Origin of the sequence: Sphingobium sp. B1D7B (assembly GCF_025961965.1) — a bacterium.
Taxonomy (GTDB): Bacteria; Pseudomonadota; Alphaproteobacteria; order Sphingomonadales; family Sphingomonadaceae; genus Sphingobium.
The window spans coordinates 1-57,671 of record NZ_JAOQOR010000002.1 but is presented as its reverse complement, the minus strand read 5'-3'; the positions used below and the strand labels follow the sequence as shown (position 1 = coordinate 57,671).

Here is a 57,671-nt window from a genome sequence, read left to right as displayed (position 1 = left end):
ATCTCCCTGAAGTCGGCCTGTAGCCGGTCGAGCCACTCCTCGACGTCGGTGCATCGCTCGTCTTTGGCGAGGAGTTGCCGCATGTCGTTTCGTCGGAGTTCACGAACTTCGACAAACTCGAACCGGATCGGCATCTCTGGATCAATCACTGCGCCCACAGCCGTCGCCGAGGAGTGGGGGCTCGACAGCACGTATCGCGCCTTCGGATATCGCGCCACGAACTCGCGAAGCACTCTCATCCGTTTGACGTCACCGAAATGCACGTCGTCGATCATTACGCATGCGTGCCCGAGCTTTAGAAGGGACTCGATGTCGTTGTTGTCGGGAGTGGCCTCCGCGCCGCCCTTCACCTTTCGGAGCATGTTTTCCGAGTTGGATCCGATCTCACTAAAGTCGATCAGGATGGGCAGGCGGGGAAACCGCACTTTCTCAGCATCGGACAGGAGTCGATAGCGCAGTTCCCGTAGCAGCGTCGTGCGTCCGTACTCGGCCTTGGCGTAGAGGATAAGGTTAGCGTCGTCCTCTACCACGTCTTGGAACGGGATCGGCGTTTCCGTCTCGACCTTGGTCTCGTCGCCCATGGCCTCCTGGATAAAGGTCCGCCGAAGCGGGGGATCCACAAAGCGTTCATGAATCTCGCCCTCGCCTCCGACAGCGTTCTCTCTGGCCTTTAGCGCCTCGAGCGCAGACCCAGCCAAATGCTTCCTGAACATGACCTCATCGACCGGTGACGCGATCTTGCGGAAATGCTGCCGAGCTTCGTTCGATGACCACCAGCGCCCGTCCTCGACCACATCGATGCCCGCGTCGAACTCATTGCGATCCTTGAAATAAGAGCGGACGAGCGTTTCAGCGAAGCCGTTGCTCCTGTCGATCGTGATCAGCGAGTAGCCGTTGTAATACTCCCTGCGAGCCGTGAAGATCGCGCCGGCCTGATCGGCAAGCACCTCGCCCTTGAGACCCACGATCTTCTTCGGCTGCGGATCGTGCATATGACCGAAAAGATGCACGCTGGCGTGCTTCGTGAACTCGCCTTCCATGTACCGAGCTGACTGCTCGCTGAGCCAAGCGAATGGATGATGGGTCGCGAAGATTCGAAGGGACCCTTCGGTTAGCGCCGCCACGGCCTCCATGACCGCATACTCCGGAACCGCAAGGTTTCGCTCGTCTTTCTCAAAGTCTTTGTGACCGCCTGACGACAATACCGCAGTGTTAAAGATCACGATGTCCAGGTTGAGGGCATCGACGTGATCCACCGTGACGAAGCCATTCGAAAGCTTCCTGGCCGCACTGCGGTCTCCTCCGCGGATGTACCTCTCGAGATCAAGATAGTGAGCGAACTTCTTGGCGATTGCCCCATCGAACGCCTTGGCCTCAAAAAGCTGGTTCAACTGTGCCATCTCATCGGGCTTGCCCAAGACCGTCCGCCAGGCTTTCGTCTCGTCAGCGAACGCCTCGAGGCCGGCCCAGGACACGTCGTGATTGCCCGCGGCAATGAAGATTCGCTCGTCACTCACGCCGGACGCCTTCGACACGCGGTCAATCAGGAAGTCATAGGCGTCGTCATGCAGATCGGTCCCGGCCGCCTGAACAAGATCTCCGGTGAACATCACTACATCGGGCTTACGGTGCCCGATGCAGAGAGACGCCAGATCCTTGCTCAGGGCATCCACGATGATGGCCTGCTCGCGCTGCTTACGCTTGGAGAAGTGGAAGTCGCTGATGTGCAGGACGGTGAGAAGGGACTGGTCTGACATGCTCACGGCTTTAGAGAACATTGGCGGTACAGACAATGTTCCCTTCCCCTCATAGAAGCAGATTTCCAAGATGTTACTTATTAGGCAAGGCGCTCCGTCACGCCGCAATGAGGCTGCATTTCCCCAGTTCGGCCCATTGATCAGTTTAGATCCTCGCTGAGCCCAATCATCTCGCCGGTCTCCTAGTTTGGCAAGACGCACCAAAAGGCACCGCAACTGGAACGCAACCGCGTTCTGCTAAAGGCGACCATAACGTGGATGCCGCCGAATCTTGGCTGTCTGTCTGGAATGTCTGGTTCTGACGGAAGCGGCCGTCCGCCGGCGTCCTTTCGTACGACGGCAAAGTTCCCAAACCTTGCCGATGAACTGTGTAAATGCTAAATGAGGGCAGCATAAACCATTGATATTTAACATAATTACTATTATCGCACTTTTGTCCGGCGAGCTATGCGAGCGCCTGACGTCCCAATTTTGCAACTTCGCTATGCCTGCGACCGCAATTGGGGACAGTCCTGACTGTCCGCTTTTAACTGCTGATCGAGACAAAGCGGACGTACAATCGCAACAAATGCAGTGACCGCCTTCGACCAATGTCAGACATTCCGAGGTTACTGTTGAATGACCGATACTGTCGGGACCGGTCATTCCAGCCATCACACTCATCAGACGCACCGCGGCGCTCTGCTCTCAGCGCCCGTTAACAAAGCCAAGTCGGGGGCGCCCCCCCTCGGACGGGGTTGGTATCTTTGCGAAGAATTCCATCTCTTCCTTGTTAGGAAGGGGGCCGGCGACCGGTGAATCCGTAAATGTTAGCGTCATGCCTCCGGTATCGGAATACTTTGGCCAGTTCGGAGCATCCTTGCTGTTCGGATCTCCTGTATTGGCAAAATTGATCAGATAGGTTTGCCATGCATCTGACAGTTGCCGATCAGCAGGTTTGAACTCCCGATCCAGCAGCTGCAGATTTCCAAAAACGTACGGCACCTGAGAGCCGTGGTACGCTCCGAGGAGCGAAGCGGGGCTATTCTCTGCAAAGGATTGCCCTTTCCAGGCGGGAGTAGGATGCGCCCAATAGTAGAGATAGGTCGGGGAACCTGTCGCAGCGCTCATCTGTGCAGTCCGCCACGTATTGAGGCCAAAATTGGCATCACGGAACAAGCCAACACGCGCTTGCGTGGCACTTTCGTCGTCATGAACATCGTAAAGAGCCGCTAGCTTCGAGAGATTCTTCGGCCCGACACGCTCTTTCGCCAGTATGTCGTACTGAGCGCGTGTGCGATCATAGACCCCCTCGAAAAACTCATGGGAAGACCAGCCAGTCATGTACGGCACTGGAGCGACCTTTCCGGACTTCCATAGATTGCCGGCGCTGTCTGGCAAGAAGTGACCGTCGACAATCGGGCCGAAATTTATCTTCATGTCGCCATACAATGACAAAAGGACTTCAGCGGGAATGCCCCGGAGATCCGCGAGCGATGCGCTGATCATGCTGCCAAAACGCCGACCATCGGTCTCCGCACTCGCGAGTGTGCGGCCACCTCCGAGCGAGACCGGGCCGCTCATGGCGACTGCACGCTGAAACAGACCACGGCTGAGTGGTGAGACCATCAGCTGGTTCACAGCACCGGAACCGGCGGACTGCCCAATGATCATTACTTTTTCGGGATCTCCCCCGAAGACAGCGATATTGTTATGCACCCATTTTAGAGCTTCAACCTGATCGAGCAGTCCGTAATTGCCGGACGCGTAATTAGGAGACTCCCGGGTCAATTCTGGATGAGCAAAAAAGCCGAAAATGTTGAGGCGATAGTTAATCGCGACAACGATCATACCCTTCTGGGCGAGCTGCTCGCCATTGAATTCAACTTTTGAACCAGACCCGCTAGAAAACGCGCCACCGTGCATCCAGAACATCACTGGCAGCTTTTGACCGGGCTTAATTTCGGTTGGTGTCCAGATATTTAGGTAGAGACAGTCTTCGCTGACCGGCAGATCCCTATTGCCGTAAGCCTCGATACTGATCGAGCCGGGCGCGCGGCCGCCCTGAATGCAGCCAGCTGGCAGAGTCGTCGCCGACTTCACTCCGGCCCAAGGCACCACCGGTTGCGGCTCGCGCCAACGCAGATTTCCAACTGGAGGAGCAGCGTAGGGAACGCCAAGATAAGCCCGCACCCTACTGTTGCTTGCCCATGAACCTTCCACAAACCCGCCATCGACCTTGAGCGGATCGCCGGTAACGCGAGCTTCCACTGGTGCGAAGGCATTACAGGCGCAAGCAATCGCACCGAAAATCGAAATCATCTTTGGCGCCGAGCGCCGACCGAACTGACCCTTCATTGCCTTATCCTCTCCCGACTAGTGTCGAAGGCGCCGGGCCACCTTGTGACCCAGCCCCAACCAATTTAGAAATTGAAACGGATGCCCGCGGTGATGAAGCGGCCGATCAGATCATATGTTTGTGCTGCAGGCACTGAGAAGGAAGTTGGATTTCCTCCCGAAATCGGAGGCTCTTGATTTAAGAGATTATTCACAGTCACATAGACCTTCTGATCCCCGCCAAATGCTCGCAGTTTGTACTCGAAGGTGAGGTCAGTGTAGGCGATAGCGTTGATGTGATTCAGGCTCGTTCCCACGCCTTCGACCAGCATCGGATCGATTACAGCCGACCCGATCACCCGCTCTTGGATGAGCGCACTCCAGCGATCCTGCTCATATCGAAGCGAAGCCGTGCCACGCCATAGCGGCGTTGCGGGAGACCGGAGAGTCTGGATCGCGCTAGATCCGATCGCTTGGGTCTCCGATTTTGTCAGGTGCGTGGCCAGGATCCGAGCCTGTATCCGGCCGCCCCAGAGTGGTTTCGCATACGCAACTTCGAAGTCGAAACCGCCAACCCGGGCTTGGTCAAGGTTGAGGGTCTGCTGACGGATTGTGAGCGTGTTGGGACCCGTGACAGTGATCTGATCGCAAAGCGTCTGATTTCCCCGAGCACAAAGGTCGACCGTGTTCTGAGGGGTCAGAGTTCCGATCGCGCCACTGATCTCGATGTTGAAGCGATCGACGGAGGCTTGGAAACCAGGAAGAAATGAGGGACGAACAACGATGCCGTACGTCTCTGTCAGGGCCTTCTCTGGCCCAAGATTTGGGTTACCGGAGATGATAACCAGGTCCTGATACGTTTGGCCCTGATAGATCACATTCTGGATCACCTGGGTTTGCGAATTGAACAGCTCCAGAATGTTCGGACCACGAATGTCGCGCGAACGCGTATAGCGGAGCCGGATGCCGTCGACGGGCTCCCAAACGCCGCCCAGTTTCCAAGTCATGACTACACCAGACTGGCTGTAATTGGTGCGTCGGACCGCGCCGTGTAAATCGAGGGCATTGAAGAATGGCCTATCTCTGAGGATCGGCGCGCCCACCTCGGCGTAAAGGTCGGTGACATTATAGCGGCCAGCTAGCGGCTGCGGATTGTTCGACTGGTACACACCAATGCGTCCCTGGAGGGACGTGGGCGCGCCGCGGACCCCGGTAAAGTCCAGGATCTGCTGGGAAACAGCATCCGCGACCTGACGCGCCGACTCGCGCCGATGTTCGGCACCAACGGCAATCGAAATCGGACCCGCACCAAACTGCAGATTGTCGCCGAGGTCACCGTTGAGGTTTACCTGGAACACATGCTGACGAAGTCGAAGGTCTTTGCCACTGTCGCCCACAACCCAGGCGGCGGCTTCGGGCGTGACTGACCCCTCGCCAAAGATATTGAGGGGAACGCAACCCGGGTCCAGCCCGGCGAGTGTCGAACGACAGACGATTTTCCCCGTCGCGTCTTTCACGGCGTCGACGGCTGCGTAAATGCGGCGCAGATTGGTTCGATTGTTCTGGTAAAGATGTTGGTCTGTTTGCCCGAAGCTGTAGGAAGCATCAGCCTTCCAACGGCCCCACAGATCAGCATTGGCACCGATCGCGATGCGCTTCATTTCCGTCGAGTTTTCATTCTCGACGATCGGGAGATCGCGGAAAAATCTTCCGACCTGAATGCTCTGCTGATTCGTAGTAACCATCTGCGAGAGTACGCCAGTCGGCAGATAGGCGTTATCCCGGAAGATGGTGAACCGACCGCTCCCTCCGATGTGCTGCGTGTAGAATGCCTTCGAGAGACTGGTCGATTTCGCGTACTCACCTTCTGCAAAGAATGTGAGGCCATCGACCGGCTCAACCTCGAGGTGAGCGAACAAATTCCAGCGCTTCTGGTCCGGGCTTAAGCCATTGTCAGCCCGCGCACCGTCGCCTCCGGACTGGAACGATGATCCGGTCACGGTCCCGTAGTTGAACGCTGACGTCGCACCTCCCGCCAGGAATTGCGTACCACGCAGCGGCCCTGCAGTGATGAGGCCGCCATTGGTGCCCACGGAAGACCGGATATCTGGGATGACAAGAATACCGGGTGTAGCGCCAGTCGTCGGATTGGGAAGCTGCCCATAGTTGGTCTTATACCAGCCCCGCCCAGTATCATCGTCCACCCCGACACCGTTGGTGCGGCTATATTCAGCGTTTGCGATCAGGCGGACGCGCCCATCAGCGAAGCTTTTGCCGAAGGACAAGTTGGCTAGCACGGTCTGAGTATCGCCATAGGTGGACATGCCACCGGACACTTCTCCCTTGATGCCTTCGAACTTCGTATCGAGCACGAAATTCACAACGCCGGCGACCGCGTCTGAGCCGTAGGCGGCCGACGCACCACCAGTGACCACGTCGACCTGGCGAACTAGCCCCTGCGGGATGATATTAACGTCGACCGAGCCTCCCTGGTTGGTCGAGACGAGACGGCGCCCATCGAGAAGGACCAGGGTCCGGTTCGCCCCCAGCGACCGAAGATTGAGCAGGTTCTGGCCAGCATTGCCTTGAGACACACTGCCGCCGCCGCTCTGGCCCGCCCGTGTGCTTCCGCCGAAGACAGGAAGCTGGACAAGACCCTCGGCAATGCTCGTTGGCGCAGCCGCACGCAAAGCGTCAGCCGATGCAGCGGTCACGGGTGTTGGCGCATTGAAACCGGAGGCACCCAAGCGGCTGCCGGTGACCACGATATCACCGGTAGTCGCTTCGCTTTCGGCCTGCGCAGGCTCCTCCGACGCTCCCTTAACTGCAGAGGCGCTAGGCCCGGAAGTCGTCTGTGCGACAGCCGAACCGGCATTTCCAAAGGCGAGCAGCGCAAAAGCACTACAACCTGCCGTCAGAAAAACATGCATTGATGCGCGTCTCATTTCACCCTCTCCCCGAGCTTTCATTGTTGATGGCGACCGTCATTTTTTCCCGGAGGAGTGCGACCGCTCGTCCAAAATTTAGCGAGGAGACCGAAATTTCGTCAATCTTGACAATTATAGTACATATATTTTGTTGCCATTTGCCGAAATGCGAGCATTTTGCACGCCTCGACGATTCAACGGGTGCAATTAGAGCGATCTCTTGATCAATACCGTCAACGAATCCGTTGTCGCATCGACCTCGCTAACCAATATGGGGCGAATCAGTTCAGATGGGCAGCCGATTTGTCAGGCATCGGCCCGAGGAACCGCTGGGCTTACCGCTCAGTGGTTCAGCGAGATCGGGACAACGCCGACTACCATCGCGATGGCGAGAAAAACCAGCGAACTCACGAGCGCAAATTTCAAGGTGAACCTTTGGAATGTCGCGAAATCGATGCCGGCGAGACCGACTAGAAGATAGGCCGACGGGACCAGTGGGCTGAGCAGATGGACCGATTGCCCAATTAGAGCGGCACGGCCGATGGTGGCTGGCTCAATACCATAGCGTCCTCCAGCCTCTGCGAGGACAGGAAGCACGCCAAAGTAGAAAGCGTCGTTCGAAACGAAGAACGTGAACGGTATGCTGAGCAAAGCCGTGATGGACGCGAGATAGGGGCCTAGTGAAGCGGGAATTGTCGTCACCACGCTATGAGCCATCGCGTCAATCATGTGGGTGCCAGACATGATTCCCGTGAACACACCGGCGGCAAAAACCATTCCTCCCACTGACAAAGCGTTGTTGCCATGTCGAGCGAAGGTCTCCCTCTGCCGCTCCACATCAGGGAAATTAAGGACGAGGGCCACGGCAGTCCCAAGCACAAATACAGCCAAGGTTGGGAGAAGCCCGGAAACCAAACCGCCTAGGACTGCGAGGGTGAGCGCGACGTTCGCCATCTTTCTCCAGGCCGGCACGGTGAGCTGATCTGGTGCCTCGGCGTCGGCAGCTTCAGATGGCACAATCACTTCTTCTAAACGGCCTGCTGAAAGGCGCTTTCGCTCTCGCCTTCCCAAAAACCACGCCAAGCAGATTACCCATGCGACAACCCCTGAAAGCGGCAGTGCGAGCGGTATAAAAATTTCTCGAGGATCAATTCGTAGGACGGATGCAACACGAACGGTAGGGCCCGCCCAGGGCACCACGTTCATAGCCCCGTTGGCGAGCACGACGATCGCGGCTAGCTTGCGCACATCGAGTGAAAGGCGCTTATAGAGGGGCAGAAGCGCCGAAATCGTAATCATGTAAGTGGTGGCACCGTCCCCATCCAAAGAGACGAGGAGGGCCAATATCGCCGTTCCGACAAGAACGCGTACCGGGTCGTCCCGCACCAGCTTCAGCGTTGCAGCGACGAGTGGCTCGAACAGGCCCGCATCGATCATAACGCCAAAAAACAGGATCGCGAAGATCAGCCCAACGCCCGTGGGAGCGAGAGCGCTCACGCCATCGACAATCATCGCGCCCAAATTCGCACTGAAGCCCAGGCAAATCGCGAAAATCGTGGGGACTAGGATCAGCGCCGTGATGGCCGACAGCCTCTTGGTCATGATCAGAGCCATGAACACGGCGACCATCGAGAATGAAGCGAGCGCGAGCATCAGTCGAGATCCACAGCGGCTTCATCGCCGCGCGCTTGCAAAACGCCAATCCACCCATGTCCACCTGCCATCGGGCAACCCTCCCATTCGTTGATCGCTCCGCCTTCGACCAGGCTTGGCGTGTTGCCCCAAATCTGGCAGCTTGCCACTATCTCAGTCAATCTTGACAATTTTCATCAAGATAAAGCAGGATGGCGTTCGGGAGAATAACATGTCCGAAGACACTGACCGACTTTACGTAACAGCCGCCGAAGGCGCCCGCATGCTCGGTATCAAGCCCTCATCGCTTTACGCATATGTGAGTCGAGGCAAAATCCGGTCAGTGGTCGTGCCTGGCGAAAAGAAGCGGCATTATTGGCGGTCGGACATCGAGCAACTTGCGGCGGGGGGGCGTCCTGAAATGGAGGGCGCCCTGTTGCCGGTCGAAGCGCGCACGGATGGCGCACCTACGCATGACGTCTTCGGCGAGACGGCGCTGACGTTCATCGGCGCAGACGGTCCATTCTACCGAGGCGTCAGCGCAGTCGCCCTCTCGCAGGAGGCGAGTCTTGAGGACGTGGCGGCACTTCTCTGGGATGGCGAGGTCGAGGCAATTTTTCCGCGCGCGCTCCCGCGACGTCCTGCTGACTTCGACAAGGTAAGAAGCGCACTAGCGTCACTCGGTACGCTCGATCAGGGCATCAGCCTCCTGACGCTGATCGAAAGCGTAAACCCGCGTTCGTATGATTTTTCGCCTGCAGGCTTTCGGCGATCCGGAGGCGACGCCTTGCGATGGTTCGCGACCATTCTCGTGGGCGCCGACCGGCCTAGCGACCAGCCAATTCATGAGTTTGTCACGTCTCGCTTGGGGCGCCCGGAACTCAGCGACGTCGTCCGCCGCCTGATGATCCTAGCCGCGGCCCATGAATTCGACCCGTCGAGCTATGCGGTCCGCGCTGCGGCCAATGCCGGCGTAACGCCATACCAAGCCGTCATGGCGGGCATCATTGCCTACCGGGGTCATCGGCTTCCCATGTCGCGGGCCGAGCCGATGGCTCAGCTGCTCGACGACCTTCTCTCTGCCGCTGACCCTCGGCTCGCCGTTGCGCGCCGGTTCCGAAACGGCGATAGCTTCTCGGGCTTCGGGTCGCCAATGTACGGTGTCATTGACCCGCGGGCCGTTGCGATAATGCCTGCCCTGGAAAGGCAATTCGACGGCGATCGCGAATTCGCGGCCTTCCTGCAGGCTGCGGCTGAGATCGAGGATCTGACCGGACGACGTCCCGGTCTGAATATCCTAGCTGCCCTCATCGGGCGAAAGGTTGGTCTCCAGGGCGCCCAGCAAATCTCATTCTTTGTCCTAGGGCGCGCTGTCGGATGGATCGCGAATGCAATGGAGCAATTCTTTTCAATGGGGCTGGTTCGCCCACGCGCGCATTATTCGGGTCGCCTTCCGGCACCCGCCCAGCGCTAGCTCAGTGCCAAAATGAGACGATCCCGGTTGCCGGATCAAACCAGCCGTCATGAATCATGCGCGACGCGACATAAAGAATGATCGCTAGACCAACCAGGACCAGCCAGCGATAGCGCTCGATCATAAGGGCCAGAAAATTGGCGGCAAGCCCCATCAGGGCAACTGAGAGCACGAGGCCGACGATCAAGATGCCGGGATGCGCGCGTGCAGCGCCAGCCACTGCCAGCACATTGTCCAAGCTCATGCTTAGGTCGGCAATCGTCACGGAAAGCGCGGCCTGCATAAAATTACGGGGCGCGGCGCCTCCGGGACGGTGCTCCGTGTCACTGGCATCCTGTGCGAATTCGCGCCACATCTTCCATGCGACCCACAGAAGCAGAAGGCCGCCGGCGAAGACCAGACCGACCAGTTGCATCAGCTGTGTGATCATGACGGCGAACAGAATGCGCAGAACCAACGCACCGACCATGCCAATGAGGATCACACGCCGACGGAGCGCAGGTGTCAGACCTGCCGCGAGCGCGCCGACAACAATCGCATTGTCCGCCGCGAGCATGACGTCGATCAGAATGACCTGCGAAAAGGCGGCCAGCGTGGCGGGGGAGCCGAGATTGGAAAAATCGGCGACGATATGCGTCCATAGATCGGTCATGGCGCGTGGCTCCGGTTTCGAACGGGGAAGATCGGCACGGGATGGGCGCCCAGCCGTCAGATGAGAAGTCAGGTGCGTTGGCGACGATCAGAATGCGTCGACGACAGTCTCGACGTGGCGCACCTGTGGGGGCTCAGCGAAGCAGGAGCCGACAAGCGCTCGCCATTGCGCGAAGGCATCTGAAGCGCGGAAGGTCAGCATATGGTCGTCGACCGACCGCCAGCCCACGATGAGAAGATAGTTCAGCGGCTCCTCTATGCCCCTCTCCAGTCGGAAGCTGGTGCAGCCCTCCGCCGACTTGAAGAGACCGGCTGCGCGACGGACACCGTCTTCGAACGCTAGCGACATGTCCTGCTTGATGGCGATATGCGCAATCTCGAAAATCATCTGGCGAGCACCGATTCATCGTTGGCGGAAGCGAGGGGTTCGATCTGCGCGAACTGCGAAGGCCAAGAAAGGCCGGTGCGCGTCGTCGCGGCGGGGCGATATTCAAGCCCGACAGCGCCCGCATAGCCGACTGCGATAAGGGCATCGAAAAGGCTATCGAAGTCGATCGCGCCCGACCCGGGTTCGTGTCGGCCAGGATCATCCGCGATCTGGACATGGGCGAAAAGGGAGCCGAACGAGCGGGTGAAGTTCGTAGGATCAACGCCAGCTTGCGTCGCATGATAGGCATCGAATGCGACGGCTAGATTGGAGCGATCAACCTCCTTCAAAGCTTGCAGGGCCTTGTGCGGCTCGTTCATGAAATAGCCGGCAAGCGTACCGGCTCCGATCGGCTCGATGATGACGGTGAGGCCTGCTGGCGCCGCTGCATCGCAAGTGTAGCGGACGTTCCTGATGTAGCAGTCCCACGTCGCGGATTCTTCGACACCCTGCTGCGGAACTCCAGACATGGGATGGATAAGGCCGCATCCGATCTGTTGCGCGTAGCGCACGGCCACCGCCACGCCATGCTCGAACTCAGCTTCCCTTCCGACAAGCGCCGCTAGGCCCTTCTCGGTCGGCCCGCCGGCCGGAAGCGCGATCTGGACGACCCTCAGCCCACTGTCTCGACATAGGCGATCGAAGACGCCGGCATCGAGCTCATAGGGAGCCGGATGTTCGATGAACCGAAAGCCGGACTCCGCTGCGGCGGAGAAGCGCTCCTGCAAGGGCAACTCAGTGAACAAATAGCCCAGATGGGCGCATAGTGGCAGCCGGCTCATCGGACCAACGGGAGCAAATCCATGCAGCCCCACTCCGTTGCCAGTGCCGCGAGATCGCTTATCGTGTCGGCCGGCAGCAGCAAACCTTCCCGACGATGCCGGGCATCGTTGCGGGCTTCAAGTTCGCCAGGGTACACGATTTCGTCATACCCGACCGCCAGCGGCGTCGCGCGCAGCTCCGCGATCAATCGCTCCATCCGGCTTTCGAACTGGGCACGCGGCTGAAAGGCATCGATCTTCATGGCGATCATGAGGTGGCCGACACCACCCGGCTTTTCCGCCTGATAAGGACCGTTCACGCTGGCGCCGAAGGCACTTCCGCTCAGAACACCGGACAGCATGTCCATCATGACCGAGATCGCATAGCCTTTGTGGCCAGCCATGGGCAGCGTTACCCCGCCCAGTGCGGCGACCGGATCCGTCGTCTCCCGCCCCTCCGCATCGAGCGCCCAGCCTAGGGGAATCTCTAGACCCTTCTGCCGGGCAAGATAGATCTTGCCCCGGGCCACGCCTGTGTTCGCGATGTCGAGCACCATGGGCGGGTTGGCGCCAGCCGGGGCGGCCCACGACCAGGGGTTGGTTCCGACCGCCTTGCTGCGCCCGCCCCAGGGCGGCATGGCCGGGCTGGCATTCGTAGAGAGGAAGCCGACACATCCTGCTCGCGCCGCCATCAGCGTGAAATACATGGCGGTCCCGAAATGGTTCGAGTTGCGCACGGCAACTGCGCATATCCCGTGCTGTCCGGCGCGCTCGATGGCCAGCTCGGCCGCCCTACGTGCCGACACTTGCCCCATGGCCTCCTGGCCATCCACGACAACCACAGCACCGCTATCGAGCGCAACGACCGGCACGGTGTTGGCTTTGACGGCACCTGTCTGGAGGCGCTTTACATACCAAGGCAATCGCATCACGCCGTGCGTCTGATGGCCCCATAGATCCGCCTGAACGAGCGAATCGGCCGACACATGCGCATCCTCTTCAGACAGGCCGGCGCGCGCGTAAATGGCCTTTGCAAAGGCGAGTAAGGCATCCGAGTCGACCGGTGCTTCGGGCGATAGGACTGGCATCATCGGTCGCCATGCTCCTCGTCAATGCGGCGCGTCTCGCCCGTCGCGACCACTGTGCGATTGGCGTCAATCGATCCGTAAACCCAGAAGATCCGCATTCTCTCGGTATCGGAACTGTTCCGGAAAAAATGATGGACGCCAGCCGGGATGAAGGTCGTGTCACCCGGTCTGACTACCTGCTCGACACCATCGATGGCCGCAACCGCGCTGCCCTCGAGGAGCATCACGCTCTCCTCGCAATTGTGAAAATGGAGTGGCACGGCGCACCCAGGATCGAATTCCGTGACGCCGTTGATGAACGCCGTCGCGCCGATTCCGGCACGAACGAGCGGATAGGTGCGTACGCCGCCACCGCGGTCCTTGGGGTTTATCTCGGAAAGACGAAGAAGAGCGGGCATCGCTTCGTTTTTGTTCGACATATATGTCTCCATTTGCCCCGTCAGGCCTGCGCCGGACCGATCCAGACAGTCTTGATGTTGGTGAATTCGCGCATCCCTACGATGCCCAGTTCGCGGCCATATCCAGAGCGTTTGACGCCCCCAAACGGAAGCCGCGGATCAGACGCAACGATTCCGTTGACGAACACTGCCCCCGCATCGATGCGGCGCACGATGGTCCGCGCTCTCGCCAAGTCCGAAGTCCAGAGGGACGCACCAAGACCGAATTCCGTCTCGTTGGCGAGCCGGATGGCGGTCTCAACATCAGGCACGCGCAGAATGGCGGCTACCGGCCCGAAAGTCTCTTCGCGTGCGGCGGTCATTGTGCTCGTCACATGGTCGATGATTGTGGGAGCGTAATAAAAGCCCGGTCGATCAACCGGCGTACCGCCAACCACTACGACGCCCCCCTCTCCACGGGTCGCCTCGACCTGGCGATGCAGTTCATCGCGAAGATTCTGGCGAGCCATGGGGCCGATCTGCGTCGTGCGATCAAAGGGATCGCCGACCACGAGCGCCTCTACGTGCCGCTTGAAGGCCTCGACGAAGGCGTCTGCGACACTGTCTTCGACGATGAAGCGCTTGGCATTGACGCAGCTCTGACCTACGTTGATGTAACGCGCCTTTACGGCCATAGCCGCCGCCTGCTCAATGTCGGCGTCGGACAGGACGATGAACGGATCGGAACCGCCCAGTTCGAGCACCTGCTTTTTGAGCGCCTGCCCGGCCTGAGCCGCCACGATCGTCCCAACATGCGTCGATCCAGTGAGCGTAACGGCAGCAATCCGATCGTCTGCGATCAAATCTGCGACGGCGCCCGGCGGTATGAGAAGGACCTCGGCGAGCCCATCCGGCGCCCCAGCGGCAGCCAGCACTTCCTTGATCGCTTCCGCACACTGGGGGACGTTATTGGCATGTTTGAGAACGGCGCCGTTGCCAGCTGCGAACGCAGGCGCCGCAAATCGGAAGAACTGCCAGAAAGGATAGTTCCACGGCATAATCGCAAGCACGACGCCCAGCGGATCATAACTGATCATGCTTTGAGTGGCATTTGATTGCACGGCTTCATCAGCGAGATAGGCTGCGGCATTCTCTGCGTAGAAATCGCAGTTCTTAGCGCATTTTTCGACCTCCTCCTCGGCCTCGACGACGGGCTTACCGACCTCAAACACGATTAGTTGCGCATATCGCGCCAGATTGGCGCGCAGGACGGTCGCGATTCGCCGAAGAAGCGCGACACGATCAACGACCTCCAATGCCCGCCAGCTACGCTGCGCCGCCACCGCTCGATCAAGCGCCGTATCAATGAAGGTGGCGTCATGGTCTTCGAAACGAGCGAGCTCTTCACCCGTCGCAGGATTGATTGAAAGTTGCATGCGAGATCCTAAAGCGGCGAGCCGCGCATTGGTATTTTTTGAACAAAATAGACCTATTTTGATGTTTGGTATTGCGCAAGCAAAAAATACCAGACATTGAAAGTTATGCGTCAGTCGACCCTCTCCGCCCAATTAGCCGCGCAGCTGACGGAGCAAATTGCTTCGGGTGTGCTCAAGCCGGGCGATCGCGTCACCGAGCGCGCCTTAGCTGACCAGCTGCGGGTTTCTCGCTCGCCAGTGCGGGGGGCGCTCGCTCTCCTGCGCGAGAAAGGCATTGTTGAAGATGCCGAAGATGGCGGGGCTCGAATTGCGCAATCGAAGTCCACCCTGACCGTCGGAGAGACCATTGCTTTCGACGATGATGAACAGGTCTATTTTCGAATTGCCGATGATCGTTTAAATGGGGCCCTGCCTGAGAGGGTCACGGAAAGCGAGTTGCTGCGCCGATACCCGGTCACCCGGGGCAAACTCGGCCATATTCTCGGAAGGATGGTCGAGGAGGGCTGGATTGAGCGCCTCCCAGGCAATGGATGGGAATTCCTTCCGACTCTCACCTCGCTCGAAGCCTATGATGACAGTTTCAGGTTTCGGTTATTGATCGAGCCGGCAGCTATTCTAGAACCGCGATTTCAACTCAATCGATCAGGTCTCGAGCATGTCCGTCAACAGCAGATGTGGCTTATCGACGGAGCCATCTACGATGTGAACGATGTCACTCTCTTTGAGCTAAACACCGGCCTTCATCAGGCAATCGCAGCCTGTAGCCGGAACACCTTTTTTATCGACTCTCTAAAGAGGATTGATCGGCTCAGACGGCTAATTGACTATAAGCAAATGCTGGATCGGGATACAGCGAAGGGGCGATGCAGAGAGCACGTCCATATGGTTGATCTACTTTGTCAAGGGAAGCGGCAGGAAGCCTCGGCTTTTATGCATCATCACCTTGCCAGCCTGCCTAAGCTGAAGGAGCAGGCGCGCACTGGTTCTGAAAAGACCCCGAAGCAATAAGTACATCTTTAGGGTCGCCGATTTCTCAATGGATGGGCCCGGCCAGGCGGCTACGGCCCAAGTTCCTTCTATAAAAGATGCATCAGTGTAAGGCTGGAGCGTCTGCTTCAGCCGAAAGCCGTCATTCGAGCGGAGAGCCGGGGACGACGGCTTCGTCCTAAGTGTAGTCGCTCGCCACAGCACGCTAGTTCGGTGAACGAAGGGCGGATTTTAGGAAGCCGGTTCGGGCGGTTCAATGGCCGCTTTGTTGGCGGCAGCTGCCTTAACGGGCAGAACGCACGAAGTTCTGGCTGACCTGCTGCCCAGACCGGACCAATCTTCGCACATCAGGAAGCCGGGAGGCTTCGTATAGCTTGAGCGCGGCGCTCGGGTCGGCCTGCAGCGCCGCAGCGTTGAGAAACCGCGCTAGGGTCAGCGCATCGTCCGCTGCCGTTGCAAAGCCATTGCCAGTCATTGGCGTGCAGACATGTGCGGCGTCGCCAACCAGGCAAACCCGCCCGGAGACGAGCCGGTCCGGAAAATACTCCACTACGGGGGTACCCAGCAGCGCCTTGCGCGCGATACATTCCAGAATCGCGTCTCGCCAGGGAGATGGCCAATGCAGGCGCGCCAACTCTGCCAGCTCTTCGAACAATTCGTCCGGCATGTCATTCGCGCGCAGTGAATGACGCACCAGATTGCCATCGACTGCACCTGTCTTGCGCAGGATTGCATTGTGTCCGGCGTCGTACCAGCCCCATCCCACCCGGCGGCGACCGCGCTCCGGACTGCCGTCGGCGGCGGTCAGCGGAAAACCCAGAAGCACATATGGACCGGAGTCCAGAAATTCGAGATTGGGTGGATAGCGGACGGAAAGCGCTGCCTCTTCGGCAAAGCCGACCCAGGCAAGATAGTCCGCGAAGACGGCATCTGGACGCTCCGGGCTGATATGCCGCCGAACGACACTCTGATAGCCATCGGCACCGACCAGCACCGCACCTTCGAACCGTCGACTGTCGGAGGTTATCGCCCAGCCATGCCCCTCTTCCTGTCCTGCCGTTTTGACGCGGGCGTTCTGCAGAACAAGGATGCCGGCCTCGTCCGCCGCAGCGCGCAAACCTCGATAGACCGATTGCCATGCCTGGACGCCGGTTGCGAGCATACCAGGCGCGTGACGGCGCCCCGTTAATTGCTCAAGCAATCCATAGCCAACCTGGAGCGCAGCGCCGGTCCGGTCGGTGTCGGTCGAGCGCTCCAGCAGGGTGATGGAGAAGCCATGCTGCGAAAGTGCGAGGCCGGTCATGAGGCCCGCGAGTGAGCCCCCGACGATAAGAATGTCGCTGACGCGCTCCGGACTGGACGACATCAGTTTTTCGGGGTGACCCAGACCTCGATGGGGGCGACAAACTTGCCCGGTGCCGGTTTACCGACGTGGACGCGATCGGCCGTCACCAATTCGCCAGTCTCCAGATTGAAGCTGGCCCAGGGCCTCGGCATGCGGCCGAAGGTCATTTTCTGGATTGGTTGGCCTGTGGCCGAGTTCATGATGGTTGCGACGACACTCATGGGCAAGGCGATAGCCACCACGACATGCATCGGTCCAGCCAGAATGTGCCTCGTACTCGACCATAGGCTTCGTCAGAGCGTGGGCGCCCCTCGGCTCTTGCGTACGGCTACTGAATGAAAGGCAGCTATCGGGGATGCTCGATCTCGTGATCGAACGTCGTAAATGTTGGCGAAAGCCTCATGCAGCCTCACAGGACAGGCTTACTGGTAGCGAATTTTTAACGACATCCTCTTCCTGGACCAATGTGAGCGCAGTCAAGCCCCTCTCCGTGTCAACTCAGGCTCGGTCACGGCTACGAGAGGTTGAAGCAGGTGCGGTGGCTTAAGAAAAGCCAGAATACCAGCTCCCATGAAGCACAGTGCCGAAACAACATACAATACAGGAACAAAGGTGCCGGTAAGATCGTAGCAATAGCCTGAAGCAACCGGCGCGAGGGCCCCAAAGGCGGCGGAGAATGCGGAGCCGAACCCGAAGACGAATGGCGCTGCTCGCGCGCCAAACCAGTTACCGAACACCATGACGATCGCGAGGATGGAAGTGTGCGCCCCGATGCCCAGAAAGGCAACTGCGGGATAGAGAAGTGCGAGCGACTTGGCACCGGCGAACAAAGCCATGCCGGAGCCCTGAAAGACGAGCCCCGCGATGAAGATTTTGCGGGGATCCACCCGATCTGCAATGAACCCGATCATCAAATGAGCCGCGAACCCTGCGCCTACGGATAGTGAGATCAATCGGGCGGCAAGCGCTGTCGAAAAGCCAAGATCGCGCATATGCAGCACGCCCTGCGCCAGAAAGATCGTGAACGCCGCGCTGACGCCGATGGAACATATCAAAAGCGCCCAGAACACCCCCGAGCGGAGAACATCGCGTGGCAGCCAGTCTTCCTGGGTCAGATGGACCCTGGCGGCCGCCGCTGCCGCGACCGGCGCTGCTTCATGATCCTGAACAGAGGCATCACCGTCCGGATTTTGATCCAGATCCACGGGCGCTTCGACGACAAAACGCCAGCAGACGACAACCGCGATGGCCGCAAGGGCTGCGATAAGCCACCACCCGTTCCGCCACGATCCTGTTTCTGCGACGACGCCCTCCAGCAGGGGCGCCGCGATCATCCCCGCGATCGAGCTACCCGAGAGAACAAGGCCCATAGCAAGGGCACGCCGACGGTAGAACCATCGCGTGACCGATGCCTGTATCGTAATTGGGCCGGCAATCGCATTTGCCGATCCAATAACGAGGCCAGCGATCATGATTAACATCCAGGAGGTGGTGACGATGGTCGCCATCGCTACAGCCCCGATCACGAGGCCGATGTTGCCGAGCACCAGCGTTGTGCGAATTCCTGCGTTATCGATGAGCTTAGCGACAAGGGGTCCTGGCAACCCCGTCATGAGCATAAACAGCGCAAAGGCCGAGCCTTGCGTCGCGCGATTGAGTTGCAGCTCATCTCCCATGTGGACGTTGAGAATGCTCAGCCCATAGGTGGAGAGGGCATAGTTGATCGCCAGAGCGAACCAGAGGACTGCCGCCAGCTTCCAGCCATAAAAGGGACGATCTGCAGTCTTAATGGTCATGGCGGTTCCCCATGTGTTTCCGAAGCTCGATCTCTTTGGCGTCGGCCGTGTGCCCCAGGCATTGGTGCTTTAGGCAGGTCATCCACCTTCATTCCGACTCAAGGCGCGCGCACGGCCAGCAACCCAGTTGCGAAGCGCATCAGATCGACATTTGGAGCCGTCCGGATCTGTCTCGACGGAAGGCACCGCTGAGAGTATCTGCGCGAAGCGCTTCTCCAGCCCCTCCCTCACCTCCGGATACGGAATGATGTAGGCTGCGTTCGCCCGGATCCCCTCCAGAATGGTCTGTGCCAACTGGTCCGGGTCCATGCCGTGCTGGTGGATCGACTGAAGGGAAGCAATGGCCTGCGCGTCTTCGACATAACCGCTCGCGGCCAGATGGGCGGGCCTGAGCTTGCTGGCTTCCGCAATGTTGCTATTAATGTTGGCCGGAGTGCAGACCGAGACACCAATGTCGTACTTCGCCAAGCCCTGCCTGTAGCCTTCCATCAGGTTGATCGTCGCGGCCTTTGCCGCTGCATAGGGGCCTGCCAAAGCACTGCCTTGAAAGCCACCTATGGACGAGACAGTCACAATATGCCCCGGTCTTCCGGAAGCGATCATGCGCGGAATGAAGGTCACACAACCGTTGACGACGCCGCCCAGATTAACGCCGATGAGCCAATCGAAATCGTCGAAAGTGGTATGCTCGATAGGACCGAAACTGTTTACGCCTGCCGTGTTAGAAACGATCGTCGGTGGCATGCCGAACACGGCCTCGACCTCGTCTGCCGCCTTCGCGTAGGCAGTTCGGTCCATGATATCGAATTGAAGGCCGTGAACCTCGATCCCTTCGGCCTTGAGCTTAGCGACCGCTCGGCCGATGGCATCGGACCGGATGTCTGCGATGCATATCTTGGCACCGGCCCGGCCAAACACGCGCGCCTGGCCCAAGCCAGCGCCCGATGCCCCCCCCGTAATGAATGCCAATTGCCCGCTCAGGTCACGCATCAAACGTCCAATTGCTTTGATGCGCATCCCGACCCCTGCCTCATAGGCAGGAGGGCACGGTTCCAGGACTTTGACTCAGGCAAAAGCTGCAATTGCCCTGCTTTCTCCATCTCCCCATCCGGAGCGGATACCGAAAGGCAGGCTGGTGCCGACGGCCAACACCGTATCGATCAAACCGTTGCGTACCTTGAAGGCTTCAAATGCCAGAACGGAATTGGGCTCGGGCCAAGGCAGAACGCCGTCAACGCCGACCTTGTCATTGGGGTGATCGAAAAGCAGGTGACACAGGACGATGCCGCGTTCCACATCGACTACCAGATATCGTCTGGCGCGTAGCCCCTCAATGTATGAGTAATAGCCCCGGCTAATCTGGTCGGCGACCGACAGCGCCCGATAGGCCTTTTCGCCGGTCATCTCCTTGGCGTCGCCGCCGGCGTCCCGCCCACCGTTCACATAACGGAGCGCGTCGTCTTTAACGGGAACGATCGCGCCATTGCTGCGCTCGATACCGTCGAAATATAGGCTCGCGGTTTCGATGAGTTGCTCGCGCGACACGCGCTCGCTCTCAGGGATCACGTCATGAAAATCGTCCGTGCCCTTGGCGACGGACTCACAATTGAAAAATTCCCCTGCCCCGCGGTTGGAAAGGGCCTCGATCTCGCTGATGAGCGTGCCCTCGATCTTGAGGCGTATGCAGACCATGACCTGACGGTTCGCTTCTTCAGCAATACCCCAGAACTCTATTTGTCCGGTCTTTACGTCGACGAAATAATGGTCGTCCTTCCAGAAGGATTTGACGGTTCGGCTCATCCCGGCACCGATCGGCAATTCCACCGTATTCTCGGTGTGCCGGAGGTTGGGCGCGAACTCGACCGGCCGAAAATCCTTGGTCACGACCGCTTCAAGATACCGTTTCATAATCTCGATGAGGCGCTGTCGTTCCAGTTCGTTTTCGCGGTTCGCCATCAATCATACTCCAGTAAAATGTTGAGTTGGAGGGTCGCGCCCGAACGCACCCAAATTAGATTTCGTGGAACAGCCGCGATTGTCCTGCGGGAAATCTGGAAGAAGCGACCAACGCCGATAACGTTGTACAGCCAACCCAGCGTCGTCTCATCGACCATGGCTCAGATACAGGAACGGCGAGACTGCTCACGCTTGCGCCTCTGCTTTTTCCTTGTCCATGAGCGCTTGCATGATGCGCCGTCCCATGACGGCGGTCTGGTCGCTCTTGATCATAAGTTCCTTGGGGAGCTCCGCCTCCCCCATGCGCCGCACGATCTTCTCGATCTCGATCGTCGCGAGCAGATCCTCATCCAGGACCTTCTTGATGATTACTTTGGTTCGGTCGATCTGTTTGAGGTCCGAAACGGTCATCGCGAAGAAATAGAGGCTGGTATACATGGTGGAAGGCGTCACCGCGTGCCACACCCGCCCCTTGCTCAGATACTCCCCGGCCCGCTCATGCCCTTCGGAGACCTGAAAGTCGCCGAGGCCCGCGTGGAACCCGGGCGCATAGAAATCCATGCCGTTGATGCGATCAATCTTTCCACGATATTCCGTGATCTCCATCAGCACCGGCGTCATGTCAGTATTGGGCATGATACGGCGACTGGACAGCCGCCTTTCATTCACGTCGCGAACCTCTGGCGTCTCTGCATCCGTCGTGGTCCCAATCGAGGTGCCATGGAGATAGCTGAGGTGAGACAGGTCGAGCAAATTGTCGTTCAGCAGCTGGTAGCGACCGTCCACCTCCATCGTCTCAAACGGATATGGAATGAGGCCGGGAATTTCGAAGTCGATTTCCTCAAGCGTCGGGATCAGACTTTCGTCGGCTTTCTCCGGATCTCCCATCCAGATCCAGGCCCACAGACCGCGCTCGACGAGCGGATAAGTGGGGATGGAGTAGACACCCGGAACGTTGCTTTGGCTCGGCACGAAAGTGCATTTGCCTGCCGAATTGAACGTAATCCCGTGATAGCCGCACTGGACGGCGTCCCCGACGCGTTGGCTCTTGCCCAGCGGAAAATGCCGGTGCGGACATCGCCCGTGGATCGCGACCGCCGCGCCGTTCTCCTTACGGTAGAGCACGACCGGGACATTCAGAATCCAACGTTCGAGCAACTCTTCGCCGATATCCTTTATGAACGAGGCGACATACCAGCCATTGCGAGGAGCATAGCTGCCGGGCGTAAACGGATACATGTCTCGACCTCCGGGACGACTGACTTTCGTCCGATCAGCGGACGAGTGAACTGCAATATTTCGAAATCGCGGGACGTGCGGATCATGAACGAATGACCCGCACGCCTTCTATCTTGAAAATGGCGGGCGTTTAGAAATTGAAGCCTGCGCGCACCCCGTAAGTGAGCGGATCGCCCGGCACGACGGCCATTGCGCCCGCAATGTATGTTTGCGCAGTCAGCAACACGTTATTTTCCAGGTTGCGGCCATAGGCCTGGAGATACCAGCGATCGCCAGGCGCATGGTAGGTCGCCTGAACCTCGGTGCGCGTGTAGGCGGGCTGGCGCCACTGAATACCTGAGCTGTAGCTGCTCACGACATAGGAATCGCTGATCTTGGTGCGCGCGCCGAGGTCGAGCGACCCGGCATCACCGAGCGGCAGGGTGTAGGTGTAGCCGACGGTGACGCTCGCGCCGGGAGAACGGTCCAGCGGCTTACCGGCGAAGTCGGGTCCGCTGGGTCCTTGTGGCATGTAAGAGCGGAATTTCGCATCGAGAAACGATGCCATAAGATCGAAGCGATTGCGTGGCGAAGGCCGAAGAGTCGCCTCCGCTTCGACGCCGAAGACCTTGGCCTTACCAGCGTTCTGGATCAGCAGCGTCGGCGCGCCGCCGATGAAGGCCGTGCTGTTCAGCTGCAGATTCCGGTAGTCATAATAGAAGGTCGACAGCGAGTAGCGAACCGCATTGTCCGCGAACCAGCCCTTGATGCCACCTTCGTAGGAGGTGATCTCCTCGGGCTGATAGATGAGTACACTCGCAGGCAATGGCTGATTGCAGGCGCGGCCACCGATCACGGAACCGGCAAGACATCCGTCGTTGAACCCGCCAGACTTGTATCCGGTCGCAACGCTGGCGAACAGCATGGTGCGGTCATCGAGGTCGAAGTCCGCGCCGACCCGCCACGTCAGTTTGGAAAAATCGACGGACGTGCCGCTGACCAGCACCGTATCAGGAAGGCCAGTGATCTGGAAAATCACGTTGCCCTGCTGCGATTTCTTGTCGTGCGTGTAGCGCAGTCCGCCAGTCAGGCGGAGCCGATCCGTGACGCTGTAGGTCGCCTGCCCGAACGCCGCGTAGGACGTCGCCTTGGTCGGGCCATAGTCCAGAATGAAATGGTCGAAGCCGTAATAATTGGGCTGGTCATAATACTGCATCGAGTGCTCGTTGAAGTACATGAGCCCCGCCTGAAGCTTCAGGCCAGATACGTCATTGAGGGCAAGGCGGAACTCATGCGAGTTCTGCTCATATTTTTGCGTTGTAAGCGTCGGGCTGACACCACCAAGGTAGTCGGTGGTCTTCTCGTCCACGTCGAGACGGCGATAGGATCCGAGATAGGTCGCGGTTACCGGCCCCAAATTCCAGCTCAACTCGCCCATCACGCCATACACCGCATTGTTCACATAAGGATCGAACGCCTGATTGAAGCCGCGACGAAGCCGCTGATCCGCCGAACCATCCGCGACATAAAGACGATTTGTTGGATCGCCATTGACCGGCGCAAAGAAGTTATCGCCTAAAACGTTGAACTGCGTAATGCCGCGCATGTTCGAATAGTCGCCGACAAGCAGAAGGCTCACGTCGTCATTGAAGTCGAACTTCCCGGAGAGCCGAATGGACCGATTGTCTTTGAACGGGTTATCCTTGAAGCTGTCGGTCGGCGCCTTGATGATGAAGGTGTCGCGCCGATCGAGCTGTCCGGACAAGCGGAAAGCGATGCCTTCCGCCACCGGCACGTTGATCGCGGCGTCGGCCTGGATGGTGTCGTAATTGCCATAACCGACATTTCCGGTGACTTCGAATTTGTCAGTCGGCCGCTTGGTGATGACGTTAATCACGCCCGCCGTGCTGTTACGGCCGTAGAGCGTGCCTTGCGGGCCGCGCAGAACTTCCACACGCTCGACATCGAAGAAGCTGGTTTCCTGCGCTTGCGGTCGTGCAATGTAGATCCCATCGAGAAGGAAACTGGCCGAGGGGTCACCTTTTGCGGTCGTGTCAGTGTTGCTGACGCCGCGGATCGTGATCTGCAGCCCGTAATAGCGATTGATCTCAAGGCTCGGCACTTCATTTGCAAGACCGAGTGGATTGGTGACGCCCGTCTTGAGCAGGGCGTCGCCGCCGATGGCGGTAATGGACAAGGGAGTCTTGGACGCCAGCGACGGATCGCGCGTCGCGGTGACGATGATGTCATCTCGCGCTGTCGCCTTATCGGGCGCGGTCTGCGCATGTGCAACGGTCGCCAGGGAGACAGCCAGGAGGCACCCACCGGTCCGTAAAGCCTTGTGGACGCTCGCTCGATACTTGGTCAGCGCTTCTTTCCTGAAATGGCCGTCATCCGTAGAAGCCATTGCTGCGCGAAGATCACGTGAAGATGCCATTGTTTTCCCCTTTTCCTCAAAACTTCCCGTATTCTATAAAATTCTCCCGTCTAAGAGATGTCGATCGCAGATCTTGGAGATCCCTCGCCCCATCCACTCGCACTGCCATATGGAACGGAATAACAAATCGCCCACACCGCATCGACAGACTTAGATTTTACTTTGAATATTTCGAACGCCACCATGCTGTTGGGCGTGCCGAATGGGACAGAACCGTTCGGCCCCGGCAGATCACCGGGGTGATCGAACAGCACATGAGCCAGAACAAACCCTCGCTCCTCATCGATGAGGGGGAAGCGGCGGGCGCGCAGCCCCTCGATATAGGCGTAGTGCCCCCCGCTGATCTGGTCTCTCACCGAGAGGGCACGATGCTCATGCCCCTCACCCAGCGCGCTGACATCGGCGACCGTATCTTCAGCGCCGTTCACGAGCCGCTGACAGTCGCCCTTCACAGGCACCATGGAACCGTCATTGTGCTCGATTGCGTCGAAGTAGCGGTTGGCAATCTCGATGAGTTCCTCTCGCGAGGAGCGCTGGTCCGCGGGGATGATTTCGTGAAATCCCGGATCCTCTTTCAGGATGACGTCCGGAAAATAATAAGGTTCGGTATTACCCACACGGAGCGTTTCAATCTCGCTGATCAGCAGGCCGTTGACCCGCAGGCGGACTCCGTAGATAGCTTCGCCAGCATCCTCCACGACAACGCCCCAATGCTCGACCTGACCGGTGGCGACATCGACGAAATACTGGCCACCAGGCCGCTTGGAACGAATCGTGCGGACCATGCCTGCACCGAGCGGAAGAGCGACGCCGTTCTCCGTGTGCTTGAAATTCGCTGCCAATTTGAGGCCACTGAAATTCCGCGCAAGCACGGCCGCCAGATAGTCATCCATGATCGAAATGAGGCGCTGGCGCTCTTTTCCTCGGTTAACGAAGGACATCGTTAAATTCTCTCCACTCGCGAAAGTAGGTGGCGGCCGCCAAAACCTGGCGGCGCGGGCAATCGTCCACCGGGCTCATGTGATCGAACTGGCCACGGATGAAGCTTCAAGTTCGCAGGGCGCTGTCAGCGCTTAATTGTTACGTTGACCGAGCTACCACGCACAATGCTGCCTCCCTGCTTTGGCTGGACGCTGATCGGCAGGTTGCCGCGCGAAAAAGCCACGCTTTCAGCGCATTCTTGCTCTTAATCAGCGTCGCAACGAATCCGAAATTTCGTTCTGTATGGAACTATTTATTCGGCCCATTTGGAACCATGTCAATAAGGAAGTTGTCATGGAACTATGACCGGGCGCGTTTTTTTCAGTCCGGTTTTTCCGTGCGGGCAGGCAGGATCAAACATGGTTTGAGACTGGAGGTTCGAGCATGGGATACGGCTCGCGCGCACCTGTGAGCAGGGACTCTTCGCTTTTCAGGGTAGAAGCAGCTACGGCCGATCGCGGTAGATCAACCCTAACCCTCTATCCTCGAATTTTGAGCTTCTCCGATCATCGCAACGCCGGTGCATCCAAGAAGTCGCGCACTGTTCGCGATCTTCATGATCTCGTCGGCGGCGCTTTCAATTTCCCATCCATGAGGAGGGCGGATATTGGAGATGCAGTTTCGTTCGCTGTCGAGGCGACCGCGCTTGGGTCGCCAGGTGAGATAGGCACTGAGGCTGTCTGCTGCGCTCAAACCGGGGCGTTCGCCGATCAACATCACTACTAAGTCTGCGCCCAGCGCTTCACCAATTTCGTCCCCAAGCGCTACACGGGCTTGATGCGCGATCACGATGGGTCCTACGGACCAGCGCTTGGCCTTTTCGATGACGGCGCCGGCGAGCTCTACCGCATGTGCTTTGACAGCAGTCGCGGATAACCCGTCAGCAAGAACGATGGCCATTGAGCACTGCAGACCGGCAAGAAGAGGTAGATCATCAGGATGAAGCGTCCGTCCCAGATCCGGGCGCATCAAATAGGTGGCGCGATCAGGAGCAGCACTGCGAACCTGAATGACCGGCCGCCCGCACAATATTACGCCGAACGTGGCAGGATCAAGCGGGGCATGCACGGCATCACGTGCGCGCGCATGAGCCAACTGAAAATCGAGCATGGCGGCTGTAGGCACTGCACTACCCACGCGCCCGATAGCCACACGCGCCGTCGTAAAGGCGCGCAGGCGCTGCTGGAGAGACGGCCGTATCGGCAGGTCAGTCATAAAGAGCTTCCAGCGCCGGTACGGAGGCCTTGCCAAGAATGTTGCCGTTGGCCGCAATCCGGCCTGCCTCATCGACAAGGCCACGCTCGCACAGCCAGGCTTCGAACTCGGGGGCTGGCCGCAAGCCGAGTACTTGTCTCAGATAAAGAGCATCGTGAAAGCTGGTGGATTGATAGCCGAGCATGACATCGTCTGCTCCCGGTATCCCCATGATAAAGCTGACGCCGGCCACGCCAAGAACGGTGGCAATCACATCCATGTCATCCTGATCCGCTTCGGCATGGTTCGTGTAGCAAATGTCCAGGCCCATCGGCAGTCCGAGCAATTTGCCGCAGAAATGATCCTCCAGAGCCGCCCGCAGAATTTGCTTCCCGTCATACAGATATTCAGGTCCAATGAAGCCAACGACCGAGTTCACCAGCAGCGGGCGATACTGCCGCGCGACTTCATAGGCCCGGCATTCGAGTGTCTGCTGGTCGACGCCGTGATGAGAATCGGAGGACAGGCAAGAGCCCTGTCCAGTCTCGAAATACATCACGTCCGTACCGATGGTGCCTCTGCCGAGCGACAGCGTTGCGTCCCACGCTTCGCGCAGCAAGCCGAGGGAAATGCCGAAGCCCCGGTTGGCCGCCTCTGTCCCGGCAATAGACTGGAAACAGAGATCGAGAGGCGCCCCGCGCCCGATCAACTCGAGGGAGTTGGTGACATGCGTCAGGACGCAGCTTTGTGTCGGGATCTCCAGCCCCAGCCGAATCTCGTCCAGCATACAGAGCAGCACGCCGATGTTCTCGACATCGTCGCCGGCGGGATTGATGCCAATCACGGCATCGCCGGACCCCAACATCAGACCGTCGAGAATGGACGCCGCCACGCCTTTGGGATCGTCGGTAGGATGGTTGGGCTGCAGCCGCACCGAGAGCCGTTTGGGTAGGCCGATCGTGTTACGAAATCTCGTGACGACCTCGATTTTCTGAGCGACCGAGACCAAGTCCTGATTTCGCATCAGCTTGGAGACTGCCGCAACCATCTCCGGCGTCAGGCCGCGTGAAACGGCAGTGATCGCAGAGCCATCTGTACGGTCGTCGAGCAGCCATTCGCGAAAAGCCCCAACCGTCAAATGGCTAATGGGCGAAAATGCATCTGCGTCGTGAGTGTCGATGATCAGGCGGCTCACCTCGTCTGTTTCATAGGGTACGACGAGGTCATTCAGAAACGTCGACAGCGGGAGGTTTGAAAGTGCCCAACGCGCCGCGACCCGCCGTTCCGATGTCTCGGCCGCCACGCCCGCTAGTACGTCGCCCGAACGCAGAGCGGTCGCGTTCGCCAGCAATTGCGCGAGGCTTCCAAACCTGTAGCGTGTACCGGAAATGTCGGCATGGTAGCTCATCTCAATCCCCCGAGCATTTTGCCACTAGTCACCCTCTCATGCGCGGTTCTAGGCCCGCAACCCTCGCGGTCTCGGATGCGCGGCAACAGCTGCAACTCATGTCAATAATTTGACGGTTCCATTTGGAACTTGTCAACCCATCTGTTCTGGTTCACCGGTCGTAGGCAATGGACAGCAGAGCCATGCCGGGGCGCAGCACCGATTTATCTCGTCGGAGCAATTTGCCCCTCAGGCGATCTAAAATCAGGAAACAGGCTTGCGGCCTTTACGGCTCGCACTCCGGTTGGCAAACAAGCAGCCGTATTATGTTGGAAAAACGGGGGAACTAAGGATGGCCTCAAATGGTCACCCAAAAAAGTCTTCGAGTAGCCGCGACAAAAAATCAAAGCCACGCGTGCCGGGAGAGTTGCTAAGGCGAATGCAGACGGAGCATGGGGGCTTCTTCGGCTTCCGCATGATTGTTGCGGGTAATTTCTTTAGCAATGAGCCTCACGCACAGATTTTTTCCGAGTTCGGCCTTCTTGAGGACGATCTCAATGTCCTTGCGAATCTGAGAGACTGGGGAGGTATGACGGCACAGGTCATCTGTACCCTTACTGGTCGCCCTAAAAACAGTATCCACCGTGCGGTGGTCAGGCTGACCGAAAGAGGCGCGATTATCTCGACGATCGATACTGGAGATCGCCGTCGGGCCATACTGACGATCACCGATTCAGGCCGAGAGTTGTTCGCCAAGGCGACCAAGCCGTTTTGGGAGCAGGAAAAGAAGATGTTCGGCTGCCTGAGTAAGCGTGAGACCGAGCAACTCGACAAGCTCCTGCTGAAAATCCTGAAGAACTGGTCCAACGAGTTCATCGAGGAATGAGCGCGGTCGAGGACCGTTCAGGCTAGCTTTCTCGCTGTCCGCCCGGCACCCAGAGCACGTCGCTTGTGCCGTTGGCATTGAGTTTTCGTGCCAGAACAAACAGGAGATCAGAGAGCCTGTTAAGATACTTTGCCGCCTGAGGATTGATTGCTGCGTCGCGCGCCGCGGAAACGAGGCTCCGCTCGGCGCGCCGCGCCACCGAGCGGGCGACGTGTACTCGGGCAGCCGCCTCGAGTCCTCCGGGCAAGATGAAGCTGCGCAGGGGTTCTAGGTCAGTGTTGAGGCGATCGATTTCGCGTTCCAGCCGGCCGACCTGCGATGGAACGATACGAAGCGCCAAGTCCGACGGTGAAAAATCATCGCCGGGCGTGGCGATGTCGGCACCAAGGTCGAAAAGGTCATTCTGAACGGATGCCAGAAGTCGGACATCTTGGCTATCCAGTGCAGTCATCGCCAGACCGAGCAGGCTGTTGAGTTCGTCAACGTCGCCAATCGCGATCATCCGCGGATGATCCTTCCGAACGCGCGATCCGTCTACCAGACCTGTGCTCCCATCGTCGCCCGTGCGCGTATAGATGCAGTTCAATTTCACCATCTGGCTGCTCCCTTCGTTCTGTGATGGATCGCGTCCGATCTCTTCAGCGCGGAAAATGTGTGAGGATGGCTCTTCCATCATTGCCGGGAGCCCAACCAAATTCGACGTCGAATACAGGGCCAAGCACCTCCGGTGTGAGGACGCCTTCAGCCCGCCCGCTCGCAACAACTTTGCCCTCGGACAAGAGCAATGCATCGTCGCAATAACGGGCGGCGATCGAGAGATCGTGCAGGACGACGACGACGCCCACGTTTTGCGCGGTTCCGTTTCGCAAATGCGCCATCAGATTGTGACGATGAACGATATCGAGTGCCGCAAGTGGCTCGTCAGCCAGAATCCAGGCAGGTTCGCCCGCGAGGACGCGCGCCAGCATGACGCGAGCGCGCTCGCCGCCCGAAAGACTGCCTACGAGACGATCGGCAAGAGAGTGTAGATCGAGCCTGTTCATGGCCTGCTCGATCGCGCGTCGACCTGCTGGCGCGTTTGCGTCGCCGTAAGGAAAACGTCCAAGCCGAACGAGGGCCCGCACCGCAATGTTCCAGTGGAGCGGCGCGTCCTGCGGCAAGTAGCCGATACGACGCGCACGTTCGCGTGCAGGAAGATCTGCAAGCGCCGCGCCGTCTAGAAATAGATGGCCACGATCGGGCCGACGGAGGCCGGCGAGACAGGCAAGCAATGTCGATTTTCCAGCACCGTTCGGTCCGACGATCGCCGTGAGGCGTCCGGGATGCAGGACCAGGTCAATCCCCGCAAGCAAGGTTTTTGCCCCGGCGCTGGCGCCCAGCTTATCAATGGCGAGCATCAGGCAAAATCCTTCCGCAGGCGCACGAGCAGCGAGAAAAAGAACGGTGCACCGATGATTGCCATCGCAACGCCCAGCCGCAACTCCCCTGCGCCAGGCACCAGCCTGACGAGACTGTCAGCAGCGAGAACGAGCAGCGCGCCACCCAGAGCACTTGGCACAAGCAGCTGCGAGGGCTGGGCGCCAAACCACGGCCGTAACAGATGCGGTACGATAAGACCGACGAAGCCGACAATCCCGGTCACCGCAACCGATCCGCCGACAATGAGCGCCAGTGCGACTGCAAGCCTCGCCTGCAGCCGGCGCAAATCAAGGCCCAGCGAGCGGGCAACTGGCTCTCCCAGGGTCAATACGTCAAGCGCCCGGGCCTGTGTCAGCAGCAATGCCATACCCGCAACGATGAGCGGACCCGCGATCGTCAGCTCGATCCAGCCTCGATCGGTCAGCGCTCCCATCAACCAGGTCATGATTTGCGAGGTTGCAAAGGGGTTCGGCGACAGTGTGATGAGCAGCGCAACCAGCGCTCCGGCCAATGAGGATAGCACCGTGCCAGCTAGGATGAAGGCAACCGCGCTGGCGCTGGCGCCAGCGAGGAGAGCGAGCAATAGGACGGCCGCGCCAGCGCCAGCCATAGCGCAAGCCGCTACCATGTGGATCGAAGCGCCAAATCCAAGGAAGATGGCGCAAACCGCCCCCAGAGCCGCCATGGCGGAAATCCCCAGAATGGCAGGATCGGCCAGCGGATTTCGCGTGTAGCCCTGCAGGGCCGCGCCAGACAGGCCAAGACCTGCGCCGATGACCAGCGCAAGGAGAGCGCGAGGCAAGCGCAGGTCAATCATGATGACACTGCGGGGATCGCCGACCGCCAAACCCCAGAGGGGTACCCAGACCTTGCCCGCGACGAGCGACAAGATCACGGCCAGCCCGACAGCGAGGGAAAGCACCGCCAGCTTGGCGACGCGGCTCACGCCTCGGCCTCACGGCGGATCGCGGCGAGACGGCGAGCTGCCTCGATAAGATTGGGTCCAGCACATTGCAGCAGACGATCCGGGAAATGCGCCACACGCAGGCCCGGCGCCTTGGCCAGCAGACCCGTCTCTCCGTCCTCGGTCAGAAGGAGCCGGGGCGGACGAGCGATCAGCGGTTCCAGCGGAAGGATATCCCACATCGCAAGGCCATAGCCAGCACTGGCGTTGCGAAACCCGGTGCGTGCGAGCAATTCTGCGACGAGCGTGCCCTCCCCTGGCACCAGTCCGCCGCCCATGCGGATCAACGTTGGCAGAGGCTTTTGTCCAGGTCTCGGCGCGGCAGCGGCCAGCGCCGCATCAATCCGCGCCACCAGGGCCCGGCCGCGCGCCTCATGCCCCACGGCGCGGGCCACGGCGATCACCTGCGCACGGCTCTCCTCGATTGTCGATGGCACGTCCACCTGTTCAATGTGGATGCCGACCGATCCGATAGCGCGCCGGGTGGCAGGCGCGACATGAGCACCGAGCAGCACGACGTCGGGCTGCAGCGCAATGACTTCTTCAGCCGTTTCGCTATTGGCCGGATAACGTCGCGCCAGGCCGAGTGGAAGGGAGGTGGCGCGCGGATCATGGCTATAATGGCTGATCGAGAGGATTTGCGCGGGGTCTGCCACCTGCACAAGGATCGCGTCGATGCACGGATTGAGGGACATGACTCGCGGCGGGCCTTCGTGCGACACAGGAGCCAGGGTGCCGCTTCCGCAGCTGGCGAGCGCCAGCATGACCAGAGGCGCCAGCATCCTCACAAGGTCACGCGCAGGCCGCCATAGACCGCTCGACCATAAGTTCCGTAGCCATAAGCCGTCTCATACATGCGATCGAAGGCGTTCTCCACACGGCCAAACAGCTCGAACCGCTCACTCAAGGCCCAAGCAGCACGTAGATCGGCCAGTACATAACTGTCCAGCGTGCCGGTGGGCGAAGTGCGATCGACTGCGGCACTGGCATAACGCAGGCTTATGCCGGTCGAGAAACCGGAGACCCACGCCTTATCGAGCGAGGCCGACAAGCCATGGACCGGTCGCCGCGGCAGATGGTGCTCGGCTTGGTCGCGGGTATCGAGCAGACTGTAGGCCAGTTGCAGATCGAGCCCGTCGACCGGGGCGAAGCGTGCCTCCAGCTCAAGGCCGGTCGTGCTGGTGCGGGCAAGGTTGACATAGCGGAACGTCGAACCGTCATAATCGATCTGCCGGCGCGTCCTGCGCTTGAAGACTGTGAGGGCGAGTTGGCCCCGCCCCCCGAAAAGCCGTCGATCGAATCCCACATCGAAACTGTCCGACCGCTCCGGAGCCAAGGCCGCATTGCCACTATATGCATCATAGAGCTGGTAGAGGGACGGCGCGCGAAAGCCCTGACCGAATGCAGCCCGCAGTCGGGTCTGATCGTCCAGACCCAAATTGGCATTTGCTCCGAAGGTCGTGACGCCCCCGAACTGGCTATGGGCATCATGCCGCACGCCGCCGGTGAGCGAAAGTCGCTGAAGCGGTTTGAGCATGAACATTGCGTAGCCGCTGTCGGTTCTGGCTGCATGTCGCTCTTCAGACCCGAAACCGTAGAAGCGATATACAGGCACGTCGTGTGTATAACCCATCAGCAGATCAGCTGAGGCGCCAAGCGCCACCTTGCCGCGATAATCGAGGCGCCATACCGCACCGCGATAACCGAAATCCGGGGCAGCCCCCGCTATGAAGCGATAGTCGCGACTATTGGCCAGATAGGTTACGGCGAACCGGCTAATGAGGCGCCCATCGAAGCTTGATGCATTGACGCCTGCATGGCCGGTGAACTGCCGGAACCGGCTCTCGTCGGTACTGTCTGCGGGCTCGCCGAAAAAGCTGTCATAATCGAGCGTCGCATCGATGCCATATCCACGCAGATCGAGGCTGAGTCCGTCGCTGATCGGGACTTCAATCCGGGCATGGGCCGTCCAGTTCTCCAGCGCGTCTCGCTCCGTTGCGCCGAAGCGTGGGGCCGCGCTGGAAATACCGTCGGTGCGCAGGTGCACTATGCCGGCATCGGCTCGAAGATCGCCGCGGCGCCAGCCAATGTCGGCAACGCTCTGCACCGTGGCGGCATATCCCCCTTCAACCGAGACGCGTGCAGATAGCCCCTCGGGCGCATCGGGATCCCGCGTGGTGAGATTAACCACGCCTCCTATTGCAGACGAGCCATAAGCAATGGCGTTTGAACCGCGCATCACCTCTGCTCCGCGAATGTTGCCGACCAGCAGATTGCCGAAATCGGCAGCGTCGCTGGTGCTGCTAGGATCGTTGACGCGCACACCATCAAGCAGGACGAGCGTCTGACCCGTTTCTGCCCCACGCAGCGACACACCGGATACCGAACCAAGACTGCCATTGGTCGTGGCCCGCACAGAGGGCAAACGGGCAAGGAGATCTGTCACGCTGCGTGCCTGGCTAATCTCGATGGTCGCCGCGTCAATGACCGTGATTGCCTGCCCACTTTCATCGCGGTCCTGTGGTGTTCCCGTGGCAGTTATCACGAGGATTTGGTTCTGCTGGGCCTGACCTTGCGCCTCCGCCGGCGCGCCTGCCATCAACGCGAGACCTAATCCGAAAAAGCCTGTCCCTTTCATTCGGCCAACCCCTGCCATACGGCATCGGCCAGCCTGCAAGGCCAGCGCTGCCATTTCCTGCGTCGTCACGCGAGGGTTTCAGCCTCGATCGACCGGCACTTCCCGACCGGCGAAGGACAAACTGTCAGCGGGCAGGTCTCCTGGCTCCCGGGTTAACGCCTTCGCACCGCCTTCCCACGATTGGCCTCGCAGTGGCATGTTGGCGCTCGGCTCGCCGGTTACAGTTGCGGGTACAGCGCCGGACTTGCACCGGACTTCCCTTTCGCGCCTCGCTCCCACGAGGGCCCGCGACAGATCCTGATTAAATCGACGCCCGTCGCGCCGTCAAGGATTTAGTTCCATATGGAACTTACCTGACGCCTGGGGCAGCTCACAGCGTTTCAAGTTGGACGATATCGTTTTGAATTATGTAGTGCGATGAGAGATCGTCGCCGCAGAAATGCCGAACATCCCTTGCCCTCATCTGGTCGAGTTGACCGCCTTCTCGCCTTCCCCCGTGACTTGGGAACATCAGCCCAAGGTCGGCTTACGACCAGATCAAGTCGTTCGGAATTCTGGTCGCGAATGACTCCTCTAGGCGGAAGCAACCGATCCGGCCGATCCCGCGCCGATTTTCTACTCAATCACTAAGCGACTAAGGCAATGACATGCTCGATTTCGGCGAAGACATCGGTTTCGCGTTGTCGACGACAACGAAACAACGAAAACCAAAAGTTTCCGTCTTTTTAGATGGTTAGGCCACCTTCGCCGTTTTCTGACAGACACCCAGTTTTCGATTGAACAGCGCATGAGATTCCCGTCCTCTTCGTCATTAATCCGGATATATCCGGCGGTCGCATGAACTGCCGTTGTTGCGAGTTATTCGCAATCTGCTAATGCCTTCTGGTAATGTCTACCAATGCAACCGCCCTGACGCGCCTGCTGCTGACCGAACGCCTCTCGCTCCTGCGCTTGGCTCAGCGGATTGTCGGCACAGCACCGGCGGCGGAAGACGTAACACAATCGCTTTGGCTTCGCATTCAACGGATCGGCGACGATCCGCCGATCCTCAACAAGCGCGCTTATCTCTACCGGCTCGCCACAAACCTGGCTGTGGATCATGTAAGCAATGAAGCGCGACGCGCGACCGTGCATGAAGAAGCGCAGGCGCTATTATGGGGGACCGATCATGCACTCGCAGCGGACCGTGTCGTCATCGCCAACGAGGCGCTACGTCGAATCGAGATCGCAGCAAACGGGTTGCCGGAGCAGACCCGTCGCATTTTCGAATTGCATCGCTATGAGGGGCTGACACAGCGCGCCGTAGCCGACCGCCTGGGCATTTCGACGACAACGGTGGAGAAGCACATGCGCCGGGCTATGCAGATGCTCGCGAAGGCCCGCGACGGCAGTTCATGATTTCCTTCTGCGTGCGGGTTAGGCAACAGGCTTGTTCGACAGTCTTAGATGTACACCGGCCATCACGCCGGCGACGGGTGAGTTGCTGATTGGATGGAAACATCGAAGAAAAGAGAGACTGCTATCGCCGAACGCGCGCGTGCGTGGGTGCTCCGCCTTGCTTCCGGCGAAACTGACGCTGTCGATCTGGATGCGCTCAAGGCATGGCTCGCAAGTGATCCCGCGCACGCCATCGCCTTCGAGCGCGAGCGAGGCTTCTGGCAGGATCTGGAGGCGCACCGCGCCCTGTTCAGCCGGCCCGCTTCGGCGCGCTCCCGGCAAGCGGAAGGGGTTTCGCGCCGGCGCTGGAGTCGGCCCGTTGCGAGACGCGCTCTGGCATCCGCAATCGCGGCTTCGCTCGTCGCCATCGTTACAGGCCCCTCCCTGCTGATTCATCTTCGCGCCGATCATCTGACCGGGACGGGTGAAGTCCGCACCGTCATTCTGCCGGACAGGTCAACGGCGGTGCTCGATACCGGATCAGCAATCGCGGTCCGTTATGCCGATGGCGAGCGGCGGATCGAACTGCTGCGCGGCCGTGCTTGGTTCAACGTCTCGCATGCCGATGCCCGGCCGTTCCGCGTCGAGGCGCTGGGAGGCGTGGCGCAGGATATCGGCACGGCCTTCGAGGTGGCGCAAGGGGATGAAGGTGCATCAGTGTCCGTCAGCGAGGGCGCGGTTGGAGTGACCGCGGCTGGCGGCCAGGTGCCGCTGATCCTGCATGCCGGTACACAGATCAGATATCGGAATGGTGTGATGCAGAGGCTCGCCAGCGCCGCGCCCGACCGGATCGCGGCCTGGCGCAACGGGGAACTGCTCATCGACGATGTACCCCTGCGCGAAGCAATCGGCAGGATCGCTCGCTATCGAAGCGGCCCGACGCTCCTGTGGGCGGATACAGCGGAGAGCCTAAGGGTAAGCGGCGTGTTCCGCACCGATCGGCCAGACGATGCGCTCCAGTCGCTGGTAGCCGGCGCGGGATTGCGACTGCTCCGGCTCCCTGCCGGAACCGTCATCATCCGTTGATTTGAAAAAATTGGAATGGAGGGGGTTGGGCATTTGAGGCCGAGGCCGGTCATAGCAATGCCGGGAGATGCAACTGCGTCGCAACGGCATTAAGGCGCCGCGCAGGGCGGCGCCATCGTCCGGGGGACTTATGCTTCGCTCGCAGTTCGTTACACGTTTCGGTCTTCAATGCCTGCTCTCCACCAGCGCCGCCGTGCTCGCCCTTGCCCACCCTGCGGCCGTTTCGGCTCAGAGTGCGGGGAGCGTGTCCCAGCGTAGCTTCGACATCCCTGCCCTGCCGCTCAACGAAGCCTTGCGCCTGTTCATGCAGCAGTCCGGCATTCAGATTTCCTACGCCAGCAGCGACGGTGCGAACATCCGGACCAGCGCGATCAAAGGCAGTTTCGCGCCGGCTGCGGCGCTGAGCCAGCTGCTCGCCGGAACCGGCCTGACCTACCGCTTCACGGCACCGACCTCGGCCATTCTCGAACCGGCCCCTTCCGCAGAGAATGGCGCGGTGCGGCTTGGCCCCGTGCGCGTTGAAGGCGCCGGTGGTTCAGGCGGTCTGATCGCGAGTGGCAATTCGGATATGCTGGCCTCCGAAAGCACCCGTTCCTACACACCGCGCGGCGCCATCACCTCCTCCAAGCTTCCACTGACCTTGCGCGAGACACCGCAGTCCGTGTCCGTTGTGACCCGGCAACAGATCGAGGACCGTAACTTCATCACGATCGACGAGGCCATCGAGTCCTCGACAGGGATGACCGCGCAGGCGGCCAACCTGGGTTCGCTGACCTTCTACTCGCGCGGCTTTTCCATGGGATCGGCGCAAATTGACGGGGTGATGGGCGCAGGCGGCGGCACGGGTGGCTATGCGCCAAATGTTGCCATGTTCGATCGTGTCGAGATCATGCGTGGCGCGGCGGGTCTTGTCGCAGGGCAAGGCAATCCCGGCGGTGTTGTCAATCTGGTGCGCAAACGGCCGCTGAAAGAAGCCCGCTACGGCTTCGTAGCCCATGCGGGCAGCTGGAACCAGTTTCGCGGTGAAGCGGATATCAGTCTGCCGGTAACGGACTGGCTGCGCGTGCGTACCATTGCAGCTTATGAGGACCGTGAGTCCTACATTGACCTTGTCCACATCAAGCGCCCGCTGGTCTACGGCATCGTTGAAGCGGATGTAACGCCTACAACGCTCCTCTCCTTCGGTGCCAGTTATGAGGAGAATAATACGGATGGTTTTGTCGGTGGTGGCCTGCCCTGGCTTTCCGACGGCCGGGATTCTCGCCTTCCTCGTTCGTCGCGCGGGATCGCGCCGGGGTGGAACTATTTCGAAGTAAACGCGACCAATGCGTTCGGCAGTGTCGAGCAGCAACTGGGCGGCACCTGGAAAGCGAAAGCGCAGCTCAACTTTCAGCACTGGTTGCAGGACTATGTCGCGCCCAACTCCGCGGTTGTTGCACCCATCGATGTCATCACCGGCATTGGTTCGCGGCTGGGCAACGCCAGCACGAACGTCGCGACGATCACCAACATTGTCGCCGACACGGAAACGGTGTCAGGCGAGGCACAGACAGGCGGCGATGTAACCCTCTTCGGTCGCAACCATGAGATCGTGATGGGAGCAAGCTATTCCCGTCAGGTTTCCTATGGCAGACGTGAAGCGCGGGTTTCCATCAATGCCACCCCCCAGGTCTATGCTCAGGCAAATCCGTGGCTCTATTCCGAGCCCAGCTTCGGCCCTCTCATTCCTACCGGTTACTACAGCCGTGTGATTCAGGAAGGTGTCTGGGGCGTCGCCCGGCTGAACGTCGCCGATCCCCTGAAGATCATTCTCGGCGCTCGCCTCAGCAACTATCAATCCGGCACGAAGGCCAGCGCGACGGCGGCCTTCGTGAACCGCAAGCAGAAGGGCGTGTTCACACCTTATGGCGGCGTGACGCTCGATCTTTCGAGCAACTGGTCCACCTATGTGAGCTACGCGGAGATCTTTCGCGTGCAGAACAGCCTTTACCAGGCCGACGGGTCCATTCTGCCTCCGGTACGAGGCGCGAATTATGAGTTGGGCGCCAAGGGCGAATATTTCGATGGCAAGCTCAACCTTTCCCTCGCGCTGTTCCGCGTGGTCGAAACCAACCGTTCCCAGATTGACCCTGAAAATCCGCAGCCTTGTGCCGCCTCGCCCACGGCTGGGGCCTGCTATATTGCCGAAGGCAAGGTGCGTGGTCAGGGGTTCGAGACAGAAATTTCCGGGGAAGTCGTGCCGGGCCTCCAAGTCACGGCCGGCTACACCTACACCAAGAACATCTATCTGCGTGACCGCACGGCGACTGGCGCCCCAAGCGCCAATCAGGGCCAGGATTTCAGCACGATAACGCCGCGCCATCTCTTCCGGTTATGGGCGAACTATGACCTGCCCGGCTCGCTCCAAGGGCTGTCGATCGGTGCTGGCATCAATGCACAGAGCCGTACATCGAGCAACTATAGCGGTTACGACATCGTGCGGCAGAAAGGCTATGCACTTTTCAACGCGCGTATCGGCTACAGGCTGAACGATCATGCCTCGCTGGCGATCAACGCCAACAACATCTTCGACAAGACCTATTATCAACGACTGGGCGCCTGGAACAGCGGCAACCGCTATGGCGATCCGCGCTCCGTGCTGCTGGTTGGCCGGCTCACCTACTGATGATGCAGGCTGAGTGGCAGGGTCGAGGCCAAGACCGATGAAAGAGACGTTTCGTCAGTCGATGGCGTGGCTACACACATGGGCAGGGCTGGTCGTCGGCTGGGTCCTGTACTTTGTGTTCATGACCGGCACCGCGGGTTATTTCGATGAGGAGATAACCCGCTGGATGCAGCCGGAGGCGCCGCTCGCCACCATATCGGCGCCCTTTTCCGCGACGGATGCCGTGGCCAAAGCGCAGCGCATTCTCGCGGAAGAGGCACCCGATGCCGATCGGTGGTCTATCGACCCGTCATGGGAGCGCACAGAGCATCACTGGACCCTGTCATGGTCCAGCCCGCTTCAGCCAGGCCCGGGAAAGGCCAGCCCGGCGGGCGATGAGAGACCACACAACCGCCGGGAGCGGCTGATCTTCGATCCGGCGACAGGGGCTGTGCAACAGCCCGGCGATCTGCCGGAAGTGCGCGAGACGGCCGGCGGGCTCGGCCTGTATCGCCTGCACTATCATCTCCACTATATGTCCGAGCACACTGCGATCCTCATCGTGGGCTTCTGCACGATGCTGATGTTCCTCGCGATATTGAGCGGGGTCGTGACGCATAAGAAGATTTTCAAGGATTTCTTCACGTTCCGGCCCGGTAAGGGGCAGCGTAGCTGGCTGGACATGCACAACATCATCAGTGTGACGGCAATGCCGTTCTTCCTGATGATAACCTATAGCGGTCTCGTTTTCTTCATGTACGCCTATATGCCCGCGACGATGAATGTCGCCTACGGCGCGGACCATGAGTGGCCCAATGACGGCTACAGCAATCCGCTCAATCCGCGGACGAACAACCGCTTCGATGACGCAGGCACGCCAGAGAGAAGGCGCACCGAACGGGAAAATGACGCGCAGACAGATGCGCCGCCAGGCGCGCTGACACCCCTCGCCCCGCTGGCTGCGGAAGCGGAGCGCCAATGGGGCAAGGGGGCCATTGGCGGCATTGCGATCACACATCCGGGTCGCACCGATGCCCGCGTGACGATCATCTTTCTGGACAACGGCCTGGCCCGCAATGCCCGCAAACAACTTGTGTTCGATGGCGTGAGCGGCGCCAACATCTCGCCGCCGCCATTTCGGCAGGGTACGACGTGGAAGGTGCAGAATATCCTCATTGCCCTACATGAGGGGCTGTTCGCCGGGCCGCTGCTGCGCTGGCTGTACTTCCTCTCCGGCCTGCTGGGCTGCGCCATGATCGCGACGGGGCTGATCCTGTGGACGGTCAAGCGGCAGCAGAAGCAGAAGGGTACGGGAGACCGCTTCTCTTTCCGTCTGGTCGAAACGCTCAATATTGGCACGCTGGCAGGGCTACCGCTGGGCATTGCAGCATATTTCTGGGCCAATCGCCTGCTTCCTGCAGGCATGGAGACACGCACGGCCTGGGAGTATCACAGCCTCTTTGCAGCCATGGGCGCAGCTTTTATCGGGGCGGCGATCGTTCGTCCGGCCAAAAAGGCGTGGGAGGGCGTGCTCTGGGCAACCGCTGCGGCCTTCCTGCTGCTGCCGGTGCTCAATGCGCTTACGACCGACAGGCATCTGGGCGTGACTTTGGCGGCCAGAGACTGGGTGCTCGCCGGATTTGATCTGACGATGCTGGTCTTGGGCGCTGCATTTCTCGTCGCTGCGCTCAAGGTTCGCAACAGAGCTACCGCCATACCGGCTCGCCCCCGGTCCGCGCGTGCCGTGGAGTTTGCATGAAACCGGGTCCACATATGCGGATCGCCGTCACAAGCCGTATCTTGGCGGCTGCGCTGGGCGGCTATGTGCTCACAAGCCTGATTGCAGTGGCGCTGTTTTTGCTGCTGCGTCGCCAGGGCATGGCGCAGGATGCAGCGCTGCTCGCCCCAACGCTCGGCAGCTTCATCATTTACGCGGCAATCATCATGGCCGTGTTTCATGCGCGCAGCACCACCCGTGCGTGGCTCTGGATGATCGGCGTATCGCTGCCAGTCGCCCTGCTTGTCGGCCTCCTCTTGCGCGGAGGGGGTGGGACATGATCGTTGCGCTTTCCTTCACGCTCGCCGTGCTTGGCTTCGCGCTGCTCGCGCTTTCGCTTGCGCGTCACTATCGAGACCTGTTCGGGAAAGCGCTGTCTCCAATGCGCGGCCGGACCTTTAGAACGGCAGGCTGCCTGCTGATGGCGGCGTCGATGGCGAGCGCGATCACCGCGCAAGGTATCGGCACCGGCCTCGTTTTATGGTTTGCCCTGCTCACAGTCGCGGCCCTGATCGTCGGGCTCTCTATCACCTACAGCGACAAATGGTGGCGGATATGAAGCGCGCCGTCGGTCACCGGCGCGATCCATATGATCGCCCCGACGACATGCAGGACATGCTGACATGTCCGCCATCGCGCCCGCATAGTCGTGAAGCGCGCCTGCCTGTGCGCTACAGCGATCAGCCGATGGAGTTGCGCACTCGCCTTTGCGGCATAGGTGGCACGGCCATGATCGGGCTGCTGATCATTGGCGGATCGCTGTTCACCTGGACGACGTATCAGTCTGCGCAGGCGCCAAAAGCACTGACGATGTTTGACGTGGCGCCCCCTGCCGCACCCCCAATCCCAGTGAGCGAAACGCCGCCCGGCCCGAAGCAGATCGAGAAGGAACGAAAGCAGCCCGAGCAGGATGCACCTATTGTCGCGCCGCCGGAAGTGCAGGTACCCAGCGCCAATCCGCAGCCCGTTCCTGCCGCAAAGCCTGTTCCTGATCCGGGTCCTCCCGTGGAGCGAACGACAGCGCCTGAAAGCAGACCAATGCCGCCCGCGCCGCACGTGTCGACGGGCAAACCGACCTGGGAGGGGCTGGTGCTGGGTGCGCTCAACAAGGTGAAGCGCTATCCGCGCGATGCCATGTTCCGCCGTCAGCAGGGCGTGCCCTATATCCGCTTCGTCATCGATCGGTCAGGCAAGCTGCTCTCCGTCCGGCTGGAGCGTTCCTCAGGCCACCGCTCACTCGACGACGAAGCGCTGGCACTTCCCAAGCGCGCCCAACCCCTGCCCAAGCCGCCCGAGGACGTGAAGGGTGATACGGTCGAGCTTGTGGTGCCGGTGGAATTCTTCCTTCGATAAGGGGGAGTTGGATATGGGCAATGAAGCCCAACATTAGTTCTCCAAGGCCGCGCTGATGAAAGATAGCAGATTTTAAGGTCGCATTCAGCTGGAGAATACTCGATTTACAAAAAGATTGCGGCCGTAGGCCTTGGTTGCTCAAACTGTCAGTTCGCGACCAACTCAAGTCGTTCCTTAAACGGTCCGTGAATGACCGGCTGTATCGGAAGGGGACATAGTTGGCTCCGGAGACACGCCGAGGGCTGGGAGCTTGGTAAGGGTGGCGAGAATCACCTGATTGTCGTCATCGCGCCAACTTCCCCCAAAAGGCACGAGTTTTTGGGGATGAGGTTGTCGATCGGACAACGTCATTCTGTGTTGGATGAGCAATTCATAGATACTATCATTATGATAGTTACTATGCCATGGCTCGTTCCATGGTCGCACATAAGAGCCTCGAAGAACGGGAATGCCCGATCGCGCGCAGCCTGCAACACGTCGGCGAGTGGTGGAACATCCTGATCCTGCGTGACTCGCTGGCCGGGTTCACGCGCTTTGATGAGTTTCAGCGTAACCTCGGCATTGCACCGGGGATGTTGACCAGGCGACTGCGCGGGTTGGTTGAAGCAGGAATGTTGGAAAAGCGGCTCTACTCGGATCGGCCGCAACGCTTTGAATATGTGCCCACTGCGCGCGGGGAGGACTTCCGCGACGTGCTGGTGGCGTTGCTCGCGTTCGGCAACCGCCATTTTGCACCAGAAGGATTAAGCGTGACGGTGCTCGACACGCGCACGGGGATCGAGGCCGAGCCGGTCATGGTCGATGCCGCCAGCGGCACACCGCTGTCCGATCCGGCCTTCCGTTGGATATCCGGTCCGGCGGCCGGCAGCGAAACCCGAAGCCGCTATCTCATGGGACCGCCCGAAGGAGGGCAACGGTGGTGAGCGCCAATACAAGGCCGTCGCGAAAAGGCCGACACCATGTGATCGTGGTCGCCGTCACCTTCGTGGCGCTGTTGGCCGCTGCGGGGGTGCGCGCGGCACCGGGTGTCCTAATGCTGCCGCTTTCAATGCATTTCGGATGGGACCGCGCCACCGTATCGTTGACCGGAGCTGTCGGCATCCTGCTGTTCGGGCTGACTGGCCCGTTCGCCGCTTCGCTGATGCAGTCCTTCGGCATCCGCCGGGTGATGCTCGGTGGACTGGCGCTGATGGGAATGGCGACGCTGGCTAGTCTGTGGATGCGCGAGAGCTGGCATTATCTGCTGACCTGGGGCGTTCTGTCGGGGATTGGCAGCGGCGCAATCGCACCCGTGTTGGCGGCGGCAGTCGTCAACCGCTGGTTCGCGGAGCGGCGGGGTCTGGTCATGGGGCTGTTCTCCGCCAGCACAGCGACTGACGCGCTGGTGTTCCTGCCCGCGCTTGCCTGGCTGAGCGAAGGCGGCGCGTGGCGACCGGTTGTGGAGACGGTCGGCGTCACATGCCTGGTGCTGGTTGCACTGGTCGCCGTCTTCATGCCGGAACGGCCCACCGATGTCGGCGCGACCCGTTTCGGCGAAAGCGAAGCGGAGGCGGCCGTTACGGCAGCATCGGCACCCTTGGCGGCGCTGCCGATGCTGGCGATGGCGGCGCGGCGGCCGATCTTCTGGCTGCTGTTCGGCAGCTTCTTCGTCTGCGGCTTCACCACCAACGGGCTGATCGGAATGCACATGATCGCCTATTGCGGCGATCATGGCGTAGCGCCCGTGGCGGCGGCCGGTCTGCTGACCGTGATGGGCGTGTTCGACCTGATCGGGACGACCGCATCCGGATGGCTCACCGATCGCTACGATCCCAGGCGGCTTCTGGTCGGTTACTATGCACTTCGCGGAGCATCGTTGCTGCTGCTGCCGGCGATCGACTTCGGCGGGATCGGCATGGCGGTGTTCGCGGTGATCTACGGCCTCAACTGGGTCGCGACCGTGCCGCCGACGCTCGCGCTGAGCAACCGCGCCTTCGGTGACCGTGCCGCGCCGATCGTGTTCGGGTGGATCGTCGTCGGGCATCAGATCGGCGCGGCTCTTGCCGCCTATGCCGCTGGCGTCGTGCGCGAGGCGGCAGGCAGTTACGAGCCTGCGTTCGTCACCTCGGGTGTATTCGCCCTGATCGCTGCCGCTGCGGTGCTGGCGCTGCCCTCGCTACGCAATTGCCGCAAGCATCCTGCTCGAACGCTTTCCGCCAACTAGAAAGGGCTGCGCACATGTCCGGCTATACGATCTTAGACTATCACGGCGGCCGCGATCCGGAGGTCGCTGCGCTGGTCCTGTCGATCCAGAACGATGAGGCGGGCATCGACCTGCCGATCGAAGAGCAGCCAGACCTGCTCGATATCGCCGCGGCCTATCGGGAGGGGGGCTTTTGGGTCGCACAAGTCGATAGTGTGATAGTGGGCACAATCGGCGCGCTGCGCTACGACGACAGTGGCATCCTGAAGAAATTCTTCGTCCGATCCGACTTCCGGGGTTCGCAGGGGCCGGCATCGGCGCTCTACGCCAAGGTTAACGACTGGGCACGCGCGCAGGGCCTTGCCGCTCTTTACCTCGATACGCCCTCGGTCGCGACGCGCTCGCACGCCTTCTACCGCAAAGCTGGCTTCGAGCTGGTGGACCGCTCGGCGTTGCCCGACGGCTATGGCTTTCCCGACTGCGACAGCTTGATCTTTCGCCTGACCCTGCTGTCCGACGCCGCATAGGAGACGCGCCATGCCCGTATTCGAAGCCCATATTCCGCGCGGACGGTTCTCAGCCGAGGAGAAACGTGCACTCGCCGATGCTTTCAGCCGCTCGCTGGTAGATGCGCTCGGCGTGCCGGCAGACGACCGTTTCGTGATCCTGACCGAACACGGCCCGGACGAACTGTTCATCCACCCGACCTTCATGGACATGGAGCGCGATCCGACGAGCGCGATGATCGTGACTGTCATGATCGGTGCGCGCCGCCCGATTGAGGACAAGCGCAAGCTGGTCGCGGCAATCACACGGCTCGTGGTCGGCGCCGTCGGAGTGACGCCGGACGATGTGTTCATCACGCTCGTGCCGGTTCCGAACGAGAACTTCTCGTTTAGGCGCGGCGAACTGCAATTGGCAGAGGGAGGGCCGAAATGGTGACGGGCGATGCACGGGATGGCCTCGCCCAACTACTTGCGATGCGCGACGGAGAAGGCGGCGCGCCGATCGCCGACACGCTTGGCTTTCGTCTGGTCGAGGTAGATCGCGGCTATGTGGTCTTCGAGGGCAATCCTGGCCGACAGGTCTACAACCCCATCGGCACGGTTCATGGCGGCTATGCGGCGACTTTACTCGACAGCGCCTGCGGTTGCGCGGTCCACTCACGACTGGAGGCGGGGCAAGGCTATACCACGCTCGAACTCAAGATATCCTATCACCGGGCAATGACAGACGCGACCGGCACGGTCCGCGCCGAAGGGCGCACACTTTCCTTCGGCCGACGCGCTGCATTCGCCGAGGCGAAGCTGCTCGATTCAGAAGGCCGACTCTACGCGTCCGCTACCTCAACGCTGCTGGTGTTTGATCGGAAGTAGCCCACCGGCCACGGGATTTCGCTCGCATAGCCATGAATGACAGGTTTCGGCAGACCCCGTCATAAATGGACATCTGTGGGAACGGCAGAAACGTCCCAATTCACGCCATCGCGGGTCGGATTAACGGATGGCTGCTTTCAGGAAGCTCGCCTGGCGATCTGGATATCTGAAAGGTCGGCGAATCTAGCCTTACGCCCTGCTGCAAAACCTTCCCGCTGTGCCATAAGATGATCTATGGTCTACAAAACGCTCACTCATCTGTTCCAGATTTTTGAAAGTGTTTCGCAGTGTAGGCAACCGCCTTCGGTAAATTAGCGGCAAATCTGGTCAGCAGTTCACGAAACTTATCACGGTCTGCCTCAGTGAACCCATCGATCAGTATTTCTTCACGCGATCTCGCCATTCGGACGATTTGACGGTGAATCGGGAGACTTTTCGGCGTCGGCTTGGCAAACCTGCCGTTGCGATTGGTCTCGATGTCGATCAGGCCGTCCTTTTGAAGCTTCTTGAGGGCTTGGCTGACTGTAGCCTTATTCATGCTTAAAATGTCGCAGATTTCCCACGCCTGCAACTCGCCGAACTCGTACAACATCGACAGCACCCGCGTCTCGTTGACGCCGATACCGAGCACTTCCAGATACATGCGCGAAGTGTGCCAGGCGTAGCCATTATTCGCGACCGTGAGCAGGTGCGGCACGAACTCGTCCTTACGTCAGGACGTCTAACGAACGGCGCTTTCTCCCGCATGAACATTGTCATTTGGATGACTCTCCCAATCTCCAGTTGAAAATAATGTTATGTAATAACATATCTTATCTGTAATCGTTTTGGTCATGCGAATGCAGCAGTGCCTTTTGCGCCGTGTGGGGGATTTCATGAGATTTTTCGAAACTGCGACTGTTGCCGCCGCTGTTTTTGTGGGTGCGCCTGCCTTGGCGCAGACCATTGACGAGGGAAAACGGGCTGACGTCGCGAGGCAGCCGGAAGAAGCAACAAGCAACGACATCATCGTCACGGGATCGCTCATTCGCGGCCTACCCAGGGAATATGTCGCAAGCCCGATGTTCACTTATGGTCAGGCCAACATCGTCGAGTCCGGTGCCAGTTCGGTCTCGGAATATATGCTGACCATCCCTCAGAACTTCACGGCGGACCTGAGCGATTTCGGCAGCACGGCGGCGAGCGTCGGGACCAGCCTCAGCACCGGAACGACCTATAATCAATATGATGGGTTCGCCAGCTTCGCACTACGCGGCCTCGCATCCGATGCGACGCTCACATTGCTGAACGGCAGGCGCATGGCATCGGTCGGCATGGTCGAATCGCCGACAGTGTCGGTGATCCCTTCGGCGCTGATCGAGCGCATCGACATCATCTCCGATGGCGCGTCTGCAACCTATGGCGCTGACGCGGTCGCAGGCGTGGTCAACATCGTCACCCGCAAGCCGAAGAACGGCCTGGAGCTGCGCCTTCGCGGCGCGACCATGACGGACACCGGAGCGAAAAACTGGGACGCCAGCGCACTGGCCGGGCATAGCTGGAGCACAGGCAGCCTGTACGGCATGGCGATGTATCAGAAGCGCGCCGCCTTCCTCGAAGATCCGATCACCGCCAGCGGGACCCGCATCCAGCAAAGCCAGCTGCCCGATGAGAAGGTCAGCGGCTTCTACGGCGGCATTCGTCAGGAGGTGGGCGACGTGACGCTCTCCGTCGATGCCTCGCGCTTCCAGCGGGATCGGGAGGCAATCAGAAACTACCCTGACTCCCCACGATATAACCGGTATTTCACGACCCGCACGACAGGTCATGCCATCAACGGCAATGTCCATTGGCAAGGGTCTGGCGCGACCTCGATCGATCTCAACATCGACTATGGCCGAAACAACACCAGCAGCAGCGTGTTCAACGGGGTTCCGCCATTCGCAGCGCCGCGCCCACACTATCAATATACCAATAGGCTGTTCGTCGCCGAGCTGACCGGCCAGACCGCTCTGGCGACACTTCCCGCTGGACCGGTGCTCGTCGCCGGCGGGGTTCAGTATCGCAAGGAAACACTGCACACGGACGCGAAAATCTTCTTCAACCGTAATGGTGACGAGCGCACGGCCAAGTCCGCTTATGGCGAAGTGAACGTGCCGATCGTCGGCGCGGAACAAGCGGTCCCGTTCACCCGCTCACTGACGCTCTCGACAGCCGCCCGCTATGAGGATTTCGGGTTTGACGACGCGCTGGCGCCGAAGGTCGGACTTCGCTGGCAGATCGATGACTCCATCGCTCTCCGTGGCACCTATGCCCGCTCATTCCTGACCCCTCGTTTTCGCGATACCATCGGCATCGCCGAGCAGGTCTCGTTCTGGAATTACCCCTATGCCTTCCTGGCGCCGGGCCAGCAGAATCCAGCGCTCCCGGCCGGCAATGCAATCGTGATGTACCGGGCGGGCGCCAATCCCGATCTCAAGACGCAGAAGGCCGACACCTTCACGCTCGGCCTCGACCTCACGCCGAGCATCATCCCGAATCTGACGATCAAGACTGGCTATTACCGGATGAGGATCGCAGGGCGGGTCGTCACCCCATCGCAGGATGACAGCGCCACGCTCCCCGAGCTGCAGGCGTTCAACATCGCCAACCCCACCCGCGCCCAGATCGAGAGCATCATAAACAATCCTGCGGTGTTCCGGTGGTTCACGGCCGACATCCCGTTCATCGCAGACGGCGGCACAGAGATTTACAGCAGCGTGAGCCAGATCCCCCAGGCGCTGATCTCCCAAGTTCAGGCCGTCGCGGATATCCGCCCCCAGAACTTCGCGGTCGAGACCACGGACGGCTTCGATCTCGATCTCACCTACCGGACGCGACTGCTGGGCGGCGGTGCCTCTGTTCAACTGACGGGCCAATTTATCCTCAACCTCACGCTCGACACAGGCGCCGGACGGGCTGTCTCGCGCCTTGACGGCTATGCCCAGCCGGCCGACCTGCGATTGAACGGAAGGTTCGTCTGGGGCCGCGATGGCGTCTCGGTCGGGTCAGTGGTCAACTATGTCGACGGCTTCACCGACAACCGAGCTGGACAGACCCCGCGCAAAATTGGGTCCTACACCACGGCATCGCTGTTCCTCGGCTTTGATCTTGGACGCCTTACGTCCACGCCCGTGCTTGAGCAGAGCGAGGTGCAGATCGTCGTCGCCAATCTGTTCAATCAGCGCCCGCACAGCATTGGCGACGGCACATTGGGCTATGATCCGTTCAACAATCCGCCAAATCCACGCACGATCGGTGTGATGCTGACGAAACGGGTTGGCCGACGCTAGGAGCGCTCACGTAAACGTTCACTGGCTCTTGGTTGCAACACCTCCCTCAACTGACTACTCTCGGAGAGGAAAGGTGGCTTGTTGCCGATCCAACGTGCCCACGAGCGCATTTTGCTGCGTGAAGTGGAGATCGCGCAAACGTGCCATCTCTCGGAGCGGCATCTATCGCCCCTCCTCGACTGTATGACGCCGCTCGGCCCCTGTCGCCCCGCCTTCACGAGGCGGCGCGCTCTCGCCTCTCCGGTGGGACTCGGCTGTCGGTTATAGAAGGGACTGGCCCTGTGGCGCGTAGCACGGGCCCCCTCGTCTTGCGCGAGCAGTTTGGAACTGTGCTTCCGCTTGCTGTGACCGATGACGCAGATGGCGCGCTGCAGCGCGATCGGGAGAAGCAGTTGCTTAATTGAACCGATGTGGGCGAAGATCGGCGAAGCCTACGCGAAATTCTCGGCTATGGCTGGCGCCGAACATGCCAGAGTAGAGATCACCGAGTGGCTACCAAATCCGGCCAGTGCTTGGTCGCTTCCCTGCTCTCCAGACAGAGGGTCGATCCGGGTCAAGCGGGAGGCCGATGTAGCGCTCAATAGCGTAACCAAAATTCCATGCCGAAGTGACCGACCTAACCGAGACCGATCCTTGCCGGCTTGGTCAAACAAAGCTTCGACACCCAAAGGCGCCTCAAAAGCTCACCCCTACCCTTCTTCATTGCAGCAGCCTGAGAACCTCTGTGACGGCAACGGCATTCAATCTGTACGATCCACGCTCCGTCGATATCGCATCCGTTATCCCATGTCCCGCCAGCCCCCGACGTATATGACTAATATAAACTCGCACGACCTTAGAGGTCGGCGCCTTAACCCCGGCGGCCTTTGCCAGCACATCCTTCCTAACATATCGATCCGGCTCTTTGAGTAACCGCATAAGGACCAACGCACCAGCACGGCCCACGCGATCAAAACGTTGCCGGATGAGGCTAGCGAGCACTTCCGTGCGAATTGTATCGTTGGGCAACTCACAGCGCAGGCTCCTTGCAAGCGGCTGACGCAGAACGCCATTGCTCTCTAGAAGCGCTCTCTCCATCTGCACCGCCGTGTGGGGCGACAAATCCGGGGGGGAATGCTGCGCTACCAGATCAAGAGCTCCACAGCGCACCACTTCGATCTGGGCGGCAAGCGCTGTGTAACTCCGGGTGACGGCGACCTCACGAGCTAAATCCAAGACGTCGCATGCACAGCCCAACAGGCTGGCGACCAGATCGGCCTGCAAATACTCCGAGCTTGCCAAGTTCAGCACCGTTTTTCTCCTCTGGGGGAGCGCCGAACCCAATCGGCGCCCCAGCTCATTCCGCACCTCGTTCAACGCTGTAGGAACCGGATAATCGGGGTGATCACCCTGTTGGTGGGATAAGGCAGACCGAAACCACTGGCCGGAACGCAACTGCCGTCGCTTTCAGAGCCAGAGACGCAGATCAGCTCAAGCTCCCTGCTTTCCTCGGTGCCCGTCCCCTGTCCGTTTTCGCCGCCGTCGCGGCTATCGGTCGTTCCTTGAGTGCGAACGGCGTTTTGGCCGCTGGTGCCAAGCTGGTTCCCGACACCCGCTTGGCTTCCTGTACCACGCTGAACTCCGGAGCCCCCTTGAGCATCCGATCCGAAAAGATCGCGCGCAAACCACGGGGTGGTGTTCCCCCCGAACACGGCCGCTATATCAGTGCCGGTGCGGATGATCGGAGGGATCTGGTTGCCAATCTTAATCGCTTCCTTGATCACTTCGGGAGTGATCCCGTTGGAAATGATAGTGAGGACCCCGTCGGCAAATGTGACGGTATAGTTGGCACCGGCCGAGAGTGATCCCTTCCGGATGGCATAGGTGCCTACGCTTTCCCCGGCATCGCGAGCGGCGCTGCCGCTCAAGGTGTCGCCCGCCACCAAACCAGCACCACCAACCGTGAATCTGAGCGCCGGGTCCGCCTGCCCCTGATTCTTTGAGGCATTGTTCAGCGTCACGAGGAGGCCTCGCGCTGTGATGATGCCAGTGTCGGCCGCGACCGAACTGTTTTGCAGGACATAATTGCCGGCGTCCCCACCGCTCAGGGCCAGCCCGGCAACGGTCACGCGCTTGCCTGTTCCGACGTTGCGATCGTCATAGGCGGCGCTCGTCGCCGAGACAGCGATCGCATCGCCCGCGATCACCCCATTCAAGCTCACGGGCAGCAGGGTTGCCGCCGTGGTGCCATCATAGGTCTTGGTGATGGTCCCGGACAGCTGACCCGAAATGACTTTCTGAGCTATGGTTCCGCCTGCATCGACTTTTACGATATTATAATTTCCGCCACCATTGCCGTCATTGAGCAACCAACTCGTCACGCTGATCGTGCGATTACCGGCATTTTTTCTGTCGAAAGCCTGAGTAGCGGTGACGGTGTCGCCGTTCACTAGGCCGATCACCTGGACATTGCCCGACGAGGCAACGGAGCCGTCATAGACCTTATTCTCGCCCGATGCCGTCAGCGTCAATTGAGCCCGGCCCACATCGGCGACGCCACGTACCGTCTGGTTGACAAGCTCGTAGTTGCCGTGCGCGTTGCCATCAAGCGTATAGCCCGACAGATCGACGCTCTTGCCGCTTCCCGCGTTGCGATCCGCTAGCGTACCGGTGACACCGTTCGTGTTGAGCACCACACCGTCAGCGGCCAACAACGCCTGGGTCGTCACATCACCGTTCGCAGCGACGAAGATCAGGGTCCCATGCTGGTTCGTACCCAGCATGGTCGTGCCGTCATAGGTTTTTTCACCATGGCCCGACGTGACAACGGTCACCGCACGCGGCGTGATGGTCCCGACATCTGCAAAGGCGCTGCTCGACAGCAGAACATAGTTGGCCGAATCGGCTCCGGTCAGCGCCATGCCGGAAACCGTGACCCGCTTCCCCGTGCCGACGTTGCGATCGGCATAGCTCGCGCCCGACGTGGTAAGCGTCAGGACATCGCTCGCGATCACCCCGTCGAGATTGACCGGCAACATGGTGGCGACGGCGGTGCCGTCGTACACCTTGCTTACTGTGCCGGTGAGCTGACCGGTCAAGACCTTCTGAGCGATAGACCCGTTTGCGGCGACACGTACGACGGTATAGTTACCGCCATCATTGCCGTCGTTGATGGCCCAGCTATCCGCCGAAATCGTCCGGCTTCCCGCATTCTTGCTGTCGAAAGACTGGGTAACGCCGCTGATGCTATCGCCGGCGACCAGTCCGCTGATTCCGACCGTGCCGGCCGAAGTCGCCGCGCCGTCATAGGTCTTGCTATCCGAAACTGCTGTCAGGGTCAGCATCGCCCTCGCGATGTTCGCCGTGCCATTGGCAATGGTACCCAGCATGTAATTGCCCGCGTCGGCACCGGACAGTGTCAGGCCGCTGACGGCGACCGACTTGCCGTTGCCGGCGTTGCGATCGACGAATTCGAACGCGCTGGTGCCATTCGCCGTGACGTTGTCGCCGGCGACCACACCCGACAGACCGGTAACGGTGCCGTTCGCAGCCGTGGTGCCATCATAGACCTTGTTCGAAACCTGCGAAGCGACCTGCAGCTCCTTACGGCTAATCACGCCGGCTGCGGAGTTGCCGATCGTGACGACATAATTGGCGCCGCCATTTCCGTCGGCAACAGTCCAGCCGCCGTTGACAGTCAGCGTGCGGTTGCCCGAATTCTTGCTGTCGAACGACTGAGTCGCGTTGACTACGTCGCCCGCGACCAGACCGATCACCTGCACCTGCGTCGCCGAGGCCTCCGTGCCGTCATAGACCTTGGTGTCGGTGACCGCGTTTAGGGTCAGCGCTTTTCGGGTGATAGTGCCCGTACCACCGCCGATCGTGCTCAACACATAATTTACTGCGTCAGCACCGCCGAGCGTTGCGCCGGTGACGTTGACAGCCTTGCCGACACCGGCATTGCGGTCCGCGAACGCCAGCGTCCCGCCCGAGAGCGTCACCGTCTCGCCCGCCACCACATTCTGCAGGCCACCGAACGTGCCGGTCGCCGCAGTCGTGCCGTCATAATCCTTGCTGTTGACGGTGACCGAGGTGGTCAGAACGCGCTGCGTGATCGCACCCGAGGCATCAACCAGCGTCACAACATAATTGTTGCCGCCGTTGCCGTCATTGACTGCATAGCCGGCGTCGACGCTCAGCGTCCTTCCGCCCGCGTTCTTGTTGTCGAACGACTGGGTCGCCGTGAAGCTGTCACCCGAGGCCAGACCGGCCGCCTGCACCGCGCCGGACGAGGCCCGCGTGCCGTCATACTGGCGGATATCGGTTACCGCAGTGAGCGCCAAGCTCGCCTTATTAATCGTCGCCGCAGCCGAGGCAGGCAACGAGACCAGGTAGTAGTTGGCCGCATCAGCGCCTGAGAGGACACCGGTGCCGAGCGTCACCGCCTTATTCACGCCCACATTGCGATCTGCAAAAGCCATCGCCACAGCAACCGCAACGTCATCTCCCGCAATCACGTTCTGCAACGGGCTGAGCGTTCCGGTGGCAACCGTTGTGCCGTCATAGACCTTGTCGTTGACGGTGACCGAGGTCGTCAAATCGCGCTTGGCGATGACGCCGGTGGCATCCTGCAACGTGACCACATAGTTGCCGCCGCCATTGCCATCGGCGAGGACGATGCCACCCACCTGCAACAGACGCGTACCGGCGTTCCGGCTGTCGTAGGCCTGGGTTGCGGTGACGGTGTCACCTGTCACCAGACCGTTGATAGCCACCGATCCGCCGGACGTTCTCGTGCCGTCATACACCTTGTTGTCCGCCACGGCCGACAGCGTCAGCTGCGCCCGTGCGATGTCTGCGAGGCCGCTGGTCGTAGCGGAGGTCAGTACATAATTGCCCAGCCCGTTGCCATCGAGCGCATAGCCCGTCAGCGTCACGCCCTTGCCGGTGCCGGCATTGCGATCCGCGAGCGTACCAGTCACACCGGTGGTGTTCAGCGCTACACCATCCGCGTTCATCAGCGCCTGCGTTGCCGCATCGCCGTCCGCGGCGAAGAAAACGAGCGTTCCCATTTGGTTCACGGCCAGCAACGTCGTGCCGTCATAGGTCTTCGCACCGAGGCCGGTCGTGCTAACCGCGATCTGGCGCGCTGTGATCTCACCGACATTTGCGGACGTGGACGTGCCCTGAAGCACATAATTCCCCGCATCCGCACCGCTGATCGCCATGCCCGACACCGTCACCAGCTTGTTCGTGCCGGCATTCTGATCGGCATAGTTGGCGCTGGTGGTGGTCACGGTCACGGCATCGCCCGCGATCACGCCGAGCAGGTTGGCCGGTAGCAGCATGGCCGTCGTCGTCCCGTCATAAACCTTCGTCACGGTGCCTGTGAGCTGGCCGCTGAGCAGCTTCTGACCGATGGATCCGACCGCATCGACCTTCACGACGGTGTAGTTGCCGCCGCCATTGCCGTCGCTGATCGTCCAGGCATTCGCGCTCAGCACACGGTTGTTGCCCGCATTCTTGCTGTCGAACGCCTGCGTCACGCCGCTGATGCTGTCGCCCGCGACCAGACCGCTGTCGGTCACGACGCCGCTCGAAACGACGGTGCCGTCATACGTCTTGCTGTCGGCAGCCGCGGTCAGGGTCAGCACCGCCTTGGCGATATTGGCCGTACCGTTGGCGATCGAGGCCAGCGTGTAGTTGGTCGCATCCGCACCGGACAAGGTCATGCCGCTCACGGTGACCGCCTTGCCGTTGCCGGCATTGCGATCGACGAAGGCGAACACGCCGCTGCCGCCCAGGTTCACGGTGTCGCCGCTGACGACGCCCGAGAGGCCGGTTACCGAACCGGTCGCGGTGGTGTTGCCGTCATAGACCTTGTCGTTGACGGTGGCGTTGGCCTGCAACACCTTCTGCGTGATCGTGCCAAAGGCGGTGTTGCCGATGGTGACGACATAGTTGTTGCCGCCGTTGCCGTCGGCGATCGCCCAGCCATTATTGACCGTCAGCGTGCGGTTGCCCGCATTCTTCCCGTCGAAGGACTGGGTGGCATTGACCACGTCACCCGCAACCAGACCGATTGCCTGCACCAGCGCGCCAGACGCCATGGTGCCGTCATAGACCTTGGTGTCAGTGACGGCATTCAGGGTAAGCGCCTTCCGGGTGATTGTACCCGTACCGCTGCCGATCGTGCTCAGCACATAATTGGCCGCGTCGGCCCCGCCCAGGGTGGCGCCGGAGACATTGACCGCCTTGCCGACACCCGCATTGCGATCGACAAAGGCCATCGTGCCGCCGGACAGCGTCACCGTCTCACCCGCCACCACATTCTGCAGGCCACCGAACGTGCCGGTCGCCGCCGTGGTACCGTCATACTCCTTCGTATTCACCGTCACGGAGGTGGTCAGCACGCGCTGCGTAATCGCGCCCGATGCATCGACCAGCGTCACCACATAGTTGTTGCCGCCATTGCCGTCATTGACTGCATAGCCGGCATCGACGCGAAGCGCGCGGCTCCCCGCATTCTTGTTGTCGAACGATTGGGTCGCCGTCACGCTGTCACCGGTCATAAGACCGGTGCCGGACACCGTGCCCGTCGAGGTGCGAGTGCCGTCATATTGGCGGATGTCGGTCACCGCGGTCAGCACCAACGAAGCCTTGGTGATATCCGCCGTCGCTGCGCTGGCTAGCGGAAGCAGATTGTAATTGCCCGCGTCCGCGCCCGTCAGCGTGGCGTTGCTGATCGTGACTAGCTTGTTGGTCCCGGCATTGCGATCATTGAATGTCATGACCGCGCTCGCCGCAACATTGTCGCCCGTGACGACATTCTGCAGCGGTCCGAAGCTGCCGCTCGCCGTCCGGGTCCCGTCGTAAACCTTGTCGTTGACGGTCACCGAGGTGGTCAGGTCACGCTTCGAGATCGCCCCCGCCGCATCCTGCAGGGTCACCAAATAGTTGCTGCCGCCATTGCCATCATTGATGGTATAGCCGGTGACCTGGAGCGTGCGATTGCCCGCATTGCGACTGTCGAACGACTGGACCAGATTGGTGAGACTGTCGCCCGTGACAAGGCCGCTATAGCCAACGACACCGCCCGAGACCGACGTGCCGTCATACACCTTGTTGTCCGCCACGGCCGACAGCGTCAGCTGCGCCCGTGCGATGTCTGCGAGGCCACTGGTCGTAGCGGAGGTCAGTACATAATTGCCCAGCCCGTTGCCATCGAGCGCATAGCCCGTCAGCGTCACGCCCTTGCCGGTGCCGGCATTGCGATCCGCGAGCGTACCAGTCACACCGGTGGTGTTCAGCGCTACACCATCCGCGTTCATCAGCGCCTGCGTTGCCGCATCGCCGTCCGCGGCGAAGAAAACGAGCGTTCCCATTTGGTTCACGGCCAGCAACGTCGTGCCGTCATAGGTCTTCGCACCGAGGCCGGTCGTGCTAACCGCGATCTGGCGCGCTGTGATCTCACCGACATTTGCGGACGTGGACGTGCCCTGAAGCACATAATTCCCCGCATCCGCACCGCTGATCGCCATGCCCGACACCGTCACCAGCTTGTTCGTGCCGGCATTCTGATCGGCATAGTTGGCGCTGGTGGTGGTCACGGTCACGGCATCGCCCGCGATCACGCCGAGCAGGTTGGCCGGTAGCAGCATGGCCGTCGTCGTCCCGTCATAAACCTTCGTCACGGTGCCTGTGAGCTGGCCGCTGAGCAGCTTCTGACCGATGGATCCGACCGCATCGACCTTCACGACGGTGTAGTTGCCGCCGCCATTGCCGTCGCTGATCGTCCAGGCATTCGCGCTCAGCACACGGTTGTTGCCCGCATTCTTGCTGTCGAACGCCTGCGTCACGCCGCTGATGCTGTCGCCCGCGACCAGACCGCTGTCGGTCACGACGCCGCTCGAAACGACGGTGCCGTCATACGTCTTGCTGTCGGCAGCCGCGGTCAGGGTCAGCACCGCCTTGGCGATATTGGCCGTACCGTTGGCGATCGAGGCCAGCGTGTAGTTGGTCGCATCCGCACCGGACAAGGTCATGCCGCTCACGGTGACCGCCTTGCCGTTGCCGGCATTGCGATCGACGAAGGCGAACACGCCGCTGCCGCCCAGGTTCACGGTGTCGCCGCTGACGACGCCCGAGAGGCCGGTTACCGAACCGGTCGCGGTGGTGTTGCCGTCATAGACCTTGTCGTTGACGGTGGCGTTGGCCTGCAACACCTTCTGCGTGATCGTGCCAAAGGCGGTGTTGCCGATGGTGACGACATAGTTGTTGCCGCCGTTGCCGTCGGCGATCGCCCAGCCATTATTGACCGTCAGCGTGCGGTTGCCCGCATTCTTCCCGTCGAAGGACTGGGTGGCATTGACCACGTCACCCGCAACCAGACCGATTGCCTGCACCAGCGCGCCAGACGCCATGGTGCCGTCATAGACCTTGGTGTCAGTGACGGCATTCAGGGTAAGCGCCTTCCGGGTGATTGTACCCGTACCGCTGCCGATCGTGCTCAGCACATAATTGGCCGCGTCG

44 protein-coding genes and 1 riboswitch (1 of these 45 running past the window's edge) are annotated in these 57,671 nt (G+C 60.2%); of the genes, 16 read left to right on the top strand and 28 right to left on the bottom strand.

From position 1 onward, the window contains the following. From M2336_RS17590 to M2336_RS17575, 4 genes are all read right to left on the bottom strand, one after another. Positions 1 to 1,757 carry the 5' portion of a metallophosphoesterase gene (locus M2336_RS17590; RefSeq protein ID WP_264593312.1) on the bottom strand. The gene continues 1,438 nt to the left of window position 1, outside the view, so 1,757 of the gene's 3,195 nt are visible here — the first part of the coding sequence; the start codon lies at positions 1,755 to 1,757; its stop codon lies off the left edge, out of view. Between the two features lie 687 nt (positions 1,758 to 2,444). Next, on the bottom strand, positions 2,445 to 4,094 hold the full coding sequence (locus tag M2336_RS17585; RefSeq protein ID WP_264593311.1) for a carboxylesterase/lipase family protein: 1,650 nt from the start codon (positions 4,092 to 4,094) through the stop codon (positions 2,445 to 2,447). 65 nt (positions 4,095 to 4,159) lie between these two features. Next, positions 4,160 to 7,042 (bottom strand): TonB-dependent receptor domain-containing protein, encoded by a 2,883-nt coding sequence (locus M2336_RS17580; protein WP_264593310.1) that lies wholly within the window; start codon positions 7,040 to 7,042, stop codon positions 4,160 to 4,162. 300 nt (positions 7,043 to 7,342) lie between these two features. Continuing rightward, positions 7,343 to 8,653, bottom strand: coding sequence for a CitMHS family transporter (locus M2336_RS17575; protein WP_264593309.1), 1,311 nt, complete (start codon positions 8,651 to 8,653; stop codon positions 7,343 to 7,345). Positions 8,654 to 8,864: 211 nt separating this feature from the next. Between M2336_RS17575 and M2336_RS17570 the strand changes: the two genes are divergently transcribed. Next, positions 8,865 to 10,106, top strand: a complete 1,242-nt coding sequence (locus M2336_RS17570; protein WP_264593308.1) for a citrate synthase — start codon at positions 8,865 to 8,867, stop codon at positions 10,104 to 10,106. 1 nt (position 10,107) lies between these two features. Here M2336_RS17570 and M2336_RS17565 read toward each other — a convergent pair whose 3' ends face one another. The 6 genes from M2336_RS17565 to M2336_RS17540 form a co-directional block, all read right to left on the bottom strand. Continuing rightward, a complete protein-coding gene (locus M2336_RS17565) occupies positions 10,108 to 10,758 on the bottom strand; it encodes a TerC family protein (protein WP_264593307.1) in 651 nt (216 codons plus the stop codon). Positions 10,759 to 10,845: 87 nt separating this feature from the next. Next, complete coding sequence (locus M2336_RS17560; protein ID WP_264593306.1) at positions 10,846 to 11,145, bottom strand: antibiotic biosynthesis monooxygenase family protein; 300 nt, start codon at positions 11,143 to 11,145, stop codon at positions 10,846 to 10,848. Continuing rightward, on the bottom strand, positions 11,142 to 11,966 hold the full coding sequence (locus M2336_RS17555; RefSeq protein ID WP_264593305.1) for a hydroxypyruvate isomerase family protein: 825 nt from the start codon (positions 11,964 to 11,966) through the stop codon (positions 11,142 to 11,144). Before M2336_RS17555 ends, M2336_RS17560 begins: the two co-directional genes overlap by 4 nt. Continuing rightward, positions 11,963 to 13,036, bottom strand: a complete 1,074-nt coding sequence (locus tag M2336_RS17550; RefSeq protein WP_264593304.1) for an Ldh family oxidoreductase — start codon at positions 13,034 to 13,036, stop codon at positions 11,963 to 11,965. The genes M2336_RS17555 and M2336_RS17550 overlap by 4 nt, the downstream gene beginning before the upstream one ends. Continuing rightward, on the bottom strand, positions 13,033 to 13,452 hold the full coding sequence (locus tag M2336_RS17545) for a cupin domain-containing protein (protein ID WP_264593303.1): 420 nt from the start codon (positions 13,450 to 13,452) through the stop codon (positions 13,033 to 13,035). The genes M2336_RS17550 and M2336_RS17545 overlap by 4 nt, the downstream gene beginning before the upstream one ends. 20 nt (positions 13,453 to 13,472) lie before the next feature. Further along, the gene (locus M2336_RS17540) at positions 13,473 to 14,846 is read right to left on the bottom strand and encodes an NAD-dependent succinate-semialdehyde dehydrogenase (RefSeq protein ID WP_264593302.1); all 1,374 of its coding nucleotides are present in this window, start codon (positions 14,844 to 14,846) and stop codon (positions 13,473 to 13,475) included. A 105-nt stretch (positions 14,847 to 14,951) separates the two neighbouring features. Here M2336_RS17540 and M2336_RS17535 point away from each other — a divergent pair, with 105 nt between their 5' ends. Continuing rightward, complete coding sequence (locus tag M2336_RS17535) at positions 14,952 to 15,854, top strand: GntR family transcriptional regulator (RefSeq protein ID WP_264593301.1); 903 nt, start codon at positions 14,952 to 14,954, stop codon at positions 15,852 to 15,854. Between the two features lie 262 nt (positions 15,855 to 16,116). Here the strand turns inward: M2336_RS17535 and M2336_RS17530 are convergent, their stop codons facing one another. The 10 genes from M2336_RS17530 to M2336_RS17485 all read right to left on the bottom strand — a co-directional run bounded on the left by M2336_RS17530 (position 16,117) and on the right by M2336_RS17485 (position 28,168). Continuing rightward, positions 16,117 to 17,199 carry an FAD-dependent monooxygenase gene (locus M2336_RS17530; RefSeq protein WP_264593300.1) on the bottom strand — a complete coding sequence of 361 codons (1,083 nt, stop codon included), beginning with the start codon at positions 17,197 to 17,199 and terminating at the stop codon, positions 16,117 to 16,119. Continuing rightward, positions 17,199 to 17,399: a hypothetical protein gene (locus M2336_RS17525; protein ID WP_264593386.1), complete on the bottom strand. Its 201-nt coding sequence runs from the start codon at positions 17,397 to 17,399 to the stop codon at positions 17,199 to 17,201. Before M2336_RS17525 ends, M2336_RS17530 begins: the two co-directional genes overlap by 1 nt. 255 nt (positions 17,400 to 17,654) lie before the next feature. After that, positions 17,655 to 18,974, bottom strand: coding sequence for an MFS transporter (locus M2336_RS17520; RefSeq protein ID WP_264593299.1), 1,320 nt, complete (start codon positions 18,972 to 18,974; stop codon positions 17,655 to 17,657). 78 nt (positions 18,975 to 19,052) lie between these two features. Then, positions 19,053 to 19,991 (bottom strand): SDR family NAD(P)-dependent oxidoreductase, encoded by a 939-nt coding sequence (locus tag M2336_RS17515; protein ID WP_264593298.1) that lies wholly within the window; start codon positions 19,989 to 19,991, stop codon positions 19,053 to 19,055. Positions 19,992 to 20,039: 48 nt separating this feature from the next. Further along, a complete protein-coding gene (locus tag M2336_RS17510; RefSeq protein WP_264593297.1) occupies positions 20,040 to 20,930 on the bottom strand; it encodes a hypothetical protein in 891 nt (296 codons plus the stop codon). Positions 20,931 to 21,116: 186 nt separating this feature from the next. Beyond that, on the bottom strand, positions 21,117 to 22,169 hold the full coding sequence (locus tag M2336_RS17505; protein WP_264593296.1) for an aromatic ring-hydroxylating dioxygenase subunit alpha: 1,053 nt from the start codon (positions 22,167 to 22,169) through the stop codon (positions 21,117 to 21,119). 130 nt (positions 22,170 to 22,299) lie between these two features. Beyond that, the gene (locus M2336_RS17500) at positions 22,300 to 24,585 is read right to left on the bottom strand and encodes a TonB-dependent receptor (RefSeq protein ID WP_264593295.1); all 2,286 of its coding nucleotides are present in this window, start codon (positions 24,583 to 24,585) and stop codon (positions 22,300 to 22,302) included. Between the two features lie 50 nt (positions 24,586 to 24,635). Then, positions 24,636 to 25,526 (bottom strand): hypothetical protein, encoded by an 891-nt coding sequence (locus M2336_RS17495; protein ID WP_264593294.1) that lies wholly within the window; start codon positions 25,524 to 25,526, stop codon positions 24,636 to 24,638. Between the two features lie 511 nt (positions 25,527 to 26,037). Beyond that, a complete protein-coding gene (gene eutC, locus M2336_RS17490) occupies positions 26,038 to 26,781 on the bottom strand; it encodes an ethanolamine ammonia-lyase subunit EutC (RefSeq protein WP_264593293.1) in 744 nt (247 codons plus the stop codon). Then, complete coding sequence (locus M2336_RS17485) at positions 26,774 to 28,168, bottom strand: ethanolamine ammonia-lyase subunit EutB (RefSeq protein WP_264593292.1); 1,395 nt, start codon at positions 28,166 to 28,168, stop codon at positions 26,774 to 26,776. The genes eutC and M2336_RS17485 overlap by 8 nt, the downstream gene beginning before the upstream one ends. A 418-nt stretch (positions 28,169 to 28,586) precedes the next feature. Between M2336_RS17485 and M2336_RS17480 the strand changes: the two genes are divergently transcribed. Next, entirely contained in the window at positions 28,587 to 29,033 is a 447-nt protein-coding gene (locus tag M2336_RS17480; protein WP_264593291.1) for a MarR family winged helix-turn-helix transcriptional regulator, read from the top strand. Positions 29,034 to 29,055: 22 nt separating this feature from the next. Here M2336_RS17480 and M2336_RS17475 read toward each other — a convergent pair whose 3' ends face one another. The 5 genes from M2336_RS17475 to M2336_RS17455 form a co-directional block, all read right to left on the bottom strand. Continuing rightward, a complete protein-coding gene (locus M2336_RS17475; RefSeq protein WP_264593290.1) occupies positions 29,056 to 29,628 on the bottom strand; it encodes a cob(I)yrinic acid a,c-diamide adenosyltransferase in 573 nt (190 codons plus the stop codon). Positions 29,629 to 29,671: 43 nt separating this feature from the next. Continuing rightward, positions 29,672 to 30,430 carry an ABC transporter ATP-binding protein gene (locus tag M2336_RS17470; RefSeq protein WP_264593289.1) on the bottom strand — a complete coding sequence of 253 codons (759 nt, stop codon included), beginning with the start codon at positions 30,428 to 30,430 and terminating at the stop codon, positions 29,672 to 29,674. Continuing rightward, positions 30,430 to 31,398, bottom strand: coding sequence for a FecCD family ABC transporter permease (locus M2336_RS17465; RefSeq protein WP_264593288.1), 969 nt, complete (start codon positions 31,396 to 31,398; stop codon positions 30,430 to 30,432). Before M2336_RS17465 ends, M2336_RS17470 begins: the two co-directional genes overlap by 1 nt. Then, positions 31,395 to 32,111 (bottom strand): ABC transporter substrate-binding protein, encoded by a 717-nt coding sequence (locus tag M2336_RS17460; protein ID WP_264593287.1) that lies wholly within the window; start codon positions 32,109 to 32,111, stop codon positions 31,395 to 31,397. Before M2336_RS17460 ends, M2336_RS17465 begins: the two co-directional genes overlap by 4 nt. An 89-nt stretch (positions 32,112 to 32,200) precedes the next feature. Further along, the gene (locus M2336_RS17455; RefSeq protein WP_264593286.1) at positions 32,201 to 34,015 is read right to left on the bottom strand and encodes a TonB-dependent receptor plug domain-containing protein; all 1,815 of its coding nucleotides are present in this window, start codon (positions 34,013 to 34,015) and stop codon (positions 32,201 to 32,203) included. A gap of 151 nt (positions 34,016 to 34,166) precedes the next feature. Continuing rightward, a riboswitch (cobalamin riboswitch) is annotated at positions 34,167 to 34,358 on the bottom strand. Between the two features lie 584 nt (positions 34,359 to 34,942). Between M2336_RS17455 and M2336_RS17450 the strand changes: the two genes are divergently transcribed. From M2336_RS17450 to M2336_RS17395, 12 genes are all read left to right on the top strand, one after another. After that, the gene (locus M2336_RS17450; protein WP_264593285.1) at positions 34,943 to 35,452 is read left to right on the top strand and encodes a sigma-70 family RNA polymerase sigma factor; all 510 of its coding nucleotides are present in this window, start codon (positions 34,943 to 34,945) and stop codon (positions 35,450 to 35,452) included. Between the two features lie 93 nt (positions 35,453 to 35,545). Further along, the gene (locus M2336_RS17445) at positions 35,546 to 36,517 is read left to right on the top strand and encodes a FecR family protein (protein WP_264593284.1); all 972 of its coding nucleotides are present in this window, start codon (positions 35,546 to 35,548) and stop codon (positions 36,515 to 36,517) included. A gap of 130 nt (positions 36,518 to 36,647) precedes the next feature. After that, on the top strand, positions 36,648 to 39,182 hold the full coding sequence (locus M2336_RS17440) for a TonB-dependent siderophore receptor (protein ID WP_264593283.1): 2,535 nt from the start codon (positions 36,648 to 36,650) through the stop codon (positions 39,180 to 39,182). 37 nt (positions 39,183 to 39,219) lie between these two features. Further along, positions 39,220 to 40,920, top strand: a complete 1,701-nt coding sequence (locus tag M2336_RS17435) for a PepSY-associated TM helix domain-containing protein (protein ID WP_264593282.1) — start codon at positions 39,220 to 39,222, stop codon at positions 40,918 to 40,920. Between the two features lie 14 nt (positions 40,921 to 40,934). Beyond that, positions 40,935 to 41,219 carry a hypothetical protein gene (locus M2336_RS17430; RefSeq protein WP_264593281.1) on the top strand — a complete coding sequence of 95 codons (285 nt, stop codon included), beginning with the start codon at positions 40,935 to 40,937 and terminating at the stop codon, positions 41,217 to 41,219. Continuing rightward, positions 41,216 to 41,497, top strand: a complete 282-nt coding sequence (locus tag M2336_RS17425; RefSeq protein ID WP_264593280.1) for a DUF3325 domain-containing protein — start codon at positions 41,216 to 41,218, stop codon at positions 41,495 to 41,497. The genes M2336_RS17430 and M2336_RS17425 overlap by 4 nt, the downstream gene beginning before the upstream one ends. After that, on the top strand, positions 41,494 to 42,291 hold the full coding sequence (locus M2336_RS17420) for an energy transducer TonB (protein WP_264593279.1): 798 nt from the start codon (positions 41,494 to 41,496) through the stop codon (positions 42,289 to 42,291). The genes M2336_RS17425 and M2336_RS17420 overlap by 4 nt, the downstream gene beginning before the upstream one ends. 416 nt (positions 42,292 to 42,707) lie before the next feature. After that, positions 42,708 to 43,214, top strand: a complete 507-nt coding sequence (locus tag M2336_RS17415) for a winged helix-turn-helix transcriptional regulator (protein ID WP_264593278.1) — start codon at positions 42,708 to 42,710, stop codon at positions 43,212 to 43,214. A gap of 38 nt (positions 43,215 to 43,252) precedes the next feature. Then, positions 43,253 to 44,494, top strand: a complete 1,242-nt coding sequence (locus M2336_RS17410) for an MFS transporter (protein ID WP_264593277.1) — start codon at positions 43,253 to 43,255, stop codon at positions 44,492 to 44,494. A 14-nt stretch (positions 44,495 to 44,508) separates the two neighbouring features. Continuing rightward, positions 44,509 to 45,000, top strand: coding sequence for a GNAT family N-acetyltransferase (locus M2336_RS17405; protein WP_264593276.1), 492 nt, complete (start codon positions 44,509 to 44,511; stop codon positions 44,998 to 45,000). A 10-nt stretch (positions 45,001 to 45,010) separates the two neighbouring features. After that, complete coding sequence (locus tag M2336_RS17400; RefSeq protein WP_264593275.1) at positions 45,011 to 45,415, top strand: tautomerase family protein; 405 nt, start codon at positions 45,011 to 45,013, stop codon at positions 45,413 to 45,415. Next, positions 45,409 to 45,849 (top strand): PaaI family thioesterase, encoded by a 441-nt coding sequence (locus M2336_RS17395; RefSeq protein ID WP_264593274.1) that lies wholly within the window; start codon positions 45,409 to 45,411, stop codon positions 45,847 to 45,849. Before M2336_RS17400 ends, M2336_RS17395 begins: the two co-directional genes overlap by 7 nt. Positions 45,850 to 46,099: 250 nt before the next feature. Here the strand turns inward: M2336_RS17395 and M2336_RS17390 are convergent, their stop codons facing one another. Then, positions 46,100 to 46,546 carry a MarR family winged helix-turn-helix transcriptional regulator gene (locus tag M2336_RS17390; RefSeq protein ID WP_264593273.1) on the bottom strand — a complete coding sequence of 149 codons (447 nt, stop codon included), beginning with the start codon at positions 46,544 to 46,546 and terminating at the stop codon, positions 46,100 to 46,102. A gap of 178 nt (positions 46,547 to 46,724) precedes the next feature. Between M2336_RS17390 and M2336_RS17385 the strand changes: the two genes are divergently transcribed. Continuing rightward, the gene (locus M2336_RS17385) at positions 46,725 to 49,160 is read left to right on the top strand and encodes a TonB-dependent receptor plug domain-containing protein (protein ID WP_264593272.1); all 2,436 of its coding nucleotides are present in this window, start codon (positions 46,725 to 46,727) and stop codon (positions 49,158 to 49,160) included. 699 nt (positions 49,161 to 49,859) lie between these two features. On the opposite strand, the gene M2336_RS17380 is transcribed toward M2336_RS17385, so the two are convergent. After that, positions 49,860 to 50,450 (bottom strand): helix-turn-helix domain-containing protein, encoded by a 591-nt coding sequence (locus M2336_RS17380; protein WP_264593271.1) that lies wholly within the window; start codon positions 50,448 to 50,450, stop codon positions 49,860 to 49,862. A gap of 62 nt (positions 50,451 to 50,512) precedes the next feature. Next, positions 50,513 to 57,655, bottom strand: coding sequence for a YDG domain-containing protein (locus M2336_RS17375; protein WP_264593270.1), 7,143 nt, complete (start codon positions 57,653 to 57,655; stop codon positions 50,513 to 50,515). Positions 57,656 to 57,671 lie beyond the last annotated feature (16 nt).

Coding starts and splice junctions, on each gene's coding strand:
- M2336_RS17530 (WP_264593300.1), bottom strand. CDS start 17,199: ATGTCGTCCAGTCCGGAGCGCGTCAGCGACATTCTTATCGTCGGGGGC.
- M2336_RS17555 (WP_264593305.1), bottom strand. CDS start 11,966: ATGAGCCGGCTGCCACTATGCGCCCATCTGGGCTATTTGTTCACTGAG.
- M2336_RS17550 (WP_264593304.1), bottom strand. CDS start 13,036: ATGATGCCAGTCCTATCGCCCGAAGCACCGGTCGACTCGGATGCCTTA.
- M2336_RS17440 (WP_264593283.1), top strand. CDS start 36,648: ATGCTTCGCTCGCAGTTCGTTACACGTTTCGGTCTTCAATGCCTGCTC.
- M2336_RS17510 (WP_264593297.1), bottom strand. CDS start 20,930: ATGGCGAACCGCGAAAACGAACTGGAACGACAGCGCCTCATCGAGATT.
- M2336_RS17580 (WP_264593310.1), bottom strand. CDS start 7,042: ATGAAAGCTCGGGGAGAGGGTGAAATGAGACGCGCATCAATGCATGTT.
- M2336_RS17400 (WP_264593275.1), top strand. CDS start 45,011: ATGCCCGTATTCGAAGCCCATATTCCGCGCGGACGGTTCTCAGCCGAG.
- eutC (WP_264593293.1), bottom strand. CDS start 26,781: ATGACTGACCTGCCGATACGGCCGTCTCTCCAGCAGCGCCTGCGCGCC.
- M2336_RS17395 (WP_264593274.1), top strand. CDS start 45,409: ATGGTGACGGGCGATGCACGGGATGGCCTCGCCCAACTACTTGCGATG.
- M2336_RS17455 (WP_264593286.1), bottom strand. CDS start 34,015: ATGGCAGGCGCGCCGGCGGAGGCGCAAGGTCAGGCCCAGCAGAACCAA.
- M2336_RS17570 (WP_264593308.1), top strand. CDS start 8,865: ATGTCCGAAGACACTGACCGACTTTACGTAACAGCCGCCGAAGGCGCC.
- M2336_RS17470 (WP_264593289.1), bottom strand. CDS start 30,430: ATGCTCGCCATTGATAAGCTGGGCGCCAGCGCCGGGGCAAAAACCTTG.
- M2336_RS17435 (WP_264593282.1), top strand. CDS start 39,220: ATGAAAGAGACGTTTCGTCAGTCGATGGCGTGGCTACACACATGGGCA.
- M2336_RS17430 (WP_264593281.1), top strand. CDS start 40,935: ATGCGGATCGCCGTCACAAGCCGTATCTTGGCGGCTGCGCTGGGCGGC.
- M2336_RS17420 (WP_264593279.1), top strand. CDS start 41,494: ATGAAGCGCGCCGTCGGTCACCGGCGCGATCCATATGATCGCCCCGAC.
- M2336_RS17445 (WP_264593284.1), top strand. CDS start 35,546: ATGGAAACATCGAAGAAAAGAGAGACTGCTATCGCCGAACGCGCGCGT.
- M2336_RS17515 (WP_264593298.1), bottom strand. CDS start 19,991: ATGCGCATCAAAGCAATTGGACGTTTGATGCGTGACCTGAGCGGGCAA.
- M2336_RS17535 (WP_264593301.1), top strand. CDS start 14,952: ATGCGTCAGTCGACCCTCTCCGCCCAATTAGCCGCGCAGCTGACGGAG.
- M2336_RS17415 (WP_264593278.1), top strand. CDS start 42,708: ATGGTCGCACATAAGAGCCTCGAAGAACGGGAATGCCCGATCGCGCGC.
- M2336_RS17525 (WP_264593386.1), bottom strand. CDS start 17,399: ATGAGTGTCGTCGCAACCATCATGAACTCGGCCACAGGCCAACCAATC.
- M2336_RS17505 (WP_264593296.1), bottom strand. CDS start 22,169: ATGTATCCGTTTACGCCCGGCAGCTATGCTCCTCGCAATGGCTGGTAT.
- M2336_RS17460 (WP_264593287.1), bottom strand. CDS start 32,111: ATGTCCCTCAATCCGTGCATCGACGCGATCCTTGTGCAGGTGGCAGAC.
- M2336_RS17560 (WP_264593306.1), bottom strand. CDS start 11,145: ATGATTTTCGAGATTGCGCATATCGCCATCAAGCAGGACATGTCGCTA.
- M2336_RS17545 (WP_264593303.1), bottom strand. CDS start 13,452: ATGTCGAACAAAAACGAAGCGATGCCCGCTCTTCTTCGTCTTTCCGAG.
- M2336_RS17475 (WP_264593290.1), bottom strand. CDS start 29,628: ATGGTGAAATTGAACTGCATCTATACGCGCACGGGCGACGATGGGAGC.
- M2336_RS17485 (WP_264593292.1), bottom strand. CDS start 28,168: ATGAGCTACCATGCCGACATTTCCGGTACACGCTACAGGTTTGGAAGC.
- M2336_RS17405 (WP_264593276.1), top strand. CDS start 44,509: ATGTCCGGCTATACGATCTTAGACTATCACGGCGGCCGCGATCCGGAG.
- M2336_RS17385 (WP_264593272.1), top strand. CDS start 46,725: ATGAGATTTTTCGAAACTGCGACTGTTGCCGCCGCTGTTTTTGTGGGT.
- M2336_RS17425 (WP_264593280.1), top strand. CDS start 41,216: ATGATCGTTGCGCTTTCCTTCACGCTCGCCGTGCTTGGCTTCGCGCTG.
- M2336_RS17480 (WP_264593291.1), top strand. CDS start 28,587: ATGCAGACGGAGCATGGGGGCTTCTTCGGCTTCCGCATGATTGTTGCG.
- M2336_RS17575 (WP_264593309.1), bottom strand. CDS start 8,653: ATGCTCGCGCTCGCTTCATTCTCGATGGTCGCCGTGTTCATGGCTCTG.
- M2336_RS17585 (WP_264593311.1), bottom strand. CDS start 4,094: ATGAAGGGTCAGTTCGGTCGGCGCTCGGCGCCAAAGATGATTTCGATT.
- M2336_RS17495 (WP_264593294.1), bottom strand. CDS start 25,526: ATGTCCTTCGTTAACCGAGGAAAAGAGCGCCAGCGCCTCATTTCGATC.
- M2336_RS17565 (WP_264593307.1), bottom strand. CDS start 10,758: ATGACCGATCTATGGACGCATATCGTCGCCGATTTTTCCAATCTCGGC.
- M2336_RS17450 (WP_264593285.1), top strand. CDS start 34,943: ATGTCTACCAATGCAACCGCCCTGACGCGCCTGCTGCTGACCGAACGC.
- M2336_RS17500 (WP_264593295.1), bottom strand. CDS start 24,585: ATGGCATCTTCACGTGATCTTCGCGCAGCAATGGCTTCTACGGATGAC.
- M2336_RS17520 (WP_264593299.1), bottom strand. CDS start 18,974: ATGACCATTAAGACTGCAGATCGTCCCTTTTATGGCTGGAAGCTGGCG.
- M2336_RS17540 (WP_264593302.1), bottom strand. CDS start 14,846: ATGCAACTTTCAATCAATCCTGCGACGGGTGAAGAGCTCGCTCGTTTC.